Below are 57671 nucleotides of genomic sequence, written 5' to 3'. Positions count from 1 at the left end.
CGACCATCTATCCCAATCAGGAAGTGGCGTTCTATGGCAAGGCCCTGGCCGACAAGATGCCTGGCGATCTTTCGGTCTGCTACTTTGTCAATTCCGGCTCGGAGGCCAACGACCTCGCTCTCTTGATGGCTCGCCTCCATACGGGCAACTACGACCTCATAGCTCTCCGCAACTGCTACCATGGCGGGTCCCAATCAACGATGGGCATGACTGCCCATGGCACTTGGAAGTTCAATACTCCACAAGGCTTCGGTATCCACCATGCCCTCAATCCGGACCCCTATCGCGGTCCCTTTGCCGGACACGACGATCCCGCCACTGCTTACGCCAACGACGTCAAGGAACTGATCCAATTCGCCACTCCCGGCAGAATCGCAGGCTACATCGCGGAATCCATCCAAGGCGTCGGTGGCGCGGTGGTCTTTCCGGAAGGCTATCTGGCAAAGACCTACGACATTGTCCGCGCCCACGGAGGTCTCTGCATCGCGGATGAAGTGCAAGCGGGATTCGGCCGCACCGGCTCTCACTATTGGGGCTTCGAAAGCGAAGGAGTGCAGCCCGATATCGTCGTCATGGCCAAAGGCATTGGAAACGGCTTCCCGCTCGCCGCAGTGGTCACCACTCCCGAGATCGCGGCCTCCCTGACCTCTCACATCCACTTCAATACCTATGGGGGAAACCCTCTCGCTTCCCGCATTGGTCGCGCTGTCATCGAGGCCATCGACAACGATGGCTTACAAGCCAATAGCGCCCAAGTGGGAAGCCATCTCAAAGACAAGCTCATTGGCTTGGCCGACAAACACTCCCTCATCGGACAAGTCCGCGGCAAAGGCCTCATGCTGGGCATCGACCTCGTCACCGACCGCACCACCAAGGCCCCCGCCACGGCGGAATGCGCCGCGGTCTGGAACAAGGCCAAGGACCTAGGTCTCCTGGTCGGAAAAGGCGGACTCGCCGGCAACGTCATTCGCCTCAAGCCCCCCATGTGTCTCACGATGGAAGACGCTGACTTTATGGTCGCGGTCCTCGATGAGGCCCTCACTCAAATCTAACCCCCTACTACTATGGCTACCCTCGAAACAACTGTCGATGGCATCAAGATGCCCAACCCCTTCGTAATTGGATCCGGCCCTCCGGGAACCAATGTCCGCGTAATCAAACGAGCCTTTAAAGAGGGATGGGGTGGAGTGATCGCCAAGACCGTCAGCCTGGACGCCTCCAAGGTCGTCAACGTTGGTCCCCGCTATGCCAAGCTTCACTCCACCGATGGCAAGGAAGTCATTGGGTGGGAGAATATCGAGCTCATCAGCGACCGTCCTTTCGAGAAATGGCTGGATGAATTCAAAGAATGCAAAGACGAGTATCCCGACGGAGTGCTCATCGCTTCCATCATGGAGGAGTTCAACAAAGACGCCTGGTGCGAGATCACCGAACGTTGCCAAGAGGTGGGTGTGGACGCCTTTGAACTCAATTTCTCCTGCCCCCACGGACTCCCTGAACGAAAAATGGGAGCCGCCATGGGCCAGGATCCAGACATTCTTGGGGAAGTGTGCTCTTGGGTCAACGCCGTCTCCAAGATCCCCGTCTGGGCCAAGATGACCCCCAACGTGACTCATATCGAAGACCCCTCCCGCGCCGCCCTCGCCAACGGTTGCGAAGGCATCGCGGCCATCAACACCATCCGCTCGGTGATGGGGGTCGACCTGGAGACCTTGCGCCCCATGCCAACGGTGGAAGGCTACACCACCCCCGGTGGCTACTCCTCTCGGGCGGTCAAGCCCATTGCTCTCCGAATGGTGATGGAGATCGCCCAACTGATCCGCAAGGAATTCCCAGGCCGCTCTCTTTCCGCTATCGGCGGGGTCGAGACCGGTCGCGACGCCGCCGAGTTCATCCTCCTCGGTGGAGATACGGTCCAAGTCTGTACCGGCGTCATGAAGTTCGGCTATGGCCACGTGAAGACGATGTGCGACCAGCTTTTGGAATTCATGGACAGCAAGGGCTTCGAGACCTTGGACGATTTCAGGGGTCAAGCTCTCGACTGCTTCACTACCCACGCCGAACTGGTCCGCATGCAGACCGAGCGCAAGTCCGCGGAGAAGGCAGCCAAGGAAGCGATGGTCGCCAGTGATGGCGAATGGGATGGCGACGACTTCGTCAAGCAATCCGATCAACTCGCTGGAAACTAAAATCATGGCTCTTTCCCCCTGCCCCATCCTCATCAACGGAACCTGGTCCGTCCCCGAGACCGCTGAGACCAGCGATGTCCACAACCCTTCCACTGGTGAAGTCATCGCCAAAGTGCCCATGTGTGGTGCGGACGTTGTCGACTCCGCAGTCGCCGCCGCCACCGCGGCCTTTGAAGGCTGGTGGCAGACTCCACCCGTGATGCGCGTCCGCATCATGATGCGCTATTGCGCGCTGTTAGAAGAAAACTTTGAGGAGCTTGCCGCCATGATAGTGGTGGAGCACGGCAAGACCATGACCGAGGCCCGGGGCGACCTCCGTCGCGGAATCGAGGTTGCGGAGTATGCCTGCGGTATTACCGACATGCTCAAGGGCGAGGTCCTCGAGAATGTCGCGCCAGGAATCGACTGCTCGATGGTTCGGCAACCTATCGGAGTTTGTGTGGGGATTTGCCCTTATAACTTTCCTGCCCTGGTTCCCATGTGGATGTATCCCATGGCGCTCGCGTGCGGAAACTGCTTCATTCTGAAGCCTAGCGAGAAAGTGCCGCTGACCGGAATCAAGCTCATCGAGTTGTTAGAAGAAGCCGGCCTTCCCCCCGGAGTCTTCTCTGTCGTTCACGGTGGCAAGGAGTGCGTCGATGCCCTATTGGAACACCCTGACGTCGCAGCGATCTCCTTTGTCGGAAGCTCCCCCATCGCGGAATATATTCACAAGACCGGAACAGCCCATGGAAAACGCGTGCAAGCGGCTGGGGGCGCAAAAAACTTCGTCGTCGTGATGCCCGATGCAGATTTTGGAAAGGCGGTCGAAGGCCTTACCGATGCCGCCTTTGGCTGCTCCGGCCAACGGTGCATGGCCGGTTCCACGGCAGTGACCGTGGGCGAAGCTTCCGAGCGCTTTATCCCCGCAATCGTGGATTCTGCTTCAGCTCTCAAAGTCGGTCCCACCCACCTCTCGCCCGAGGCCAAACTCGGCGGCGTCATCACTCCCCAGCATCGCGACCGGGTCTCATCTCTCATCCAATCTGCGGTGGACGAAGGCTGCGACCTTCTCGTCGACGGCCGCAATGCCCAAGTCGCGGACTATCCGGATGGCTTTTACCTGGGAGCGTCAGTGGTCGACAAGGTGAAGCCTGGAATGACCATCTTCCAAGAAGAGGTCTTCGGGCCGGTCCTCAATGTGATGCGCATGAACGACCTCGAGGAAGCCCTTGATCTGGCGGGCAAAGTCTCCTTCGGCAATGGAGCTTGTATCTACACCCAGAGCGGACGGCTCGCGCGCGAGTTCCGCCACCGGGTCAAGGCGGGAATGATTGGCATCAATGTCGGCGTCCCCGCCCCCCTCGCCTACTTCCCCTTCTCGGGATGGGACTATTCCTTCTTCGGCGACCTTCACCTGCAGGGTCGGGAGTCGGTCATGTTTTTCACCCGAGCCAAGGTCTATACCGAACGCTGGTTTGCTCCTGGCGAAGGCGATGTCTGGCACCAGGACTAACAGAATCTAACACGGCTATGTCACTTCTGATCAAAAACGGAGAAATCGTCACTGCAGGCGGACGCTACTTCGCAGATATCTACTGCGAGGACGAACAAATCACCGCCATCGGCAAAGACCTCGACTTCGACGCTGACGAAGTCATCGATGCGACTGGGAAGTTCGTATTCCCCGGCTTCATCGACCCCCACGTCCACATTTACCTACCCTTCATGGGCACCTTTTCCAAGGACGATTACGCCAGTGCCAGTCGCGCCGCGCTGGTGGGAGGCACAACGACTTTGATCGAGATGTGCTGCCCCTCCCGAGCGGAAGAACCGTTGGAAGCCCTGCAGCTTTGGAATTCCAAGGCGGAAGGACTCTCTGCCTGCGACTACACATTCCACATGGGCGTGACCCGTTTCGACGAACTCGCCGAAAGCCAGTTGCGCACCATTGTGGCGGACTATGGGATTACCTCCTTCAAAGTCTTTCTCGCCTACAAAGGCGCCTTCGGAATTGATGATGCCGAGCTCTACGCCACTCTCAAGCTGGCCAAAGAACTCGATGTCGTCGTCACCGCCCATTGCGAGAATGCCGACCTCGTCGCCCAAACGCAGGCGGCACTGGTCGCGGAGGGTAAAGTCGGGCCCGAGTGGCACGAACCCTCGCGCCCCGTTACAGTGGAAGCGGAGGGCTGCCACCACTTCATGACTTTTGCCGAAATGACCGGAGCCGAGGTCTACGTGGTGCACACCTCCTGCCAACCGGCGGTGGAGGCCATCGTGGCAGCCCGTGGCCGGGGGGTGAAGGCGACCATCGAGACCGTCATCCCCTACCTCGTGCTCGACAGTAGCTACACCGAGCGGCCCGACTTCGAAGGCGCGAAGTATGTGATGTCACCTCCCATTCGCGCGAAAGAGCATCAGGACTTTCTCTGGAAAAAGCTCGCCGACGGAACCATCGACACCGTCGGAACCGACCACGCGCCCTTTGATTTTTCTACCCAGAAGCACATGGGCCATCCCGATCCGAACAAGGCGGTGAACGCAGACTTTTCTCCCCGTGGCGAGGCTGCTGACTTCACCCTCATTCCCAATGGCGTTCCCAGTGTGGAAGACCGCGTCAACCTGCTCTACACCTATGGAGTCACGACCGGCAAGATCGACCTCCAAACCTTTGTCGCCACCGCCTCCACCAACGCCGCCAAGCGCTTTGGCTTGTTTCCCCGTAAAGGCGACATCTCAGTCGGAGCTGATGCGGATTTGGTCATCTATGATCCCGCCTACACAGGAATCATCTCGGCCGAGACCCACTTGATGAATACCGACTATTCGGGATTCGAAGGGATGGAGATCAAGGGCCGCCCCGCCTGCGTAACCGTCCGCGGGCAAATCGCCGCTAAAGAAGGTCAGTTCACCGGCACCCTTGGCCGGGGAAAACTTCTCAAGCGCTAGCACACTTTTCACCCAACTCATCATGCCTACAGTTCGCCTTTCAGGAAAGGTCATCGGACCCGATGACGCCCGCCGCCCGATTCGGGCCAAGTTACTTTTCCTCCTCTTCAATAGTGGATGGGACATCTACAACTCCAATGGAGATCAGACCGTCACCCTCTCCAACATCGAGAAAAAGCTCATCGAATCCGACGCCTTCGTCTTCACCCCTGGAGCCAGCTTGAACGATATGTTCCAAGCGGTCTCCATCTTTGTTGGCTATCAAACAGTTGACCCTAATCTTCAGGGGAAGCCAACTGTGATCTTAAACGATGATAACTCTTGGGACCCGCTCTTTCGCGTTCTCGCCCACTTTCGTGAGATGGGAACCATCAAACAAGACTACCGCGAGTTCCTCCTAACAGGTGACAGCCCCGAGGAGGTCGTAGCCAGCCTTGCAGAGGTGCGCGCGGAAGGCCTACCTGATGCCGGACGGGAAAAAATTGCCAGCAAGCCCATCACCGCCGCCGATGTCGATCCACCCGCTGACCTTCGGGGCAACGTTTGTGTCTTCTGCTCCGCCAGCCTGGAAGATCCTGCCTACGTTGCAGATGGCGAGGCCTTGGGTCGACTGTTAGCCGAAAACCAAATGGGCTGCGTGTCGGGTGCGGGAAGCTCCGGAATCATGGGTGCGGTCGTGCGCGGCTCCGTCCAGGCTGGCGGCTGGACCGCAGGCTCCAACGTCCCCCACATCATCGAGCTGGAAGGCCTGCCGGACGGGCTTTCCCGTCTTTGGCTGCAACCGGATATTTACACCCGGATGGAAGTCATGATCGAGAACTCCGACGCGTTCGTCATCTTTCCTGGAGGGTCGGGCAGCGTGCAGGAGCTCTTCGCCCTCATGATTCTGCGCCATCAGAAGAACCCCGCGATGGAGGGCAAGCCTATCATCGTCTTCAATCGGCCGGACGCCAACGGGGTCTCGTTCTGGAGCCCCTTGATCGAACTCCTCTCTCACTATTGCGCAGAGAACGAATTCGACACCGCCACTTCCCTCGACGAAATCAAAGCTCTCCTGCTCGCAAAAGTAGGAATCTAACCGGCGTCGCCAAACTCTCCGGAGAAGGCTCGCAAATTCAATTCAGCAAACAAAACAGCATAAGCAGGAAGCACTCGATTATGAATCAAACTGACCCTCTCAGCGTATGGAGCGAAACTGCTCTTAACCGCATTCACAGTGAGCTTTTCCAGATCCATCAGCGAGAGACCGAAAGTCTCGGTGGCAATGGTGAGTTCCTTCGACAACTCGGTATCACTCATCAATCGATCATCGGTATTGAGACAGACCCGGAACCCCGCCTGATAGAAGATCGGGAAGGGATGACCCTCGATGGAGGAGCAGGCTCCAGTATGAAGGTTGCTTGAAAGGCACATCTCTAGTGGAATCCGTCGATCAATAATGTATTGCGCGAGCTTGCCCAACTTCCAGGAGCCATCTTCCTGCAAACTCATATCCTCTAACAATCGCGTGGCATGACCGAGGCGATGGGTCCCGCAGTATTGCAAGGCCTGCCAAATCGACTCCGGACCAAAGGCTTCGCCAGCATGAATAGTGAGGCGAAAGTTCGCGCGGTGAATGGCTTGAAACGCCTCCAGATGGCGCTTGGGCGGATGACCATATTCCCCCCCAGCGAGGTCAAAACCGACCACTCCTTTTTCGCGCCAGCGGATGGCCAGCTCCGCCGCCTCCAGCGAATCTGTGCGATCCCTCATCGCGCAAATGATCAGGCCCCAGGTCACTCCATACTCCCGCCGGCCGCGTTCCAATCCTTGTGTAACAGCCTCCAGGACCTCGTCGTCGCTCAGCCCTTTCTCATGATGAAAAACCGGTGCAAATCTGACCTCGGTGTGAATCACCCCATCCCGGGCCATGTCCTCAATGTATTCGTAGGCAACCCGCTCCAGACCTTCCTTGGTCTGCATCACAGCGATGGTGTGAGCAAAGCCTTCCAAATACTCCACCAGGTTTCCCCTCTGCGCGCCGCGATGAAACCACTGCGCCAATTCGCCCGCGTCCTCCGTCGGCAGGCCCTGGTAGCCCACCTCCTTGGAGAGGTCGATGACGGTCTGGGGCCTGACCCCGCCATCCAAGTGCTCATGAAGGAGCACCTTCGGCAAACGCCGAAAGTCCAGGGCCGCGACAAGTTCGGGTCCCGCAGGCAAGGCTGCCTGCGGCCGGTATCCAGGATATCTCTGTTCTATCATGCTCCCACAATAGCAGGTTTTTGTCCAAATTGCGCCTCAAATCACCTTCGAAAGAACGCCGCGGCAGATTCTCCGCTCCTCCACTCTTCCTGCACTTTGCCAATTCCAGCATCGACCCGGCAAGGGAACTGCTGATAAGTTCATAGCAGCGATTTCGCATTTCATTTTTCACCCCCATGTCCACCCTCTCAACCCACGTTCTCGATACCTGCAACGGAAAGCCCGCCGCAGGAATGCGCGTCACTCTCAGCCGCAACGGTCAACTGCTGCGAGACCTCACCACCAATGAAGACGGCCGCTGTGATGGCCCCCTGCTGGCCGACGAAGACTTTGCTCCCGGGATCTACGAACTCCGGTTCTTTGTGAGGAATTACTTCGAGGGCCTCGGCACTCCTTGTCCTTTTCTGGAAGAAGTGCCTATCGTCTTTTCGACCGTGGGACAACAGTCCTATCACGTCCCGCTCCTGTGCTCGCCGTGGAGCTATAGCACCTATCGCGGAAGTTGATGAGTTCCCCGCCCATCCAGCGCGCCTTGGAGCGCATCGACTTGTTAGGCTCCATCTCGGACAATTCCAACTTCCGGGTCCGCACCTTGCTTTCCCCTGCCAACCGTCGTGCGGCGGCCACGCTAAAGGACTGGATGGAGAAAGCAGGGCTCATCGTCGAGCACACCATCGACGGCTCGGTCCGCGGCATCCTCCCGGGTTCCAACCCCGAGGCTCCCGCACTGCTCTTAGGTTCTCACTTTGACACCGTCATTGATGCAGGGGCCTACGATGGCCCCCTTGGAATTCTCTCCGCCCTCGCCGCCATCGAGACCCTCCAGGAAGAAGGAATCGAGCTCCCCTTTCCCGTTCATATTCTGGGCTTTTCCGATGAAGAAGGAGTGCGCTTCCACACCACCTACATCGGTTCGCTGGGAATGCTGGGCCAATTGGACAAGGCGCGAAAGGCCGCTACCGACAAGGACGGAAATTCCTTAAGCTTCGTGCTGGCGACCGAAGGCTGGAGCAACGACGCCTCGGAGATTTGCTATCAGGCTGAAGATGTTCGGGGCTACGTGGAGCTCCATATCGAACAAGGCCGTGTCCTCGAAGAACTCCAGCTCCCGGCCTGCGGAGTCTCCGCGCTGGTGGGCCAGACGCGGTTGAAAGTCATCATCGAGGGACAAGCGGACCACGCGGGAACCACCCCCATGCCCATTCGCCGCGATGCCCTCGCGGGAGCTGCCGAATGCATCGTGGAGCTGGAGCGTCTCGCCAAGGAATGCGAGTCTGCAGTGGCTACCGTTGGCCAAATCGAAATCCATCCTGGCGCCGCCAATGCCATCCCGCAGACCGCCACTTTCTCCGTCGACCTCCGCCATGCTGACAACGAGGAACGCTTGCGACTCAAGAACGATTTTCTCAAGAACTTCAAGTTCATCGCCGCCCGACGTGGTCTCACTCTCAATTGGCAGACCATTCTCAACGATGACGCCACCCCTTGCGACACGCGGCTCACCGAACAGATTCTCGACTCGGTGGAAGCCACCACGGGGCATCGCACCACGCTGGTGAGTGGAGCCGGTCACGACGGGGTCATCTTTTCCCGAATCACTCCCATCGGAATGATCTTCGTCCGCTGTCGCGACGGGCTTTCGCATCACCCCGACGAGTATGCTTCCCCGGAAGACATCGCTACCGGCATTGAGATCCTCGTCCACTTTCTTCGCCAACAATGCACCTCCCAAGATGGCTGACTATCACTCCAAATTCTTAGGCAAAGACGACACCGGCGCTCCTCTCGAAATCGGGGTGCGGGACGGAGTCATCGTGGCGGTCGGGGGAAGCCTTGATGGCGAGGGAGAGCACGCCCACGACTTTGGCGACGCCATGCTCCTTCCGGGCTGGATCGATGCCCATGTCCACTTCAACGAACCCGGCCGCGCCGATTGGGAAGGCCTGGCCACGGGCTCGCAAGCCCTGGCTGCAGGTGGCGGCACGGTCTTTTTCGACATGCCTCTCAACTCCTCCCCTCCGGTTTTCGATGCTGCTTCTTTGCTAGAAAAGAAAGCCCTCGCCGAGAAGAAGAGTTGGACCGACTTCGCGCTCTGGGGCGGGTTGATTCCGCATTCTCTAACAAGTCTCCCGGAAATGGCTCGAGCTGGCGCAGTGGGGTTCAAGGCCTTTCTCTGTGACTCCGGCCTGACGGAGTTCCCCGCCACTGATCGCGCCACTCTAATCGAAGCAGCCAAAGTGGCCGCCGACCTAAACCTTCCCATCGCGGTTCACGCCGAGGTGCCGGTTCCCAATCAACCACCGCCAAGCGGCACGGACTATCACGCTTGGTGCCGATCGCGTCCAGTGACGATGGAGCTCGCGGGCATCGAGCTGGCGCTGGAGGCCTGCGAGAAATCGGGTGCCGCCTTTCACATCGTCCACGTCTCCTCCCCCGAAGGAGTAGACCTGATTCAACAAGCGAAAGCCGAAGGTCTCAACATCACTTTGGAAACCTGCCCCCATTACCTTCTGTTAGATGAGGAGAACGGCGCCGCAATCGGTAACCTCGCCAAGTGCGCCCCACCCCTTCGTCCCCGCGACCAGGTGGAAGCTCTCTGGAACCGGCTCAATCAAGGTCTGATCGACACCCTGGGTTCCGACCACTCGCCCTGCCCGCCCGAACTCAAAACCTCGTCTAACATCTTCGAGGTCTGGGGTGGCATCGCGGGGATTCAACATGGGCTTCCTCTGGTGCTTTCCCGCAACCCGTCCTTGTCCTGTCAAATTTCGCAGAAGGTCGCCGAACGCTTTCGCCTGCCCGCGAAAGGAGGCTTGCGCGTCGGCGTCGATGCCGATTTTATAGTATTGCAAAAAGGCTCGTTCCCCATTGAGGGCCAGTCGTCCCTCACCCGCCACCCGCACTCATCCTATTTGGGAATGACAAGCAGTTGGCAGGTGGCCGCGACTTATCTCCGGGGGGAAGCCATCACCGGTCCCGGACGCGCTCAATTTCTCACCCCACAAGCATCATGACTCTCTTTGGAAAAACCCGCACCAAGGTGGCTGCCCGCCACGCCCTCATCGCTCCCGACGGTTTGGTCCCTTCCGACTTTCCCGGCTGGCAGGGCGTGGTCGCCAATGTGATCCTCTCGCCGGCGATGGGTGCTAATCTTTCCCAGATTCTCCTGACCTTTCCGGATGAAGAAAGCGACTCACTGGCCATCTTTCCCGCCGACAAACATGAGCACGCTCTCTATCTCGAAACCGGCACGGTGCAGGTGGCTTACGAGGGAAAGGAAGTCACTCTCGAGCCCGGCGGCTTCCTCTTCACTCCTTGCGAGACCGAACTTCGAATCACCTCGCAGACTGCTGCCCGGCTCACCCTCTTTCGAAAAGTCTATCAGCAAGGTGGGCAGGACCTTCCTCCTTCCGTGCTGGGCAACGCCAACGAGGTGATGGGCGAGCCGTTTTTGGGCAATGAAAAAGCTCTCCTGAAGACCCTGCTGCCCATCGACCCCCGCTACGACCTGGCGATGAACATCTTCACCTATCAGCCCGGAGCGACCCTTCCCTTTGTCGAAACCCACATTATGGAGCACGGCCTCCTGATGCTTTCCGGACAGGGCATTTATCGACTGGAGGACGACTACTATCCCGTAATGCAGGGTGACGCGATTTGGATGGCGCCCTACTGTCCGCAGTGGTTTGTCGCCATGGGTGACGAGCCTGCCAGCTATCTTTATTACAAAGACGTGCAACGTCTCCCCTAATCCCCGAGTTCGATGAGCAACCACATCACCATCAACGGTCAGCCCTGTGACGTCTCCGGTGCCCCCCTGCACCAGACGGTGCTGGACCTCTTGCGAGAATCCGGAAAGACCGGCACCAAGTGCGGTTGCAATGAGGGCGACTGCGGGGCCTGCACTCTCCTTCTGTTAGAAACCAACGACCAACCGCCCCGCGCCATCAATGGCTGTCTCGCGCTAGTGAAGTCTCTCATAGGGCGGGAAATTCTGACCGTGGAAGGATTGGCGAACGACACGCTGCACCCAGCGCAGGAAGCCATGATCGACTGCAACGGCTCGCAATGCGGCTACTGCACTCCTGGCATCGTTTGCTCCCTGGCAGAGGCCTCGGCCCGAGGTCTAACAGGTGGCGAAAACCGCGCGGAACTCGCGGACCAACTTTCCGGCAATCTCTGCCGCTGCACTGGCTATCGACCCATTCGGGAAGCCGCCCTCGCCTGTGCCAGCCACCCCCTGCCCGCGGCCCAAGGTGATGGAAAGGCCATAGGTTCCGACGACTACCACTTCCCGAACTCCATCTCGGAAGCACTGGAGCTCAAATCGCAATATCCCGAAGCAGTATACATCGCCGGGGCCACCGAGCTGGCGGTATTGATGAACAAGCGCGGCTACCGCCCGCCTCAGCTCATCGCCTTGGAGAATGTCGCCGAGCTGCGGGAGATTCGTTCCACCGACACCGCTTGGTTTATTGGGGGCGGAGTGGTGCTCACAGATGTGCAGGAAGCACTCGCCGGAGAATTTCCGGCCCTCGACGACATGTTGCGCCTCTTTGCCTCTCGTCAGATCCGCCACCGCGCGACCTTGGCGGGCAATCTGGTGACCGCCTCCCCCATCGGTGATTCCCCGCCGGTGCTATTGGCCCTTGATGCTATCGTCCATCTGGCGGGCCCACACGGAGAGCGCACCGTCCCCCTCGCTGACTTTTTCCTCGATTATCGCAAAACGGTTTTGGCTGACGACGAGCTTCTGGTGCGAGTCGAAATCCCACGTAATCCCGCAGGCGAAATGACTTTTCAAAAAGTCTCCAAGCGCCGCGAGATGGACATCTCTACGGTTGCGGCCGCGATTCGAATCGCCTTTGACGAAAACGGAGTCATCACCCGGGCCCGACTCGCTTTCGGCGGGGTGGCTGCAACTCCAGCTCGTGCGCTTCAGACTGAACAACTTCTTCTTGGGCTCACTCGCCAAGAGGCTGGTTCGCCAAGCGTATTGGCGAGCTTGGCCGCGGAATTTACTCCCATGAGCGACCTGCGCGGAAGTGCGTACTATCGCTCGGCCCTCATCGTCGACCTTTACCTCAAACACCTTGCGGGAGAAGTGGAGCCTGCCGTCCGCGACTTTGGGGACGCCACCTTCTCCGGTCCCGAAGGCCAACCCTCCTCCCACGAAAGCGCCCAAGGTCACGTCACCGGCGCCGCCCGGTATGTGGAGGACGACGCCCTCCGGGCGGGATCGGCGCTCCGTGCTTGGCCGGTTCGTTCCACGGAGGCTCGCGCCCGAATTCTAGAGCTCGACTGCTCGGCCGCGGAAGCCGCCCCCGGCGTTCGCCACGTCCTCACCTCCCAAGACATTCCTGGTCTCAACAACACGGGACCGGTGCGACATGACGAGCCACTTCTCGCCGAGGACGAGGTCTTTTACCACGGCCAACTCATCGCTGTGGTGGTGGGAGAAAGCTTGGAGGCCTGTCGCTTGGCCGCCGAGAAAGTGTCCATCCGCTATCAGCCCCTCGATGCCGTCATTGGTCTTCCCGCTGCCATCGCGAACGAGTCTTTCCATACCGAGCCCCATTTTCTGGTGCGTGGTGAAATCGAACAAGGCCTCTCCAACAGCAAACACCGCCTCCAAGGCACCTTGGAGATTGGCGGGCAGGAGCACTTTTATCTGGAAAGCCATGCCGCCTCCGCGCGTCCCGATGGCGAAGGCGGAATCTTCGTGCGAAGCTCAACCCAGCACCCTTCCGAGATCCAAACCATCCTTGCCGAAGTTCTCGGAACTCCCCGTCACCGCATCGTGGTGGAGTCCCCTCGCATGGGCGGCGGCTTCGGCGGCAAGGAAACCCAAGGCAATGCCTGGGCTGCCGTCTGCGCCCTCGCCGCGCTCAAGGCCGATCGCGAAGTGGTTATCCAACTCGACCGCGATCACGACATGGAGTGGTCCGGAAAACGTCACCCTTTCTTTGCCAAATACGAGGTGGGATTTGACGACGAGGGAACCCTGCTGGCGGCCAAGGTGGAGCTGGTGTCTGATGGCGGTTGGGCGCTGGATCTTTCGGTCCCAGTCTGCGACCGCGCTCTCTTCCACCTCGACAACTCCTACTACATTCCCCACGTCTCCTTCTCGGGCCGGGTCGCCCGCACCCATACCACTTCCCACACCGCCTTCCGCGGCTTCGGCGGTCCCCAGGGCATGGTCGTGATCGAGGAAATCCTGGGACAGATTGCCCAAGAGCTTGGCATTCCTCCCGAACAAGTCCGCGAACATAATTTCTATCATGGCTCGGGCGAAAGCAGCACGACCCACTACGGGGAGGAAATCGTAGGCAACCGGCTCCCCCTCATTTGGCCACAGCTGTTGGAGAGCTCACGCTTTTCCGAACGCCGCCAAGAGCTCCAGGAATGGAACGCGCAGCATCCTTTCCGCAAACGCGGTCTGGCGATTACTCCGGTGAAGTTCGGAATCAGCTTCACCTTGAAACACTACAACCAAGCGGGAGCCCTCGTGCTGATTTATGCCGACGGCTCGGTGCAAGTGAATCATGGAGGCACCGAGATGGGGCAAGGCCTCCACACCAAGATTCTCTCCGTCGCGATGCGGGAGTTAGGGCTGCCCGCAGACCGGATTCGCCTGATGCATACGCGAACCGACAAGGTGCCCAACACCTCCGCCACTGCCGCCAGCTCGGGCTCCGACCTCAATGGAATGGCGGTGGCCGACGCCTGCCGCCAGCTGAAAGAGCGCCTCACTCCCCTCGCCGCCCAGCTACTCGATTGCGACGAGGAAGAAGTGAGCTATGAGAACGGACGCGCAAAAAGTCCCGGGGCGGAAATCACCTTTCAAGAGCTTGTAGCTAAAGCCTACACCGAGCGGATTCAACTTTCCGCCGCCGGATTCTACAAAACCCCTGACCTCGAATGGGATTGGGAAGTCGGGAAGGGAAAGCCTTTCCACTACTACGCCTTCGGAGCGGCCGTGAGCGAGGTGGAGATCGACGGATTCACGGGAATGATTCAAGTGCGCCGAGTCGACATCCTGCACGATGTGGGAGACTCCCTCAACGCCGACATCGACCGGGGCCAAATCGAGGGAGCCTTTGTGCAAGGGCAAGGTTGGCTCACCTCGGAAGAGCTCAAGTGGGCCGACGACGGTCGTCTGCTGACCCACAGCGCCAGCACCTACGCTATCCCCGCCTTCTCGGATGCGCCTCAGGAGTTCAACGTCACTCTGCTGAAGGATGCCACGCAAGAGAACACCATTCACGGCTCCAAGGCTGTGGGCGAACCGCCCTTCATGCTGGCAATCTCGGTGCGCGAAGCCCTGCGTGACGGCCTCCAGGCTTTTGGCCAAACTCCAGCGTCGGATCGTTTCCCCTCTCCCCTCACAGCAGAAACCCTCAAGGGCTTGATCGGCCCAATGAAAATCTAACAACTATGGACCCCTATCTCGACGCCGCCCTCGAAGAAGCACGCAAAGGACTCGCCAGTGGAGGAATCCCCATCGGATCCGTTCTCGTCTGCGATGGTGAAATCATTGGACGCGGACACAACCAGCGCGTGCAAGAAGGAAGCGTGATTCATCATGCCGAAATGAACTGCTTGGAAAACGCCGGCCGCCTCACCGCCGCGACCTACAGCCGGTGCACCCTCTACTCGACGCTCTCCCCCTGCCCGATGTGCTCGGGAGCGGCGCTGCTTTATAAGATTCCCAAGGTCATCGTGGGAGAAAACATCACCTTCCAAGGTCCCGAAGACTACGTGCGCTCGCAAGGGGTCGATCTCAATATTGTCAACGACCCCCGTTGCATCGAGATCATGCGCGAGTTCATTGCCGCCAAGCCCGAACTCTGGAACGAGGACATCGGAGTCTAACCCCCAGGACCGCGAGCGCCCCACTCTCCCCACTGTCAAGGTCATACACCTAATTCGGCGCGCTAATCGACTGCTCTCCTTTGACGGCTGCTCTGGGGCGAGTGGGGGCACTCGCGGTCCGTTAGAATTGCGCTCTTTTTTCTAACAATTGGGCGGCGATGGAGATGGCAATCTCGGAAGGATGGTTGCCACCAATTGGAAGACCGAGAGGACAGGTGATTTTCTCAAGCAGATCTTCCCCTAGCTGGGCGGCACGCAGTTCGCTCATCAACTTGGCCCGCTTCACCTCACTCCCGATAACGCCGAGAAAAGGAACCTCAGGCACACTCTCCAGCACCCACCGGACAATCGGGAGATCAGTGCCATGACCTTGGGTCACACAAATCACAAAGCTGTGCGGGCGAATTACCTGCCAAGCGGCGCTGAGATAATCTTCACCACCATGAGTGCTCACTGCCAGATGGGGACGAACCCGGGAGAGCCATTCCGGCCGAGGATCGACGACGTCGATGCGACATGGCAGGGACGCGAGAAGCGGAACCAGGGCTTGCGCGACATGACCCGCCCCACAGACCACGATGTGCCAAGAATCCGCGCCCCCCAAACGCTCGAAGAGAAAGCTCACCTCTCCCCCGCAGGTCATCCCGAGATCCCGCTGCAAATTCCAAGTCACCGCCTGCACCACCGGACCATCCTCCGCTTGCAAGCGATGCGCTTCGCGAATGACGGCGGCCTCCACTTTTCCTCCGCCCAAATTGCCGGCCTGAATCCCCGACTCCCCCACCAAGGCCTTGGCTCCCACCGTTCCGGGTATGCTGCCGCGTGCTCCCGTGAGGGTCACAACCACTCCGGCCCGCCCGTTGGCCGCGGCTTCGCCAGCTTGCAGCCACACTTCACTGGAATCGACTTCGCTCATCACTGGTAATCTTCGGTCGGAACTTGGTCTCGATGCAGGGCATAACGATTGGAAACGAGCCGAGAAATGGTAAAAGTTCCTTTGCGATGACTATAGCCAGCCTGAATCAATTGGAACGAGAAAAGTTCCTGGACCTCTTGGGCGGAATCTATGAGCACTCCGCTTGGGTCGCCCTAGAAGCGCTGGAGAAGCGACCTTTTGAACGTCCATCGCAGCTCGCAAAGGTCTTTCGCTCCATCGTGGACGCCTCGACCGCGGAGCAAAAACGGACACTGCTTTTGGCTCACCCCGATCTCGCGGGGAAGCTGGCAGTGGAAGACAAACTGACCGCCGAGTCACGAAACGAACAAGCGGGGCTTGGGCTCGACAGACTTCCCCAAGCAACCTTCGAACGCCTGTCCGCGCTCAACGAGGCCTATCGCAGCAAGTTCGGCATTCCCTTCATCGTGTGCGTCCGTTTGGTCGCTGATGTCGACGAACTGCTGGCCATCTTCGAGCGACGACTGGAACTTTCTCCGGAAGAAGAATTCGAGACCGCGCTCCAAGAGGTCCACAAAATTGCCGAACTCAGATTGGCAGACTTGTTCTAAGCTCCCTTCTCAACCTGCGAGAAGGGACGTCGGCTAGGGACGAACGAGGACACTCGCGTCCCCTACCGTGACCTTTTACCAGTCGGCGTTGTGACCGCGGGTATCGATGTGAGTGAAGATGTTGTAGCGTCCCACTCCACCTTTGAAGAGGCCATTGTCGCGCAGTTCGCGAGCAACGCGGGCAACACGAGATTGCGAAGTGTTGAACATCAAATCGAGGGCGAGATTCTGCTGGTGATAGGAGCGGGGCTTGGCTCCAGGACAGCGGGCGTTGTAGGCGGGGCAACGATAGGCGGAAGTCACTTCCTTCAGATCGGAGCCGAGAGCCATGGCCAACTTATCAGCCACTTGCAGCGTCGGTCCCATGTTGTCCCACATCTCGCGTGGTGGAATCTTGTTCCAGACCGAACCCTTGGCACGGGCATGGGCCTTGATGACTTCATGAACCGTCAACTTCTCCAAGCGATACTTGGCGATGTGACGGGCGTAGGCCTGGATTTCCTTTTCCTGAAGAGCCACCCACTCCTTGGGCAAATCATCAGTATTGAGATTGCTCTTCCCTCCGAAAAAGAAGAACGCGTCCGATTTCTGGACACTCATGGCAAGGCTTCCAGTAACAATTCCTGCCGTGGCCAAAAAGCGACGACGAGGCGTCACTGGGGCTGAGGAGACAAGAATCTGGCTACCTTCGGTCGGCTCGTTCGCGCTTGTGGCGGGTTGCGGGTCGATCATGTGGCCGAAATTCTTGCAGCAAATATGCCACTTGGCCAACTTTTTATTACCGTGAAAGTCCGTCCTATTTTTCAAGTTTTCGCACTTTTTCTCAAAATTGTTGCATTTTGAGGCCGAAATCGGGGCTTTTTCGGGAATTCTCAGGATTTTTCCACTCTTCTGATGAGAAAGACCGCGACCGAAAGACCGACTGCTCCGAGAATCATGGCCATCACCAGAATCTGATAGCGCACCGCATCCAGGGGCGAGGCTCCCGCCAGAATCTGCCCGGTCATCATCCCGGGAAGGGAGACCAGTCCCACCGCGAGAAAGGAATTGATTTGAGGGATGAGAGCCGCGTTCCACGAAATATTTCGTGCCTGCAACAGCTCCCGCCCATTCGCCCGCTCGGAATCAAATCGCTCGGCGCACAAGGTCACTGCCGTCATGCAGTTCGAAAAAATCATCCCCGCCATCGGAATCACATAGCGGGCTTCCAATCGAGGGCCCAAGTCCAACACCCCAAATATCACGAAAAGAAACACCACTCCCCCGCCTCCGCCAATGGCGAGTAGAGCATCGAAGTAGGTCCGGGCCCGATTCTCCTTCACTGTCCGAATCGCAATCCAGGACGAGACCGCAATCATGAACCCGACCACCGCGAGATGCACCCAGGGGCTCTCGACCTGAAAGAGCACCACCAGCACGTAGCCGACCAAAAGAAGCTGCGCGATCATCCGGCCCGTCGCCAGCAGGAGCTCGCCACAACCACCCGACCACTTCCACATCAACCATCCCACTGCCACCAGCGGCAACAGAGCCAACGCCAACCTCGCCAAGGGGATTTCGATCACGCCGAAATTCTGTGGGCAGGCGCTCCCGATCGCAATTCGTGATCGCTGCAGCCTTTCCTTTTGGCAAAAAAGAGTCCCCGTGCCTTGCCAGCCCAAGCAGAGATGCGAAGGATGGGGCCATGAAGCCTTCCAAGGGATCTCTCATCTTCTTCGCGATCATTGCGGGGTTGATTCTCCTTCTCTTTATCGTAGCCGAGAATCCCGTCCCGCTCTTGCCGCCTTTGATCGCATTGGCCTTGTTAGCGCTCACGAGCTCCGCGGGCTGGAGCCTTTTCGCAGGGAGCCTGGTGGGGGTGCTCCTCATTGGTGACGGCTCTGTTTTGCTGGCTCCCTGGCGATGGCTGACGGACCATCTTTGGCCATCGCTCGCCAGCACTTGGCATTGGTCGGCCTTGATCTTCACCCTTCTTCTGGCGGCCTTCGCGGCCATTGTGGAGAAGTCGGGAGCTTTGGCAGGTCTCTTGGCCAAGTGGTCCCGAACCGCCGATGCCGGAGCCCGCTCGTCGCGGTTGCAGCTCTCCATTGTCGGGCTGGGGCTGATTTGCTTTTTCGACGGACTGGCCAATGCCCTGATGCTGGGACGCGTGGGTCGCTCGTTGGCGGATCAAGCGGGAGTCTCGCGGGAAAAACTGGCCTACTTGGTCGACACCACTTCCTCCGCAGTGGCCTGCGTGGCCTTCCTTTCAACTTGGTCGGTCTTCCAATTGACCCTCATCGCCGGCGAGCTGGAGGGCTCCGCCTTCACTGAGCCAGCCTATCTTCTTTTCCTCAAATCCATTCCCACCAACTTCTATTGCCTGGGGTCACTCGTTCTCGTTTTCCTCGCCGCGCGCTGGAATTGGAATCCCCCGCCGATGAGCGAGACCACCGCCCGCTCGCCAAAACCACTGCCGACTGATCCGAGCGCAAGCTTCAGTTTGCCATCAGCGATTGGCCCCTTGGCCACACTGGTGCTTTCGGTTCCCCTTGCGTTCTGGGTGCTGGGCGGCAAGAAGCCGTTCCCAACTTCGGCGGCGGATATTCAAGCGGCATTCGGCACCAGTCTCGGTCCCTATGCCTTGTTGCTGGCGGGAGCTCTTGCCATTGCGGGCGCGATTCTTTTCTTTCCTGGCAAAAAGTCCGCCGCCATCCAAGCTATCCCGAGTGGACTTACCTCCATCCTCCCCGCGCTCATTGTTCTCCTCATGGCGTGGACCCTGGGCTCGACTTTGGGTCAGTTGGAGACTGGCAAGTATTTGGCGGGACTGCTGGGCGACCGTTTTCAGATCACCTACTTGCCGGGAGCGACTTTTGTTCTGGGATGCCTCATCGCCTTTTGCACCGGAACTTCTTGGGGGACGATGGCGCTACTCATGCCTCTCGCGCTGGGGACCTTTCTTTCCATGATCGGCGAGCGCGGACTCGATGCAGCGGAAGTCGCGCCCCTCCTCCCCGCCATCATCGGCGCGGTCTTTGGGGGAGCCGTTTTTGGCGACCATGCCAGCCCCTTTAGCGACACCACCATTGTCAGCGCGATGGCCTGCGACGTGACCACGACCCGTCATGTGGCGACTCAGTTGCCCTATGCCATCCTGGCTTCTGGGTGCGCGGTATTGTTCGGCTATCTTCCGATTGGGATGGGGTTGACGCCTGCTTTCGCTGGTCCTATTCCACTCATCGCAATCATCGCCGCGGTCTTGCTAACAAGACGACGGCTAGCGAGGAATCAGTAGCGTGCTGCCAGTGATGATAGTGTTTCCTTTCAAGCCATTGGCGCGCTGGATGGAGCTGACGGTTGTTCCGTATTTGCGGCTGAGACTGTAGAGAGTGTCCGAGGACTTCACGACATGGCGGACGGGGGCCGGCTTTTTGGGCTTCATCACCACCGCCTTTGGTTTGGGCGCAGGCTTAGGCGCGGGCTTCCCAACTGGAGTTGGCGCCGGCTTGACCACCGCTCGTTGAACGGGCTTGGGGGTGCTGGAAATCACCACCGTCCGGGGAGGTATGGAAGGCGTAGTCGGACGCGTTACCGTCGTGGGACGGGAGACCACTTGGGGCTTCGGCTGAGGGGTCGCCCTTGCGATTCGCTGGGGCTTGGGCGGCTCGGGCGCTTTCACCTCGGGCTCAGGATCGGGTTTCCGGCGCGAGAAGAAGTTCTTCTTCACGGGGGCATCTGCCAGCTCCGGAATGTAGTCCCCGTTCTCATCAAAGGGACCCACATCGGGATGGTAAATCGCTTTGCTCCCTCCCCCTGTCGTCCCCGAACACGCAACGAGCGCGAGCGAACAGATGACGGTTAGGAAAGAAACGAGCTTCATGCTAAAATTTTAGCTTTCTAAGAAAAAGATTCAAACTCGAATCGAGTAATGCTCCCCGCTACCGGAGAACACCCTTACTTCGCGCCGAACAAACCTTTGACGGCGTCGAGGGCATTGCCCGCAACGTCATCGCTATCAAGGTTATCAAGAAGGCCATGAAGGTTTTCGGGGAGTTTGTCCTTCAAGAATTCGATGACGGCATCGACTCCTTTTTGAGCCATCTCTTCATCGAGGTTGAGGACCTCCGCTAATTTCTGCTTCAATTCTTCCATCTGATCGGGGGGTTTTTAAGTAAGGGGAATTTCAATACCGAGAACAGGACTCGAACCTGCACACCTTGCGGCACCTGAACCTAAACCAGGCGTGTCTACCAATTCCACCATCTCGGCTATTGCGCCCCCAGTCCTAGCGGGTGCCTACCAGCGGCGGCAAGCGAAATCGTGGAAGAGGACAAGGCTTTTAGGAAATCCCAGAAATCCCCCCGCCCCCAGTAAAATTACACCGAGAACCGCAATCTCGGGATAAGATGCAGGGAAATTCGAAGCTAAAAACGTTCGCTAAGCAGAGGCGAGAGCTTATGGTCCCCGACAAATCAGCGACATGCTCACCTTTCATCCCATCCCCGAAATCATTGCGGACATTGCCGCCGGCAAAATCGTGATCGTGGCCGACGACCCGGAACGCGAAAACGAGGCCGACCTGATCGCGGCGGCGTCCTTGACGACCCCAGACATCATCAACTTCATGGCCACCCACGGGCGAGGGCTCATCTGCGCGCCCATCACCGAGGAACGTGCGGCGGCCCTGCAACTTCCGCCCATGACCCCCCGAAATCGGGAAAATCAGAAGACAGCCTTCACCGTATCGATCGATGCCGCCCAGGGCATCACCACCGGCATCTCCGCCGCCGACCGGGCCCGTGCGGTGCAGCTCTTGACCGACCCCGCCGCGCGTCCCGACTCCTTGGTTCAGCCGGGGCACATTTTCCCCCTCCAAGCGATGGCGGGAGGAACTCTCCGGCGCGCCGGGCACACCGAGGCCGCAGTCGATTTGGCCCGTCTGGCGGGTTTGCCCGAGGCGGGCGTGATTTGCGAAATCATGGGAGACGATGGCGAGATGGCACGCGTGGGTGAGCTCGGCCCCTATCAGGAAAAGCACGGACTGAAGGCCTGCACCATCGCCCAGCTCATCGAATACCGACGACACTTTGAAAAGCTGATCGATTGCGAAGAGACCATCAAGTTGCCGACCGATTATGGCGACTTCGACTGCCACCTCTACCGGGTCTTGCTCGACCAAAGCCATCACCTCGCCCTCACCCGGGGCCCCATCGATCCGGACAAGCCCACCTTGGTCAGGGTTCATTCCGAGTGCTTGACTGGAGACGTCTTTGGCTCCCGTCGCTGCGATTGCGGCGGACAGTTGCAAACAGCGTTGAAGCTGATTTCGGAAGAAGGCGGTATCCTGCTTTACCTGCGACAAGAAGGCCGCGGCATCGGACTGCCGGCCAAAATTCATGCTTACAAACTCCAGGAGCAAGGATTCGACACCGTTCAGGCCAACGAAAAACTCGGCTATCCCGCCGACCTGCGTGACTACGGAATGGGTGCCCAAATCCTCGCGGACCTCGGAGTCAAGAAGCTGCGGCTCCTCACCAACAACCCTCGCAAAGTGGTCGGACTGGAAGGCTATGGCATCGAGATCACGGAACAGGTCCCGCTCCGGCTGCCCGCCAATCCCGACAACCAAGCCTACCTCGACACGAAAAAGCAGAAACTCGGACACAGCCTCTAGCGCATGAATAACGCGGTCACTCGCTTCTTTCGTCCTTTCCCCAGCTGCCGTCCGTGGCAGGCGACTTTTTTCGCACTACTCGTTCCCCTCTCGCTCTTTGCCAGCGAGTCTCCCAACGTCGTCCTCATCATCAGTGACGACCAAGGGTGGGCCGATATTGGCTACAACAACCCCAAGGTCTACAGTCCCAATCTCGACCGACTCGCGCGGAGCGGAGCTCTCCTGAAGAGGCACTACGTAATGCCCCAGTGCACCCCCACCCGGGTTGCCCTGATGACGGGTCGCTACCCCGGTCGCTTTGGGACCACCGCCTTGCAAGCCAGCAACGAGCCCTCCTTTCCGCTCGGCACCTTCTCTCTGCCACAGATGTTTCAGGATGCCGGTTACGAGACTTTCATGTCTGGCAAGTGGCACCTTGGTTCGTCTCCGGAGCATGGGCCCAACCACTTTGGTTTCGATGAGAGCCATGGTTCTCTAACCGGAGCAGTGGGAATGTATGATCATCGGTATCATGCCGAACCAGACACTCCCTACGACCCAACCTGGCACCGCAACCACGAAATCATTCCCGGGTTCCAAAACGGTCGTCACGTTACCGACCTGACCAAGGAAGAAGCCGTCAAATTCATCGAGCGAAAGAGAGACTCCCCCTTCTTTCTCTACCTTCCCTTTCACGCCCCGCATACTCCCCTCGACGAGCGCGGAACCTTTGTCGACACCCCAACGCAGCCGGATCCCAAGAATCCCAATCGATGGCTGAATGAGGACAAGATCGAATGGTTCCATGATCCGGAAGGAAAGATTCAAGCTGAACCGTCCCGCGACAAACGCCTGTTGCTCGCCACCATCCGCCACCTCGACAGCGCGATTGGTGATATTGTGCAAGCCTTGGAAAAAACCGGTCAACGCGACAACACCCTCATCCTCTTTTCATCCGACAACGGACCTTGGCGCAACAATGGCGGGGGCAGCTATCCCGACAACTATCCGCTCAAGGACTACAACCAGCCCTCCTCCCTGCGCGGCAAAAAACTGGACGTCTGGGAAGGCGGAATCCAGGTCCCCGGCTTCATCAATTGGCCCGGAAAAATCGAGGCAAAGGAGATCGAGCAAAAGGTCCACATCATCGACTGGTTCCCAACCCTCGCCAACATCATCGGACTCGAACCGAGCAAGTCCCCCGAGTGGGATGGCGTGAACCTCAGTCCCGTGCTCTTTCAAAATGAGACACTGCCTGAGCGCGATCTCTATTGGGTTTGGAGTTCGAAAATCAATCGCTGGGCCCTCCGCCACAAGGAGTGGAAAATCGTGAAATACGGTCAAGGAGAGCCCCAGTTGGACCAATGGCTGCTCTTCAATCTCGAAAGAGATCCAGAGGAAAAGCACGACCAAGCCTCCCTCCATCCCGAGATTGTTTCCGCCCTGCATGAGCGGTTTCTCGCGCACCGGAAAAGGGACTCGTTGCAGGATACTCGCTAGAAAGCGGAGGAGAGATTCGCGGCAACGGCCCTGCCCCCAACTCGACTAAAGGCTCATCCCCAGCAGGCAGACATCATCATCGAAGCCCCCACCCTCGGTGAAACTCTTCACCTCCGCGAGGATGGTATCGAGCTGTTCTTCGAGAGGCATGCGACGGGCTCGCTTGACGGTTTGCACGAGACGATTTTGCAGGAAGGCTTCTCCATCGGAGTTCTCCACTTCGTAGATTCCATCGGTAAAGAGCAGAATGTTTTTCACCCCCTCCAGCGGGATGGATTCTTCACCATACTCCGCGTCAGGAAGAAGCCCAAGACCAGCTCCCTTGCCCCGTCCCCCCAGAGGCATCAAGCTGGCGCCGTCATCGTTGCTCATGATTCCAGCCGGGTGTCCCGCGCTGCCATAGCGGATTTTCCCTTTCTCGCGATCGATGACCACATAGAAGGCGGTGGCGAACATAGTCACGCCCGCTTTCTGAAGAAAACCCACCAAACCTCCGTTGAGAGCATTTAGAAAAGCCCCGGGCGAGCTCCCCAGTCCTTTGACTTGAGAAACAAGGCCCCGCAACAAACTGGCGACCAAAGCCGAGCGGACCCCATGACCCATCACATCGCAGATGAGCAGTCCCACCGTATCTTCACCCAAATCCAAAACCTCAAAAAAGTCCCCCGCCAGTCCCGAAATCGGCAAATAGCGATGTCCGAACTTGGCAGAACCGAATGAGGGGTAGTCAGTCGGGAGAAGTCCCTGCTGGATCTCCCGCGCCAGGGCCATTTCTTCCTCGTAGGCCTCATTGCGAGCTTTCAATTCCGCGGCCATCTCGGCAAGCGAACGCTGGGTGCGGACCAACTCGGTCACATCGCTCGATACCCCAAATGTCCCTTTCAATTGCCCGCGACGATTGCGGTAGGGCATCTTGGTGGTCAGGACCCAGGTGTCGCCCCGGCCCGACCAAGTTTCCTTTTCGATCACAGATTCCAGGGCCTCACCTGTTTCCAGAATACGTTGCTCGTCAGCGAGGGCCTGTTGCCAATGCTCTTCATCGAAAAAGTCGGCATCAGATTTGCCAACCACATCCCGGGGGCTTTCGCAACCAATCCATCGCGCCATGGGGGTATTGACCATGGTGAAGCGGGATTTCTTATCTTTGAAATAAATCTGCAGCGGGACATTCTCCACCAGGGTCTGGGTTAAATGCTGCTCCTCCAAGAGAGCCTGCTCGGCGCGTTTTCGGAGAGAAATATCAATAAGCGAACCAGCCAACCCGGTCAACTTGCCCTCATACATCACTGGCACCCCGCGGACCCGAAACCACTTCCAATTATCCTCCACACCCCGGCAAAGAACTCGAGGTTCGGAGGCCAAAATCTCGCTTTTTCCCGCTCTTACCGCCGCGATGGCATTGAAAAAATGAGCCCGATCTTCTTCATGAACAAAGCTCTCGTCCTCAAAAAAATTGGGCACGTCTTCCTTCGCGCAACCGAAGAACTCCCCCACCCGCTCGGTAAAATCCAAAGTCCCACTCTCGAAATCCCAATCCCAGATCCCCTCGTTGGAAGCCTCCAACGCCAAATCCAGACGCTCCATCGCATTTGCGGCCATGCCAGCACGTTAGACAAGGAGGACCTCAAAAAAAAGAGCCAAAGTTCGGCTTTCCAAGGGAAATGCTCTCCGCGCGCGCAAATCGCCCTTTGTTCGCCCCTTGTTAAAACGCCAATCTACGATCGAGGGTTCGGTATTGAATGGCTTCCATGATCTGGGACGAACCAATATTCTCCTCCCCTGCCAAGTCAGCGAGGGTACGGGCCACCTTGAGAATGCGGTCATGCGCACGAGCGGAAAAGTTGAGTGTCTCCATTGCCTGCTCCAAAAGTTTGGAGGACTCCTGATCCAACTGACAATGAGCCCTCACCTGACGAGATGGCATCGCTGCATTGGTCAGAAAACCTTCGCTCCCCTGCAGTCGTTTGGCCTGAATCTCACGTGCAGCGATCACCCGCTCGCGAATTCGCTCGGACTTCTCACCGCTGGCCGAGCTGGCCAATTCCTTGTAGGCGACCAGGGGCACTTCGACATGCAGGTCAATGCGGTCGAGGAGGGGTCCTGAAATCCGCTGACGATAGTTCTCCACCTGGCGCGGGTTGCAGCGGCAGTCCCGCTTGGAATCTCCAAAAAACCCGCAGGGACAAGGGTTGAGAGCCGCGACGAGAACACACTTGGCGGGAAAAGAGAGAGAGCCTGCCGCCCGCGTGATGGTCACCTCGCCATCTTCCAAGGGCTGGCGCAGAACCTCCAGGGTGGAGCGCCGGAACTCGGGCAACTCATCGAGAAAGAGTACCCCATTGTTCGAGAGCGAAATCTCCCCGGGTCCGGGGTTGCTGCCCCCACCGAGAAGTCCCGCATCGGAGATGGTGTGATGCGGGGCCCGAAATGGCCGGGTGACCAGAAAGGACTTCTTGGGATCGAGCAAACCAGCGATGGAGTGAATTTTGGTGGTCTCAATCGCCTCGTCCTCACTCATGTCGGGCATAATGGTTGGCAAACGCTTGGCGAGCATGGACTTACCCGTCCCGGGAGGCCCCACCATCAAGATATTGTGTCCGCCCGCAACGGCCACCTCGAGTGCGCGCTTCACGTGGTGCTGGCCTTTGACATCTTCGAAATCGACTTCGTAGCTCCGCTGAGCCTGAAAGAACTTCTCGCGATCGAGATGGAAGGGTTCAATCGAGCGCTCGCCGGTCAGGTAGTGATAGGCCTGATTGAGGCTGGTAATGGGAATCACCTCAATGCCTTCGGTGATGGCTGCTTCGGCCGCGTTTTCTGCTGGCACGAGGATTTTCTTTCGTCCCCGCCTCTTGGCCTCAATGGCGATGGAAAGCACTCCCTTGACCGGCCGCACGGTGCCATCCAACGACAACTCGCCTACCAAGGCGTAATCCTCCTCATTGGGAAAGGCGGTATCCATTCCATTGGCTGCGATGGCCAAAGCAATGGGAAGATCGAAGGACGGACCTTCTTTCTTCAAATCCGCTGGCGCCAGATTGACCACATTGACGACGCAGTCCGTCAGACCCGAGGACGAAATGGCCGATCCCACCCGCATGGCCGACTCGCGAACCGCCGCATCCGGCAGTCCCACCACGATCGTGCCCGGCTTTTCGCCATCGCGGCCGTGGACCTCAACTTCCACTTCCACCGCGTCAACCCCACGAAGAGCTGCTGAAAATAAACGAGTAATCACTCCGCAAAACTAGCGGGTGAATTCAAAACTTGGCAAGAAAAAGATGTTCGAACGAACAACCTCTCTTCCAAAGAGCATCGGATTTTAAACGAATCCAATCAAATCCGCCACTCGGTAGATGGCGTAGATGAAGGCCAAAATCAAAGCGACGATGAAGATTTTGATGCTGAATTCAATTTGCGGACGAGTCACGCGGAGGGATGTAAGGGAGGACGAGGAGGGAATCAAGCCGCAAGAGAGGTTTTGATGATGGAAATTGAGCAGGCAAAAAAATACAATTCACATACATTGACCGAGCTTTAAGCTTTCCCTTCCGGGAACCCGCACTACCCTTACAAACCGTCTCCGACCTCACCGGAGGACCTGCTCCAAATGACCAAAAACTCCAGCCAATCTGTCAAGGATAGCTTGCTCACCCGAGTGAGCCTCCTGCAACAGGCTCGTGAGGATGAGAACCATCCCGCGTGGGAAGAGCTGCTGAAGTTTTACGAGCCTTTCGTCTCGAAGGTTCTGCTCTCGATGGGCTTCCGCGGGGCTGATCTGGATGACGCCAAGCAACAGGTCTTCGTCAAGCTCTGGCGCGGCCTTCACACCTACGAGCGCGACCCGGAACGAGCGCTTTTCCGCACGTGGTTCGCCCGGCTCATTCGGAATACCGCGCTCAATATCATTCGTTCCAAGCAGCGCCAGCCTGCGGGCCCGAGTCTCGATGACGAAGGCTCGCGCAAAGCCAACCAATTGGCGGAAGAATCCGAAATGGAAAAAAGGGTGGAGCGCGAGTGGCAGGAATACGTGGTCGAGCTGGCCATGGACCGGGCCCGGCTGGTATTTTCCGGTCACGCTATCGACGTTTTTCTCATGTCTTTGGAAGGGCAGTCGGTGGAGCATATCGCAACCACCCTCGGCATTAAGATCAACACCGTTTACATTCTCAAACACCGGGTCAAAACCGTCCTGCTCAAGGAGATCAAGCAACTCAAGAGAGACTTGGAAGATTTCACCGAAGAATCCCCAGCCTAGCCATGCCCCCCTCCTCCCAGTTCGTTGACCTTTATGATCTGGCCGACCAGGTTGAACCCGCTACCGAACGTCAACTGGAGCTGAGCCCCCTCTATCAGGCGCTCAAGTCCTCCAAAATCCGCTACACTCGTTGGGAATCAATCGGCATCGGAGGGATGAAAGAAGTCTTTCGCGTCCAAGACCAACAGATGGAAAGACTGGTGGCCCTTGCCCGTCCGAAGAAGGGCTTCCAACCCGAGAGATACGATGCCTTCCTGCGGGAAGCGCACATCACCGCCCGCCTGGACCACCCCAATATCATCAAGCTCTTCGACATGGGGATCGACGAGCAAGAGCGGCCTTACTTCACGATGGAGTTCAAGCGGGGCCAGTCGCTCCGGGCGATTCTCAAGTCACTCAAAACGAATAAGGAAGACTCGCCCAGCTATTCACGAACCCGTCTACTCACTATCTTCGTGCGGGTCTGCGAAGCCGTTTCCTATGCGCATTCCCGCCATGTCCTCCATCTCGATCTAAAGCCCGAGAACATTCAAGTCGGGCCATTCGGCGAAGTCCAGGTCTGCGACTGGGGCATGGGAGAGATTGAGCACGGGGAAAGTGAAGAACACCTCTCAGAGGCTCTCCTGGACCCCGACCTCTACGGAGGGCAGCTGGACCCGGCCATCAAAGGCACGCCCGGTTACATGGCGCCAGAGCAGGAGAACCCCATGGCGCCAAAGACGCCCCAAAATGACATCTTCGCCCTGGGATGCATTCTCTACGAACTGGTCACCTTGCGCACCCCTTCGCACCGCGACAAGACTCCCCCAATATCTCCAGCGCTGGCTGCCATTGTCAGCAAAGCCTGCGCGCAGAAGCCGTTGGAGCGCTATGAGAGTGTGGAGGAGCTTTTGGACGACGTGAATCTTCATCTGACCGGCCGCAGTCCCAAGGTCGAGCAAGCGGGCTTCTTTCGCGAAGCACGACTCTTCTATCGCCGGAACAAGATCTCCTCCCTCGTCGCATTAGGTTCCTGCATCGTTCTGCTCGGAGCCGGCCTCTGGTTCACCCAACAGCTCCGCGTCAGCTACAAGGCCAAGACCGCTGCTCTTGCGCAGTCCAAGTTGGCACTGAACTCCGCAAGACGCGAGAAACAGGAGGCCGACCTCGCACGCAAGAACGCCGAGGAGGCCCTCATGAAGTATCAGCAGGAACGAGAATTTTCCTCCCTGCTCATCGACCGTCAGAGTGAGAGTGTCCTCGATGGAACCCTTCTCCTCATCGACAATTTGGTGATGCACGAAGCGGTCAGCCTCACCGCCTTGGACAATGCGATGGAGGAAATGGACAAGGTGCTGGCAACCAATCCTCCGGCGAACGAGAGGCTCTGGACCCTGAAGGCCTACACCTTGTTCATGCAGCAACGCTTCGCCGAAACAGAACCCTTCTATCAAATTCGCGAAGGTGACCAATCCGACCTCCGCAATCTGGCGAGAGAGTTCGCTCCCAAGCTGGGAGAAAACGGGCTACTTCCCGTAGACGACTTTCTGGATCTGCTCACCCGGCTCGCCAAGAATGACGACGATGTCCCCCCCAAACGGGATCGCTCTCCGTTCATGGAAAAGCTGGTGATTTACGACAGTCTGCGTCGCAACAACCAAGAGGAAACCGCCCGCATTATCGAGCACCTGCTCCGCATTTCCAACAAGTATTGGACCACGGGGCTCTGGGACTATGATTTGGAAGAAAACGCTCTCACGGTGCAGGGTGACCACCTCTACACCTTCTACCGCCCCCGCGTGCCGCATCGCAACTCGGCCTACCCAAACCTTTGCCTCCTTCGCCTGCTCCATCCCAAGTCGCTGACCCTCAAAACGAAAAACCTACGAGGATACAAGCAGCTCACTGGGCTGGATTTGCAGAAACTGGACATTCGCCAGGGCCCCCAAGCCCCCCTCACTCCTTTGCTCGGGATGAAATCCTTGCAGGAACTGGTCGTGGAGGAAGGCCAGTTTACCGCCGAAGAGCTCGGCGTCTTGCCCGACTCCGTTCGAATCATCGAGGTCAAGCCCGCCACCGGGATCGTCCCCTAACCCGCACTCCTTTCTCCTGTGGCCGGGAGGGAGCGCAATCGGAAGCGCGGATTGGATAAGAATTCTATCTTCTCCTGTTAAGAGAATCGGTGGCCTCTGGTTTAAGTTAAAAGAGGCGAATGTCCAGCACGGCAATTTTGGGCATTTTGCTTCTTTCTCCGCTTAGAAAATCCATGAAAATCAAACAAACAGCTGGCTATAGCCTGCCTGCCTTGGTCGCGCTTGGCCTCACGTCAAGTGTGTCCGGCCAACTCTACTGGGATCCCCTCGGCAACAATCATTGGGACCTTATCTCCGAAAATTGGGATAATAATGCAGCGACCGACAACTTCGTCGTGTGGGACAATACCGGCTCTCAAGAAGCTATCTTTGAAAGCAATGGTCTCGCCGAAATCGCGGATGGAGGAGTCACCGTGGGAGACTTGAGCACGACCGTCAGCCTGACCCTCCAGTCCTTCACCGACAACTTGGGCCTCATAACCATCAAACCGGGCGGCGCAACCTGGAACACCGGCGGTCTCGATATCCACTTCATCAACAATCAATTGAATGACACCCCGCTCTCCATCTCCAGCGGCGATACCTTGACGGTCTCTGGCGGGGGAACATTCGATACGGGCGAGAAGCCCAACGGCGCCATCTGGACTGCGGCAGGAGCCATCCTGGACTTCACCGAGGCCACCTTCATCCGGGGCAACCCCGGCTCGGTCGGACAATTTGATACCGTGAGACTCCCCGGCGGTTCTTCGTATATTCACGAACGAAACTCAGGGCAAACCTACTCGAACAATTGGGAACTCGGCGCAGGTGTAGTTCGCTTTTCCAACCGTTGGAACCGTCAGCACGAACACGACGGCCTCGTGAGCGGAGAAGGCACTCTCCAAGTTGATGCCATGGGCGGCCAATACGTTCGGTTGAAAAATGCCGCGAACTCGTTCTCCGGCGGAGTCATCATTGATAGCACCGCCAACCGCAGCGAACTTCTCGTCATCGGCGACGAAGGTGTTCTGGGAGCCGTTCCTGAAAGCTTCGACCCCGACAACATCATTCTCCGCGGCGGTGGTGAATTGAAACTCAATGGCGTTACAGTGAACCCAAATCGTGGAATCACTTTGGATGAAGGCGGCATGATCGTGAACAGCGGTGCCCCCAATACCTATGGTGGAACCATTACTGGCACAGGCGGCCTCCAGATTGGTCGGGCGCAAGGCGGCGACGCCAATGCCCTCATTCTCACAAGCGACACCAACGACTACACGGGTGGCACCCAGGTCTTTCGAGGTCGTCTGGCACTGGGGATCGACGAAGCTCTTCCTGACAATACGGTCCTGACAGTCGGCGGAGCAGGGTCCTCACTCTTCATCCTCAACGGTTTTACTCAAACGCTTACTGGTCTGGAGGCTGCGGCTTCCAATACTCGCCAAATCATTAACTACAACGGCGTCGGCTCTCCCGACCCCGCGACACTGGAGGCAGGCACGGTCATCCTCGACATCACGGACGAAGCTGAGGTCGATGAAGAATACTTCTTCGGCTCTGCCTTCGGCGTCGACGAGACCACTGATGCCGGAAAGCTCAACATCGTTAAAAACGGCGAGGGTGCTATCGGATTGGGCAACGTTCGAGTCGCAGGAACTGTCGACGTGAACTCAGGCACTTTGCGAATTGGTAATTCTGTCGGATTCAGCTCAGTCGGAGCGCTCACCAACAATGCCTCCCTCGTCATCGACGAAGAGCTGAACGCGGAATCCCTTGCGATGAACTCCGGAAGCGATACCCGCTTCAACTGGGAACTCTCGGATTGGACCGGCATCCCCGGCACCGGATTCTCCCGGCTCACTGTTGCGGGTACTTTGAACCTCGCTTCAGGTTCTCCGCTGACCATCGCTGTCGAAGAGAATGAGCTCGCCAACTTTGCTGAAGAGAACGTCAGTTTCGTAGTGGCAACCACAAGCGATCTCACTGCTGACGCAGCCGACATCACGGTCGATGCTTCGGGCTTCACCTCCGGCAACGGAACGTGGGCCGCTCGCATTGAAGGAAACGACATCTACCTCGACTATACCGCGGGAACAGCTTCCGACGCCTATTCCGCTTGGGCCTCTGGATTCGCAGGCCTGACTGGTGGCTTCGATGATGATGACGACAACGATGGTGTGGCCAACGGACTTGAGTTCTACTTTTTCAACTCCGATCCAACCGCTCCAGAGAGCTTGCCCTCTCCCTTGACCGTGGTGAGCTCAACTGGTGGGGGGAACCTTGTTTTCTCCCATGATCGTCCAGTTGACAGTTCTGGCCTGAGCGCTGCTTACGAATGGTCTACCACCCTTGACGGAGACTGGACAGCCAGCGGCTCCGACAATGGAGGGACCACAGTCACCATCACTCCCGGGACTCCAGCAGCTGCCGCTGCCGGCTATGAGAACGTCGTCGTCACCGTGAGCAGCACTCCTGCTACTCTCGATAAGGTCTTCGTGCGCCTCGCCGTCAACCAGCCCTAACAATCTCCCCTTTAACGGGTAATCCAATAAAGCCTCGGGAGTGGAGACGCTTCCGGGGCTTTCTTACTATGAAACACATCATCCAACTCACTGCTCTCCTCTTGCTCTCAGGAGGATCGACCCTTGCCAAAGATCCAGCTCTTCCCAGCGAAAAGCTGGATTTCACACAGGGAGACACCCTGCCCAGACAGATCTCTCACGACTGGACCCTCGGTCCCATCGGCGCTCGTGGCTGGTGCCAAGTCAGTAAGTATGGAGCGGAGGGAACCACCAAGGACAGCCGTCAGATCCTCATCACCAAAGTGGACTCCAAGGGCACGGCCGCAGAGTGGCTGCAGAAGGGTGATGTCATCATCGGAGTAGACGAAACTCCCTTCCAGAGTGACGCCCGGATCGCCTTTGCCAAAGCGATCTCAAGTGCCGAAGAGAAAGGCGTATTCTCGCTGCTCCGACACCGCGACGGTCAGGTCACTCCTATCTCCATCCCTCTTCCCACCCGTCCCCCATTCGCCAACACCGCCCCATTCGATTGTCCCAAGTCTGCTCAAATTCTGAAAGAAGGTTGCGACCACTTGGCCAGCCGTGGCTTGGGCTCCCCAGCCATCGACACCCACCTCAATGCCCTCGCTCTGCTCGCCACCGGCGACCGGGCCTACAAGGACGAGCTCGAACAGCACGTCAAGAAGACCTTGGCCCGCCCCCTCTCGGCCGACATGCCCCTGGCCTGCTGGCACTTTGCTTTCGCAAACCTGTTTCTAACCGAATACTACCTCATCACCGGGGACCGCTATGTCCTTCCTGAGATCCGCCGCCTTTCCGGACATCTGGTGGCAGGTCAAGGGCCTCTGGGCACCTGGGGCCACACGTTTGCCGAACCGACCACCGATCGTCTGCGAGGCTACGGAGCGGTCAACGCAGTGGGGATCCCAGTGGCCATCTCCCTGGTCCTCGCCCGCGAGTGCGGCCAGGATTTTGCAGGCTTGGATGAATGCATCGAGCAAGCTGCCACCTTTTTCCGTCGGCACGTCGGCATCGGCGCCATCCCCTACGGAGACGGGCCTCCCAACCTCGAATATGGTCATGACGACAATGGCAAAAACTCGGCTGCAGCGGTTTTCTTCAGCCTTTTAAACGATGCCCCCGCCACCGCCTTCTACACCCGCACAGCCCTCGCATCTTACGGTCTCGACCGCGAGCAAGGCCACACCGGCAACTTCTTCAACATGCTTTGGTCTGTTCCAGCGGTCGCCTTGGCCGGTCCCACCGCCTCCGGTGCCTGGATGAATGAATTCGGCTGGTATCACGACCTTGCGCGCGACGCCAACTATCGCTTCCCCTACCAAGGCTACCCCAGTCAAACCCCCGGCAATGCCTACGCCAAATGGGATTGCCCCGGTGCCTACCTGCTTCACTTTGCCGCCCCTCTCAAGAAGCTACGCATCTTGGGACGAGGAGTCACTTGCCAGCCCAAGCTGACCACCAAGGAAATCACGGAGACCTTGGAGGCAGGCAAAATCAACTACCGCTACGCCTCCCCTGAGTTTCTAAGAGAAAGCCTTTCCTCCTGGTCGCCAATCGTTCGCAATCTGAGTGCAAAGGAACTCCGTCGTCGCAAGATTGGCCTCGATTCACCCGCCAGCCTCACCTCCAGTAATCCCCTGGATCGGATTGCGGCCCTGAAGTCTTCGAAGAACTTTGACCAATGCCAGCCCCTTCTGGCCGACCCCGACTTGCGCGTTCGCATGACTGCTATTTCCAGCTTGGCCGGAAAAGATAAGAAGAGGGCGGTTGCAGCGGTCTTCGAGCACTTGGCCAAGCACTCGGAGAAAGACCCCGTATTTACCCAGGCGATCGGGAACACCTTTTTCCCACTGGGCATTTCCGAGAAGGCCGTTGGCCAACTACTCAATGCACCTAAAGACCGGGAGACCACCATCAAGGCCATCAATATCCTCCTCAACGACGAAGATGCCCTCGTCTCCTCTCGCATCGCCATGGGACTGAAGTTCCTCCCCGATGAAGAGCTCATTCCCCTTCTCCCACTAGTCTATCACCGCGCGGCCAACCCACCGGCAGGCAACGTGATGTTCGCCAACAAGTTGCAGACTTCCTGCGCCGGAGTTCTGGTGCACCTCCGCCTGGAAGAAGGCCTGGAGACCTCCGCCAACCTGCTGGCTGACGAATCCTGGGGGCGCAACAACCGCCTCCCCCAAGCCGCCGCTCTACTGATTCAATACAAAGGTTACGCCAAGAAAGGGCTGAAGCCCGTCAAGGACACCATCGCGGGGATGACTTCTCCGGGGGATGTGAAGTGGAAAAAGCTACTTCAGGATTCAGTGGACATCATCGAGGCCTGTGAGACTCCCAAGGACAAATTGCCCACAATTGAGAGCATCACCAAAGACTTCAAAAACCGCTAACAACTCAACTCACCCAATAAATCTCTTCCACTAATTTGGGAGAGAAAGCGAAGTTCCGGCTCCAGGGTCCTCCATGCCGGAGCGCCTTGTGAATCGACTCTTCCGCAAGTCGTGCAGGAGGCAAAACCAGGATAGCCCGGCTCACCAGCCGGGTCTTTCTTTTTGGTGGGTAAGGATAGCACGGGCCGCCCGCTGAGAGCTTCTCGCTGAAATCCCAGAGGATGCAACCAGCAGGGAAAGGGTTTCCAATACCATGGGTGCATCCCCTCCTCCACAGCTTGGCTTTGCAAACGGCAGTAATGGTTATCGTCCAGAAAGATGCAGCGCGTCTGAGGAAAGTGCTTGGGATAACCCTCCCCCAATTCGTCCTGACGAGCTACGACCGTGCGGGTCTTCATCTTTTTCCCACGCAGCTCAAAGACCTCCCCGGGGAAGAGGTCTCCAATCACTCCCCGCTCTTCACGGCCCACAAAAACGCCATCGTGGCAGCACATGCCACGACAACGATTGAGCTCACAAGCGCGAATCGGAGTCTGCAAACTCTCATGGTCCAGCGCGGCCTCCCGCACGGTTTGCGCAAGGTCACGCTCGAGGCTTGGAAAAGCGGTGAAAGACACGAGCGACATTCGATCTCATTCTTGAGAAAGAGCAAGCACCGAGTCCATTCGTGATTCCTACTTCGGCAAAAGCTCCTTGTATTCTGCCTCAGTCAACCAGGTCAGGTCCTCCCAATAACCCGTATCATTTGGCTGGGGGCTACCCGGAGTTGAGCGTCCGTTGACGATGATTTGCGTGATTTTATCCGTGAGCTCCCTCACTCGTTCGGGATGCGCTTCCACCAGGTTGTCCGATTCGTCGGGATCTTGGGCCAGATTGTAGAGCTCCATGGACGTCTTCTCGCCGGGCAAAATCAATTTCCATGGTCCATCGGTGATGGCATAGCGAGCATCGGCGCAGCCGTGGTTGATGAGGGGAACCCGGGTCCTCTCTGCGTTGGGATCCAAGAGCACCCGCGCAAAGCTCTGACTATCCTCCCCCGCATCATCGGGGAGCTGAACTCCCATCAGCTCGGCCAGAGTCGCCAGAAAGTCCAGCTGCCCGACCAGACCATCATAGCTTCGGCCGGGCCCGGCAATTCCGGCAGGCCAGCGCACCAAGAATGGCACACGATGCCCGCCCTCGTAGTAAGAGCGCTTTCCTGCCCGATAACCACCGCGACTGTCGTGACCAAAGTCCCGAATCCTCTCAGGCCAGATGCGTTCGGGACCGTTGTCGCTTGTGAAGAGAATCAAGGTATTCTCATCCACTCCCGACTCTTCCAGAAAATCCAGGATACGACCCACGTGATAGTCGGTCTCGATTAGAAACTCACCGTATGGCCCCGCTTCGCCCTTTCCATGAAACTCCGGCAAAGGACAGACCGGGTAGTGCGGCGAAGTGTAAGGAAGATAGAGGAAGAAAGGCTTGCCCTCTTTCGCCTCGGTCACCTTGCCCGACATCCACTCGAGGGCCTTGTCCGTGAATCGCGTCAGGCACTGATTGTCAATGAAGTCAGGCGCGACCTCGAAGCCCTTCGCACCCTCGTCCTCGGGATCCAGATAGGGCGGCATGATGCGGTAGTCCGAGTGCCGGGGGTTCTTCTTCTTACCGGTCAACAAGGTCGGAGGCACCGCAGCATGACGGCCCTCGAACCAAGCTAAAATCCCGTAGTTGAGCGAAGCAGGAATCCCGTAGAAGTAATCAAAGCCTTTATCCAAAGGCATATCGCGCACGGGCTGCGACCAATCGCGTGTGGCCGGAGTGCCGGGAAAGTCCATCCCCAAGTGCCACTTCCCCACCATTGCGGTGTGATAACCTTGTTCCTTTGCCAAGCTCGCCAGAGTCATCCGATCATCCGTGATGAGCCCCTTTCTTTCCGCCCCGAAAACTCCATCCTTCAACAACGTACGCCAACAATAACGCCCTGTTAGAAGACCGTAGCGCGACGGCGTGCACACCGAGTCGGAGCTATGTCCATTGGTGAACGCGATGCCTTCGTTGGCGAGGCGATCGAAGTTCGGGGTCTGGAATTTAGCCTCGGGATTGAGCGCGCTGACATCGCCATAACCTTGGTCGTCCGTATAGATTACGATGATGTTGGGGAGCGCTTCCTTCGCTTCGACCTCTTTCTTTTTAGGTGCAGCGCCAGGCTTGAAAGTTTGAATCTCCAGCGCCGCGTCCGGCACCGGCTGGCCTGCGGCCCAGAAGACGCCGTTGACCATCACCCGCATGGAGTTGGGAACCGCAAAGTCGCCCGCGTGCCCCAGTGAGGTGGTAAAGGTCCGCCCTCCCCACTTGTTAGACCACGTCCACGCAATGGTGTCCGTCATCTCCGGCTTCAGCTCATGGGTGCCAAAGGCGTTGGTGCGCACGGCAGCCTTCTTGCCCTTCGGGCTGCCAGTTCCTTGCAGAATCGGGACTGCGCCAGACTGCAAATCGGTGAGGTAAAGTGTCCCGGGCGACTTCCAGTTGGCATCCGTCACTCCAGTTAGAATAGGATGTTCCTTCGCACTGGCAACCGGCTCCACCGTCGTCCCGCCCGCGAGATGAATTCGATAGGGTGTCCCCAAAGCATCGCGACCGAAGGTCGTGTTCCACTCGAACTGCGGATGGCCCTCCGGATAATTGAAGGCGTGGGTGCTGGTGCGGAAGCCAACCACGGGCTTGCCTGATTCCAGATAGCTCTGGATGTGCCCCAGCTGTTCGTCCTCCAGCTTCATGAAGCGGGTAAAAAAGATGCCCACATCCGCATCCTCCAACGCCTCCAAGCCCGGCAATCCGCGCGAATCTTTCTCCGCTTCCCAAGCCGGATTGATAACTGTTGTCTCAAACCCCAGTCGCTCCAACTCGGCGGCAAAGAGAGGCATGGTCTTTTGAGGAGTGTAATGATGAGTGCCTACCACGATGACAGCGTGTGGCTTTTCAGCCGCTGGCAATAGAACGGCTCCCATGGCCAGGGCCACAATCACCCTGAGAGATTTTAAATTTTTCATACTACTAGAATTGAAGGGCGCCTCTCCGGCCAACCGAGAGGAAGGTGCAGAAAGGCAGGATCACAACAAACCCCACGCCCGTTGTCTTCTCTACAGCGCTCCGGTGGCATTGATTTCAGAAACCACCGCTAGAACGATGAGAAAGAGAACAAAGCCAACGAAACCCAAGGCTACTTTGGACCCCGTGGTCTTGTATCGGCGAATGGCTCCGCAATCGCGGCACTCACTGGAGCGAACATGGAACGCTGCTTTAACCACAAGAAAGAACCATCCGAAAAGCATCACCGAGATCACGCTGGGGCGAGCACGAAAAAACTTGTCCTTCGAGGTATTGAGACTGCCGCAGCCAAGACAAGGCAACCCACGCTCTCGCTTCGGTTCTTCTGATGGAGCTCGAAACTCGCTGTGCGGGGATTGGTAAGGGTCCATGGCCTTGTTTTGTAACCGACGGTTCAGCTTTGCTGGAAAGCATCATTTATTCCGTGTCCGTCACTCTTCCCATTTGACCGTAAAGTTGCACAACCTCTTCCACGGACAACGCCCGGTCCCAGAGGGAAACCTCATCCTGCATCCCTTTGAAGAATCGCTTGTCGGCGCCTCGATAGGTCCCCAGGTAGAGACGGTCGAATTCTGCGAGATTTCCCTCGAACTTCATCTCGTTAAAAAGAGAACCGTTCACGAAGACACGTCCCACCCCGCTCGCCGCATCCATGGTCATCACGCAGTGAAACCATACCTTTGTGATATCCTCATCATGAACCACATTTGAAATGCCCCACCCACTTTGGTTCGCCGGAATCCCACGAAACTCGATTGCGGTCGCGCTCTCGGCGTCGGGGAATTCCCTCAACCCCAATGATAAAGTGTAGTGAGGAGCGGTCTCGAAGATAAATCCCCGTTCCGCCCCTCTGGGCACCTCATCCACTCGAAACCAGGCCGATAGAGTGCAGCCAGCTGATTGCGAAAGCTGAGACAGAATTGGTTGCGTTTCCAGGTGGGCCCCTCGCCCGTCAAACCTGGCCCCGCGACCTCGCAAACCAACTTCCGAAAACTCCACTTGCCCGTGTATTTTCAAGTCCAGGCTCTCACCCCCTCCTGCCGATCTTTCATTGCGCGAGTTTCCCTCGAACGACCAGTGAGCCAACAGTCCTCGCGTCAGGTCAGCCCCCTTGGAATGGTCATTCCCGGCCATCTCATGCCGCACTCTTGGGACGACGTGCCACTTGGGATACTTTTTCCTAAACTTGGTCCACTGGTTTAGCCATCTCGCCCCCTTGAGCTCCTCCCATCCATTCCTTCCCGCTCTTCCTCCCGCATTGAGTTCCGACAACATCAAGCGATCCTCCCGGGAGTCCAACAACGCCCCGCTGCTCTCGGTCAGCACGGAGATATCCCACACTTTCGCCAAACCACTTCCGGACCAATCGACCGCAGCCAGACTTTTTCGATCGGGAGAAAGCTTCGGGAACTGAAAGATGCTCCCTTCGCTCGCGACCGGGGAAGCCAGGGCCCTTCCGTCACGCAAATCGACCATCATAAATCGGCTCGGACCACTGGAAGTCACCCCCACGGCGAAAGGAGTTCCCGGAACAAAGAAGGAAGTCGCCCGCCCCAAGGCTCGAATCTTACGCCACTGCCACTCTCCCCTGGGATCCCGCTCAGCCAGACTCGCGAACTCCTCACCGACTCGGCTCAATAGAATTCGCGAACCATCATCCGAGACATCGATATTCGCATAGAAACCCCGCCCTACAGGGACACTTTCCCGCGTCCATTTCTGCTCGGAAAGGCTCCATTCCTTCAGATCAAAAATTTGCTCCCAATGGTCCTCTTCGAGGAACACGATGCGATCGCCCAGCAACTTCAACCGGCTGACATACCGCCCTTCTTTGACAGGGGGAGTTCTCGCGGGTTCTCCCTTCTGGCAGTCCCAAATCAATACCCCCTCACAGCTCGACCAGACCACCAGCCATCGACCATCCTGGGAAAATTCCATTCTCTTCAACGAGTCTGGCGGCGGAACGCTCTCCCGCATCTTTTCATGCTTTATCAAAACCGTCACCAAGCCTGAATCTCCCTCGACCCGACACAATTCTCCGCTGCGACACATCACCGCCACCCACTCCCCGCCGGGAGCATACTCGCTGACGAGAACCTCCCCCGGCACGGTGCCAGCCCGCCCGGACTTCGTCCCTTTTCTCCAGTCCCAAAACTCAACCCGTCCCCCGGTCAGACTCACCGCAAGCTCCCGCTCGTTTGGCGAAAAAGTGGCATCCACACTTTCTCTCTCATAGACCAACTCCCGCCCCACCTTTTCCCCGGTCTTTGCCTCATAGACCTGCCCCATCTCTCCGCTCGTATCGGTGATCCATTGGCCGCTCAGACTGTATCGCACTTCTCCAGCCACCTCGGCTGCGAACTGCCATTCCGACTCCCGAAGGCTCCAGAAGCGCAGCAATCCACACGTCTCCCATCCCGCAGCCAACATCCCATCCGGCGACACCGCAACCGACCTCACTTCAAACCGATTGAGCCCTACCGGTCGTCTCACCGACCCATCTTTCCAAGACAATTCACGCAAGCCCGGCCGATTCGCCAGCACACTATCGTGGTGAGGACGAAAGCGTGGCTCCCCCATCATCTCGTCAATCTTTCGCTCACTTCCTTTCCTCGAAGAGTCCCCTCCTCGATAGACAAAATCCTCGGGGTCCGCTCGCACATCGGTCGGTATTTCGTGGAAACGCGAGACCACCGCCCCAGTCCGCGTAATCATTGTTTCCATGATATCTTCTTCCAAGTAATACACGACTGTGTCCCCGCCTTTGAGAAAACCCGGATTTGCCAGATTGGCCCAGAACCAACACTCCCTCATGGGATACAAGGGCTTGCCATCTCCCGCCACGTCAAACACCCGAAGCCCCGAAAACTCGCCCTCCAACACAATCTGACGACGCAAGACCGTGAGGACAAAGTCTCCCTTGGGAGCGAATACGGCATACCCAATCTGCCGCCCGGGCACATGCTCGAAACTCTTCTCCGAAAAAGCAGCTCTGCCAAAATCATACAACCTCCCCTCCTCCGCGCCCACGAACAAACTCCCGCCATCCGGCGAAAAAGCCAAGGCCCCAATTGGCGCTCCCTCCCACTCAATCTTCTCAACCACTCTCCCTCCCTCCGACGACCACACCTCAATCAACTTCGGATTCTCTTCGGGAGCGAGGGCCACCCGCCCCGTTTTGGCACAGAATGCAGCAGCCTTGAAAATCACCCCTCCCGTGCTCGATTGCATCAGCCTCTCCCTCTCGATATCCACGACCTGCTGCAGCCCTCCATTCACAGATTGCGACGCCAGCAAGAAAGCCCCATCCGGCGAGAAATCAATCCGACAATGCCCTTCACCTAAAAATGGAACTTGCAGAGCCCGGACTGGTTCGGTCTGTCTCTCTGCCGCGATGCGCGCCCGCAGACGATGGGTTTGCGCCCGCGTCTCATCCGTTGCCCTTCTCGCAGCTTCGCGGAACCAGTAGGCCGCCTCGCCGGTTTCCATGGATTTGCCCGCGCTCAAGCCTTGGCTCACCGCCATTCCTTCCAGCGCCGCCACTGCTTCAGCCTCAGACTTCAGGACTTTTTCCTTCGAGATATTCTGCAGCACCAACATCGTGACCAACGAGGCAAAGACCGCCGCCATCGCCCACGATACAGCCTTGTTCCGAGCCATCCACTTCTTGAACTCGGCCCAGCTTCCACTCTCATGAGCCTGCACCACCCGACCTTCCAAATACCGTTGCAAGTCGTCGCCCAAAGCGCCCACCGACTGGTAGCGTTCGTCCCGATTTCGCTTCATCGCCTTGCGACAAATCGTCGCCAATTCGCGCCTCACGCTGGACGGCAGGGGTTTGGGTGGCCCCGCCACAACCTCTGCCACCACGTCCTTGGCGGCCCCTTGATAGGGCGGCCTCCCCGCGAGATAATGATACATCATCGCTCCCACCGCATAGACATCCGACCTCTCGTCCGCGTCCTCCCCGCGCGCTTGCTCGGGAGCCATGAACTCCGGAGTCCCCATCACCGAGCCATAGATCGTCGTCATTCCTCCGCCCGTAATCTCATCATCCTCACGCGGGCTCGTCACCTCACTCCCTTCGACCCGGGCCAAACCCCAGTCCATCACGTAGACCTCACCAAACTCCCCCACCATGATGTTGGTCGGCTTCAAGTCCCGATGAAGAACGCCCTTGCCATGGGCATAGGAGAGGGCCTGACACACTTGCACTAGAACTCGCAAGACCGCTTCCTCAGTCCAACCGCCCTTCCCCCCTCTCGCCAAATCGAAGACCTGCCCCAAGTCGCGCCCCTCCACCAACTTCATGGTATACCAACCCGTCCCATCTTCATCGAAGCCCAGGTCATGCACCGGCACAATCGCGGGGTGATCCAGTTGCGCGGTCACTTGCGCCTCTTCCATGAAGCGGGCAAAGCGCGAAGCCTCCGCGCCCCCCATGGTCTCATCGGGAGCCGACGCCATCCGCTTCATCGCCAGGGTCCGGCCCAAGTCCCCATCCGTCACTCGCAACACCACCCCCATCCCGCCCCGCGCGATCTCCTCCTCTACCCGATAGCGCGCGTCCCCGATCATTCTCCTCCTTGTAGCAATGATTCGATTGTTCGCAAAGACCCAGCATTCATCACCCGACTCTTTCGAAAAAGAATCCCAAAGGTTACTCCAAAAATAAATGAAACCTCTGAGTAACCATTCCTGGGAGCTCACGAAGGGATCAGCGTGAAGGTGCGAATTCGCTCCATGACCTTCATCGCGAACGAATCCCTTTTGATGCAACCCCATCCGCAAGGCATCGAAGATCTCGCGGAAGATTCCGCCCCACACGGTCAAGGTGAAGCCTTCCTACGAGGCCTTTTTCCATACCCCCATTAGCCAGATCACTTCCGCGTCCACTTCACCGCCTTCTTCCACTGTTTGCGCGATCTCTTTTTCGAGCAACTCCCGGAATCGCTGCCGCAACCGAAAAACAGCCACCTTCACTGCAGCCAAGCTCATACCCAACTCCCACCCCAACTCGCGCTGGGACAAGGCATCCTCCTCTCTCAGGAGTGAGGGCTTGAGGGCTACGAACTCTTTCCCCTTTCCCCGTTCAACATACTGCGCTTCCAGCTTCACGGTGACCTCATCGATTAAAGTCCTTACCCAAGCCCGCTCATACAGGACCTCCGGACTTTCCTCATTGGCTGCCAGCGCCGAAAAACTCCGCTCCCCTTCTCCGTGGTCCATCGAAAACTGCTCACTCCCACCCCCACGCTTCTGCGCCATCTTCTTGCGCGTTTCATCGACTAAAAACCGTTTCACCGAGCTCAGCAAAAAAGCCCGCAGCTTTCCCAAGCTCTCATCCGCGGACTCAATCCCCTTCCTTTCCAAGAAACAGGCAAAGAATTCCTGAGTCAGGTCCTCGGCTTCTTCCGCCTTCCAGCCCCGCCCGCGAATATAGGCGTAAACCGGCTTCCAGTAGATCTCACACAGCTCTCCGAGAGCCCGATGTGCCACCGGCTCTTCGGGAGAGGTTGCAGTTAAGACAAGACTCCATCTCGTCTGGGGGAAAACGTCACGACCCTCAGGCATCGTCATTACCCTCTCAGAATGCCTCCCGTTTGACAATCTTTGTGAGTATCGGGTTCGGCGAACCAAGCCGCGAAAACCGTCTAACTTGGAGGCACTTTCGCAAACTCCTCGCCTACTGCTGCACCTTGCTGGCCAAGAACTGCCCCGTCACGGAGTCCTCTTTCAAAGAAACATCAAAGGGAGTTCCGGCGGCGACGAGGTGTCCGCCCTCCTTACCGCCCCCCGGCCCCAAATCGAGCACCCAATCCGAGGCTGCGATGACGTCGAGGTGATGCTCGATAACCACGAGGGAATGACCCTCGGAGCGAAGCCGGCGCAAGACGTTGAGCAATACTTCCACATCCTGAAAGTGGAGGCCGGTAGTGGGCTCGTCCAACAGAAACAAGGTGTGGGGTGCCTTGGGTTTGGAAAGTTCGCTCGCCAGTTTCACCCGCTGCGCCTCCCCTCCGGAAAGGGTGTTGGCCGCCTGCCCGAGCTTGACATAACCCAAGCCCACATCACAGAGAGCCTCCATCACGCGATGAATCTTGGGCACGTTCGCGAAGAAGGTGCGCGCGTCCTCACATTGCATCGCCAGGATATCGGCGATGGATTTTCCTTTGAAGGTGACCTCCAGGGTTTCGCGATTGTAGCGCTGCCCATGGCAAGACTCGCAGGGCACCCAGACATCGCTGAGAAAGTGCATGTCGATCTTGAGCGCTCCCCCGCCCTGACACTTTTCGCAGCGACCGCCCTTCACATTAAAGGAAAACCGACCTGATTTGTAGCCACGCTGCTTGGAGATGGGCAAGTTGGCGAAGAGCTTGCGCATCTCGTCAAAGACCCCGGTATAGGTCGCAGGATTGGAGCGCGGGCTACGTCCAAGGGGACTCTGATCCACCACCACGACCTTGCCTAACAACTCCATGCCCTCAACTTTATCATGGGCTCCGGGAACCTCGGTGGCGTGATGAAACTCCCGCGCCAGCACCCGCTTGAGAATGGTATTCACCAGAGTGGACTTGCCACTTCCGCTCGGCCCGGTGACCGCCACAATGCGATGCAGCGGGATGGCAACATCGATATTCGCGAGGTTGTTCTCGCGCGCGCCCACGATGCGCAGGACTTCGTCGGAGTCGACCGGAGGCAGGGCCTTAACCGGTGCCCCCGCGGCCTCGCGCAACCAAGTCCCCGTCACCGAGTCCTTCGACTTCAGCATCTGGGGAACCGTGCCGGCGAAAAGAATCTGTCCCCCTCCCGTGCCCGCCATGGGGCCGACGTCGATGACCCAATCGGCCTCCCGAATCATCTCCTCATCATGCTCCACCACCACCACGGTGTTCCCCAAATCGCGGAGACGCTTGAGCGCTCCGATGAGCCGCTGGTTGTCCTTGGAGTGCAGTCCAATGCTGGGCTCGTCCAAGACATACAGCACCCCCGCCAAACCCGCGCCCAGTTGGGTCGCGAGCCGGATTCGCTGCGACTCCCCGCCGCTGAGAGTGCCACTGGTGCGATCCAGAGTGAGGTAATCCAACCCCACCTCGCGAAGAAACCGCAAGCGCTTCGCTACCTCACCCGCCACAGACTCCAAGGCCTGCAGCCGGTCGGGCGCGAGCTCCAATCGTTCCAGCCACGCGCTCGCCGAGGCGATATCCAGCCGACAAAAATCCGCGATACCGAGCCCCTCGCCAGCGCCTCCTTCGGACTCTTTGGAAAAAAGTTTCACCGCCAACAACTCGGGCCGCAGACGATCGCCGTGACACGCTCCACACTTTTGCCAAGTCATGAAGCGACCCGTCGAGCGCTTCACGCCCTCACTCTCGCTCTCCCGATAAAGTCTTTCCACCTGCCGGCAAATGCCCTCGAAGGGCTTTTCGAAATTGCGCACGTCCCCGTCCTTTTCCCAACGCATGGTGACGAGTTCCTCACCCGTGCCGTGAAAAAGCCGTTTCACAAAGGCCGCGGGCAATTCTTTAAAGGGAGTCTCCAGGTCCACCCCATCATGCTTGGCGAGAGCCTCGATCTGCAGTTGATTCCAGCCCTTGCGCTTGGCGGAACCCGCGGTCCAAACCCGCACTGCTCCGTCCCCAAGGCTGACCTCCTTGTCGGGCACGACCAGCTCGGGATCGCAGAAGAGCTCCCGTCCCAAGCCGTGGCAAAGCGGGCACGCTCCCTCGTGAGAATTGAAGGAAAAGCGGCGCGGTGTGAGCGCGCCCAGCTCGAAGCCGTTCTCGGGATTGCGCCAACTGGTTGAAAAGGAGCGCTCCTCCCACTCCTGTTCCCCCTTCGGCATCACGAGCGCACGGGCCTCTTGCCCACAGATCTGCAACGCGGTTTCCACCGAGTCCGCCAGCCGGCTCTCCGCCCCGGGCTTCACCACGAAGCGGTCGATGACTATCTCTAACTGCTCGATGATAGCAGGCCAACCATCAACTCCATCATCCAATTCATATATCTCCCCATTTAATCGTAGGCGCACAAATCCTTGTCGGCGCAAATCCTCCGCCAGGCCTCCGGCATCGACACCCGCCGCCGCTGGCAAGGGGGCCAACAGAATCACCTTCGTCCCCTCGGGCTCCTTCATCAGCCGATTGACCACTTCCGCGGCCGTCATTTTCTCCAATCGAGCCCCCGTTACGGGGTCATGGGGCACCCCTGCACCGGCATAAAGGATACGCAAATAGTCATGGATCTCGGTCGCCGTCGCGATGGTCGAACGTGGATTTCCCCTGCCACCACGCTGTTCAATCGCGATCGCCGGACTCAGCCCTTCTATCGAATCGACATCTGGTTTTTCAAACTGGTCGAGGAACTGTCGGGCATAGGCAGATAGGCTCTCCACATAACGACGCTGCCCCTCCGCATAGAGGGTATGAAAGGCCAGACTGGACTTCCCACTGCCACTCGGACCCGTGATCACAACCAACTTTCCACGGGGCAAATCTACATCAATATTCTGTAGATTATGCTGCCTGGCTCCCCGAATCCGAATCGTCTCCACTGGCTCAACTTCAGACCTTTCCATTGCTCCCACAAGCCAAAATCAAACATTCGGAAGACAAAGAAATTCAACATAGTCAAAATATTCTCTTGTCTTAACAAAGAAATTAGGAGAAAAACAATGAAATCCCCCCCTGATTGCGATGCGATTCTTGATGTTTTTTACTCCATGTGCCGTGGCTGGCTACATGGTCTACCCCTACATCAATGGAGACAAGTTGCAGCAAGAGAACGGTGGGCCGCAGTTCGCGGAATTAAATATCGTCCTCCTCAATTCCGTCTCGAAAAACGAAATTGTTGGTTCCTGGGTCCTGAGCCCGCGCTCTACCGGACTGGTTTCCAATTCTCTGGGCACCTCCGGTCGTCGCGCCGGAATCTCTCTGGAAGCTTGGGGAGGAGGTCACGCCAACTTCGTAATTGGCAATCGCCACATCGAGGGCCCTATCGCCTGGTCCTCCCAACCCGGTGTCGGACGCGCTCCCGCGACTTTGCACATCAGCTCCGCAGACGATAAGTTTGTTCTGCGCTTTTCCAAACTCGACGACCATCTCGTCCTCATCGCGGAATCCGACTCGGTGGTCCCCGGCAAGAAGGACCACATCCGCTTCTTGAAGGCGAGTTGAGAAAAAGAGTGAATTTCCACCCGTTCGGAACCACCCTGCTTCCATGAACGTTGTCGAGGCCTTCCTCTCTCCCGCGAGTCCTTCCCTCAAGATCTGTGGCGTCACTTCTCCTACTGATGCCCAAGGCCTCATCGACAAAAAAGTTCCCGCAATCGGCATCAATTTTTGGCCAAAATCAAAACGCTATTGCTCGCCCGACGAAGCCCTTGAATTCCTGCCCGCTCTCCGAGGACAAATCGCCAGAGTCGGAGTGTTCGTCAACAATGCCCGCCAACTCGCCCCCGACCTTCTGGCAGCCAAGGCGATCGATCTCGTTCAGCTTCACGGAGACGAAGACGATGAAGAACTCATTGGATTGTTAGCCCAAGACGTCCCAGTCATTCGCGCGCTCTCCCTGCAATCCTCGGATCACCTCCCCTCGGTAGTAGGTCACTATGAGAATCTATTGGCCAGCCATCCCGGAACCCTGGCCCTCTTGCTCGATGCCCATGCTCCGGGTGTCTATGGCGGCACAGGCGAAACGATCGATTGGGAACAGGCCGGCGAATTCATCCGCCTGGCCTCGCCCCTTCCCGTCCTGCTGGCGGGCGGAATCGTCCCGGAGAATGCCGCCAAAGCCCTCCGCCTCACGCGTCCCGCCGGCCTCGATGTGGCCTCGGGGGCGGAAAGCTCGCCGGGCGTGAAGGACTTTGAAAAAGTCTCCCAACTCCTCGTCGCCACCCAAACCGCCAACCCGCTCCCGTGAAGCTCTTTCTCGTCTTTCTCGGCGGGGGTTTAGGCGCCGTCGCCCGCTTCACCCTGACGAAAGCGATTAGCGATTGGGCTGGCATTCGCTTTCCCTGGGGAATCCTCACCTGCAACCTGCTAGGCTGCTTTCTCATCGGGTTGGCCGCTGGTCATGCGAGCAAGTCCGCCCCCGATTGGTTCGGCCCTCTGCTCATTGTCGGCTTTCTGGGCGGCTTCACCACCTTCTCTACCTTTTCCAACGATAGCTTGTCGCTCATTCGGAGTGGAGAAGCCTCACTGGGGCTCATCAATATCCTCGCCTCAGTCATCCCGGGCGTCCTCGCAGTATGGCTGGGCCTTCGCCTCACCGGCTCGTGAGAACACCGCTACTCGGGCTGCCTGGTGAAGACGCTCCAATCCACTTCGCGTTCATCGAGCTTTTGCAACTCACACTCGTAGACCGCATCCTCATTATGAGGATCCAGCTCTGCGGCCAGTTCAACAAAACACTCTCCCACGAATTGATTCCCCTCGCCCTTTTGCTCTTTCAGAAGGCGTCCTCGGGTAAGAAGCAGCCGCGCAAACACGGGCCGCGAATAATCGGCACTTTTTTTCTCGGGCAAAATCCCCCGACCAAGCTGATGATTCGCGACCACAGCAGAGCGATTGCGCGGTGAGAGATTGAGCGCCAATCCGATAAGCCTACGCACGCTCTCCATCACTATCTTATCAGTAGGCTTGGCATGGGCACTCTCTATCGAAAAGCGGGTCAAAGTGGTCGCATATTCGTCCCGCTCTTGGGCCAACATAGCGAAATCGCCAAACAAACTTTTTTTCACTATCAGCGGTTTGTATGCTATCTGGACCTGTTGATCATCAACAGGATCTGCTGCTACAGAAAACATCATCAACACCAATATCAGAGCTTGCATACAAATGCGGGCCATGAAAAGAGTGTGCGCTCAAACGACCGCTCCGCCAAGTGACAACTCTCTCAAAATCACAATTGCGTAACCTTGCTCGCAACACTCTCAACCGTGTGCCAGCCGAAGAGCGCAAAAGCCGTTCGGCGATGCTGGTTCACAATCTTTCCCAATACATCAAGAGCCGGTTTCCCAACGCCCGCCATATCGCCAGCTTTTCAGCTCTTCCCTATGAGCCTGACCTATCTCTTCTGCATAATCTCCTGCCTGACAAGCAGCTCTGCTACCCACTAGTCAAAGACGAAGAAGACATGCACTTTCATCTGGTGACCGAGCCTACCACTTTGAAGGAAGGTTCGTTCAAAATTCTCGAGCCCAACCCCCAGGTTCACCCCCCAGTCGACCCCGATGTATTGGACCTCATTCTCGTCCCCGGTCTGGCTTTTGACCTAAGAGGAAATCGTCTGGGCCATGGCGCGGGCTACTACGATCGCTTTCTCTCGCTTATCCCGACGATCCCTAGCATCGGAGTCACCTACGGCTCCCAATTGCTCCCCGAAGTTCCGACCGAACCCCATGACCACGCCATGGCCTATCTCGCTTCGGATCGCGGTGTGATACCCATCTAGCAGCAAAGCGCCTCGACAGGCTCCGTTACTCCATTCTCCTCCGCCATCTCGACCATCAGATGGGCAAAGACCGGATGCGAGAAATAGCGCTCCATTCGATCGGGAAAGACAGTCACCACCACTGAGTTTTCCGGAAGCAATTCCAAAGAACGCAAGGCCGCCTGCAGATTGAGCCCCGAGGAAGGCCCCACCGGAAAGCCAAGCTTCCAAAGCTTCTTGGTCACTTCCAGGCAATCGCCATCAGCCACCGGAAGCTCGACCAACTGAGGATTGGTCTCCTTCCAATCGCTGTAAATTTTCGAGCAGCCATCAATCACCCCCGGAACCTTGCGCGAGAATTCAAGCGAGCAGCACTCCACACAAGACGGCATCCCCTCCCCGCACTTGGGAATCGCCGCCACCGCCAGGGGAGAACAGCCCGCCGCGGTCAATCCCTGGTGCAAGCCCACCAAACTCCCCCCCGTGCCGACCCCGGACACCACCGCATCCACCCGGTGATAAGGCAGCTGGGCTAGTATTTCGCGCGCCGTCTCATTACAATGCGCTGCGGTGTTATCCGGATTCTCAAACTGACAAGCGGCAAAGGCACCCTCGCGCTCCGCAAAGGCCGCCGCCTGCTCAATCACCTCCGGCATCGTTCCTTCAACCCGCCGAACCTCGCCCCCGTATGCCCGAATCATCAACGCTCGCTCGTTGGTTGCGGAAGACGGGATGAAAGCCAGAAAGCGAAGCCCGAGCTGGGCACAGGTCTGGGCCAACGAAATAGAGGTCGAGCCCGAAGATGCCTCCACTACCAAGTCCCCACGCTGCAGGGCTCCCCTCCGCAACGCCTTGGTCACGATGGTCCGCGCGATCCGGTCCTTGGTCGATCCAGAAGGATTCAGAAATTCCAGCTTGCACCAAATCACCGGCTCCCCCTCCCCCAGCTGAACCGGCACCAAAGGAGTCGGAGGCAGATGGGCTAAGAATTGATTCGGCGGACACGGACTCGGAAAAGGCAAATTCACATAGGCATAGTGACAACCGATTCCCTATTCGTCGAGGAAGCAATGTGAAAGACTCGTTTGCTGACAGTGCGGCTCACTTTGCCTGCAAGCGCGCCCCAGAGACCATGACAACGGACTTTGTGAAAAATTTCACAAAGTCCTTGCGAGTCGGGCTGTCTTGCGGCCTTATTTCTGAGGCAAATTAGGCATGAGCGATTCCGCGACCACCACTTACGAGGCCCCCGATTCAGCAGCCCGCACGGCTACTGCAATTGAGGATTATCAGGCCGAGACCACAGACCTCCTCGGCGAAAAAATGGTTCTCAACATGGGGCCGTCCCACCCGGCGACCCACGGGGTGTTGCGACTGATCCTGGAACTCGACGGCGAGGTCATTACCAAGGCGGACCCCGACGTGGGTTTCCTCCATCGCGGTGATGAAAAGATCGCCGAGAACATGCACTACAACCAGTTCGTCCCTTATACCGACCGGCTGGACTACCTCGCCCCCCTCGCCAACAACGTGGCTTACGCCTGTGCGGTCGAGAAGCTGATGGGCTGGGAACTGCCCCCCCGTGGCCAGGCCCTGCGCGTGCTCTGTTGCGAGCTCGCCCGCATCTCCGCCCACCTTTTGGGCATCGGTGTCTGCGCGATGGACGTGGGAGCGATGACCGTTTTCCTCTACACCTTCACCGAGCGCGAAAAGATCTACAACCTCTGCGAGCAGCTCACCGGGGCCCGCTTCACCACCTCCTACACCCGCGTGGGCGGCCAGCTGCGCGATATGCCTCCAGGCTTCGAAGAGCAGTTGCGCAAGTGTTTGGGTGAGTTCGAAGAGAGCCTCGACGAAGTCTCCAAGCTCCTCGACAAGAACAGCATTTTCATGGGCCGCATGGTCGACATCGGCGTCATCTCCAAGGAAGACGCCATTTCCTACGGCATCACCGGCCCCAACCTACGCGCCTCCGGCGTTCCCCGCGACCTGCGGAAGGACAACCCTTACCTGGGTTACGAGCAATACGACTTCGATGTCCCCATCGCGGACGAAGGCGACTGCTACGCCCGTTACCAAGTCCGCATGGAAGAGGTTCGCCAGTCCATCCGCATCATCCGGCAGGTGCTCGACACCATGCCCACCGGCCCCATCAACCTCATCGACCCCAAGGGCACCCTCCCCAACAAAGAGCGCGTCCTGATGAGCATGGAGGAACTCATCCACCACTTTATCGTCTCCACCCAGGGTCTCGAAGCCCCGGCGGGAGAAGTCTACTTCGGAGCGGAAAATCCGAAGGGCGAACTGGGCTTTTACATCTGCTCGAAAGGCGGAGGAGTCCCCTATCGCCTCAAGATCCGCAGCCCGTCCTTCATCAACCTTTCCCTCCTCGACGAGCTTCTCCCCGGCCACATGGTCTCAGACATCCCCGCCATACTCGGGTCTCTGGACTTCGTGATGGGCGAGTGCGACCGTTAAGCCTTTTGATTTTAGCCGCAAAGATGCACAAGAACCGCAAAAATGAAGGAACAGGAGATTTTTCAGCTCTGCGACAGAGTCAGAGAAACCTCCTTCGCTCTCCATTGCTTTCTTAAACATGGGCTTAAAGAAAAGATTTATGAAAATGGACTCGCTCATCGACTCACCAAGCAAGGCTACGCTGTCACCCAGCAAGGTCAGCTTCAGGTCTTTGATGAAGACGATTTTCTATTGGGTAACCTGGAGATGGATCTTGTCGTCGAGAACGAACTCATCATCGAACTCAAGGCCGTCAAAAACCTCACGAACGAACATGTGGCCCAACTCCTTGGCTATCTGCGCGCCACCCGTAAAGAGCACGGGCTCCTCATCAACTTCGGAAATCCAAAGCTCCAAATCAAAAAATACGTCCTCTCCAAAGACCTCTGATTTTTCCCACGCCGGTCCGTCCTTTTTGTGGATTTTGCGTCCTTTTTGCGGCTAAAAACTTACACTGCCATGTCCAATAGCATTCTCGAAAAAAACATCGCTTCACCGGAGACCCCCGGCTCGAAATTCTTCCCTCCCTTCGCGGCCGACGACGAATTGAACGCCAAGGCAGATCGCTGGATCAGCCACTACCCCGAAGATCAAAAGCGTTCTGCCGTTCTGATGCTCTTGCATGATGTTCAGCACAAGTTCGGCTACATCAGCGCCGAGTCCATTGATTGGGTTGCCGGCAAGCTCGATATCGAACCGATCAAGGTCGTCGAAGTGGTCACCTTTTACCCCGGTCTTCGCCAAAGCGCCCCCGGCAAATTCCATATTCGCGTCTGCCGCACCCTTTCCTGCGCGATGGCAGGCTCTTACGAACTCATGGACAAGCTCTGCGAGCTCACCAAGATCGACCGCAACCAAGCGACGCACGAGAATCCCATCGCAGTCTCCCCCTGCGGGAATTACTCGATCGAATTCGCCGAGTGCCTCGCCTCCTGTGGCACGGGACCTGTGTGTCTCGTCAATGATGATTTCCACGAGGCCATTCCTGCCGAAAAGGCGAACGAACTCCTCGCCAAGTATCCCTCTAATTCCTAATTGCCATGTCCATTCAATACAAAGAAGGCAAAGAACCTCTCGCGCAAGAGCACCGTCTCATCTTCCGCAACATCGACCGCTCCGACTGGGATCCCTCCATGGAGCGCGCCTTGCAGGACGGCTACTATGAGCAGATGAAGAAGGCTCTCACCATGGAGCCCAAAGCCATCACCGATGAGGTCAAGAAGTCAGGCCTGCGTGGGCGAGGCGGAGCAGGCTTCCCGACCGGCGTAAAGTGGGGCTTCATCCCGCCCAACAACACCAAGCCCGTCTACCTCATTTGCAACTGCGACGAGTCCGAGCCCGGCACCTTCAAGGACCGCTACATCGTCCATCAGGACCCGCATCAACTCCTCGAAGGCATGATCATCTCCGCCTTCGCCGTAGGCGCTCACGTTGCATACATCTACATTCGAGAAGAATTTCCCGCCGCCGCCCATATTATTGAAAAGGCGATCGCGGAGTGTCACGAAAAGGGTTTCCTCGGCAAGAATATCCAGGGCTCCGGCTTCGACCTCGAAATCCACATTCACCGTGGAGCGGCCGCTTACATTTGCGGCGAAGAGACCGGCCTCATTGAATCCCTCGAGGGCAAGCGCCCTTACCCACGGATCAAACCTCCCTATTTCCCCGCCGCCCTCGGCCTCTACATGGCTCCCACCATTGTGAACAATGTCGAGTCTCTTTGCCACGTGAAGCACATCCTCGAGATGGGAGGCGACGAGTATGCCAAGCTCGGCGTTGCCCGCAACACCGGCACCCGGATCCTTTGCGTTTCTGGAGACGTCAAGAAGCCCGGCTACTTTGAAGTCGAAGTGGGCAAAGTCACCATGCGTGAGTTGCTCTACGACATGTGCGGAGGCCCCAAAGATGGACGCGAGTTCAAGGCGGTCATCCCCGGTGGCTCATCGTCCAAGATTCTTCGTTGCGACGAGACCTTCAAGATTGGGCGCGGTGACGATGCCAAGGACCTCGACTTTTGGGATATCCAGATGGACTTCGACACCCTTGCGGCCTGTGGCTCCATGGCCGGATCCGGTGGAGTGATCGTGCTCGACGACTCACGCAAGATTTCCTGGGTGCTCAACAACATCAACCACTTCTACGCTCACGAGAGCTGTGGCCAGTGCACCCCTTGTCGCGAAGGCAATGGCTGGATGAAAAAGGTCTCCGACCGCATCGCCTCCGGCAAAGGAACGCCCAACGACATCGACACCCTCGAGTCCATCGCCTACCAAATCGACGGCCGCACCATCTGCGCCTTTGGAGAAGCCTCCTCTTGGCCCGTGGAAGCCATCATCGCGAAATACCGCGACGAGCTCCTTGCGGAAACCAGCGAGGCCAACGTCGTGAAATCCGCCGAGCAACTCGAGCGCGAGAAGTTCCTTCAGCCTGTCTAGAGACAAGCGTGAAGGTCACGAAACTGAAGAACGGCTTTCAGAATTTAAAAACAATCGGGATGAGCTCTGCGTAGCTTTCCCGATTTTTTCATTTCCGCTTCTCTCTCCATTCACAAAGACCGGCCAAGGTTTCGAGCAATGACTATTCCGACGCAAGACCTTCGCAAGAATCTGCAGTTCTGGAGCCTTCACTGCTCCATCACTGCCCTGCCCAGCTTCCTTATGGCGGGCGTTTTTCTCGAGCTCTTCCAATCAGTTTTCTCCGTGCTGGCGATGCTAACGGGAGTTCTGATTTTCATTCTCGGATACTCTCTTGTTTCCACCTTTGTCCCCACCCTCAACAACCGGAATTCCCTCTTTTCGCGGGCCCTCGCCATCGCGCTCAAGCTGCGCATCGCAGTGACCGTTCTGGGGCTCCTCGCCCTTTGCCTCCCTATCCTCTTCCTGTTGCATCCCGACTACTACGCGGGCCTGTTCGCCAAGGCTCTTCTGGAGTCGGCTTACTCACTGGTCTCCCAGTCCAGTTACTACGACCTGGCCCAGAGCAACGACTTTTTCGCCATCCTGCTCTGGACTCTCACCGAGGGAGTCATCCTCTCGTTCCTCCTCATCTTTGTCTCCTTTTTCTGCCTGATTCTCGTCAACCGACGACAGAATCGAGTGCTCCCCTTCACCACCAGCCAGCCTTCTAACAACCCCTCGTCGGAACAGTCTCCCTGAGCTTTTTCGGCATCCCCGCCACCACTAGATCGTAGGAATGCTCGATGAGCTCGCGCACCAATTTGCCCGGCAGGGTTCCGTCGAAGCGGAGGGTGTTCCAGTGCTTCTTGTTCATGTGGTAGCCAGGCAAAATCGCTTCCCACTCGTCGCGCAACTCGAGGGCGCGCTCGGGATCGCACTTCAGGTTCATGCGCCCTTCCTCTCCTTCCAAACCTGCGGTCGCAAACATCTTGCCAGCGACCTTGTAAACGAGCACATCGGGCCCGAACGGGGTTGTCTCTTCCGCCGCCGGCAGGGAAAGGCTATATTCAATCGCGTCCTGTAACTCCATCACCTGCCAACCTAGATAAATTCATGTCCAAAGACCATCATCAACTCATCGTCATCGGCGGTGGGGCCGCCGGATTTTTTGGAGCCATCGCGGCGGCGGAACAAGGGGTCGAGCGGGTCTTGATTCTGGAAAAATCAAAGGAGGTTCTCACCAAAGTCCGCATCTCGGGCGGAGGCCGGTGCAATGTCACCCACGACTGCCTCGACCCCCGCGAGTTGGTCAAAAGCTATCCCCGCGGGCACCGGAGCTTGCATGGGCCGTTCCATCGCTTCCACGCCGCCGACACCATTGCTTGGTTCGAGGACCACGGCGTCACTTTGAAAACCGAGACCGACGGACGCATGTTCCCGAGCAGCAATACCTCCGAGACCATCGTCAACTGCCTGACCAATGCAGCCAGACAATCCGGAATCGAGGTGCGCACCCGTTGCAAAGTGACAGGGCTCAAGGCCCTTGCCGAAGGGGGCTACGAGATTCTGTTAGATGATGGCGCATCTCTCACCACCCGCCACGTCCTCATCGCCACCGGCGGATTGCGCGGAGCGGAAGCCCGCGAGACGGTGCGGGATGCGGGCCACGAATTCTCGACCCCAGTCCCCTCCCTTTTCACCTTTCACATCGACGACGCCCGTCTGGCCGACTTGCAGGGAGTTTCCGTTCCCAGCGCCACCGTTTCCGCCATGGGCCAGAAGATGGTGGGGCCCGTCCTGATTACCCATTGGGGATTGAGCGGCCCCGGAATCCTCCGTCTTTCCGCCTGGGCCGCGAGAGAATTCGCGGAATGCCGCTACCACTTCACGCTCCTCGTCAACTGGACGGGCTCGTTGCGCAGCGACGAAGTGGAAATTATTCTGGCGAAAGAACGGAAAGCCAACAGCACCCGCAGCATTCGCAAACGCTCGCTGATAGAAGGCATCACCATTCGCTTTTGGGGACGACTTTGCGAAGCCGCAGGCATCGAGGACGGACAAACCTGGGCCAACCTAACCAAGCAACAGACCCAAAACCTAATCAACCAACTTTGCGCAGCTGAATTTCAAGTCACCGGCAAGAGCACGAACAAGGACGAGTTCGTGACCTGCGGCGGCGTGCATTTGAAAGACCTCAATCTGAAAACGATGGAAAGCAAAGCGCACCCGGGCCTCCACTTTGCGGGCGAAGTTCTCGACATCGACGGCATCACCGGCGGCTTCAACTTCCAAGCCGCCTGGACCACCGGCTACCTCGCGGGCAGCGCCATCGCAGAAAGCGAGCAGGCACACCCCTGTCCCTGATTCGCTCCGGTCGGTTCCTTCTAACTAAAAGACCGCGAGAGCTCTGGAAAATCCGAACCGTTCTCTCGCGAGTGGGGTGGAGGTCTCGTCCACCCATTCCGTCGAGCCACAAGTGGACGAGACGTCCACTCCACCAGCATTCCGCGAGCTCACATCTCAATCGCCCTACCGCTAGAGCGGGCGGCAGAGGACGAAGGGAGAGATGACGAGCGCCTCGAACTGGGTGTCCGTCCCCTCCCACTGAAAGGCATGCAGACCTTCGATTTTCACCAAGTCACCGGTCTTCAACCAGCCCTTGACGGCTTCGGAATCATCTTTCGCCATCGCTTGTCCCACCACCGTCATGTCGACTTCGGGATCGACGAAGAAGAGACAATCGCGCTCGAAATGCGGCTTCAGATAAGTCCAATCGACCTCGCCCTTAAACTTGGCGAGCTTTTCCTCGTCGGACGAATTGTCCTCCCCGATGAGGCCGTACTTCATTCCGCCTGATTGTGGTTCATCTCCAGAAATCATCTCGCCGCCTTCTTAGACCACGCTCCAAGGGAGATCCAGTAAACTGAGAAAGAATGGCGAGCTAGACCGCACCCAACACCCGCAAATCGAAAGTTCCTTTCGCCAAGGTCCCTCCACCCAAAATTCGACACCGCAATCCGCCTCGCCCGCGCAAAAACTCCTCCACCCCGGGCGCACAAGCCTCGTCCATCCAATAGCAGGGGCTGGCTTCTTCACTGCCGGAG

At 57.8% G+C, this 57671-nt stretch carries 48 protein-coding genes and 1 tRNA gene (2 of these 49 running past the window's edge); 29 read left to right on the top strand and 20 right to left on the bottom strand.

What is annotated here, in order from left to right; all coding sequences use genetic code 11:
- The 5 genes in view from IE099_RS07790 to IE099_RS07770 are tightly spaced (at most 22 nt apart) and all read left to right on the top strand, a layout consistent with a single transcriptional unit that may run on beyond the window.
- Positions 1 to 1052: the 3' portion of an aspartate aminotransferase family protein gene (locus tag IE099_RS07790; protein WP_229809440.1), read on the top strand. 280 nt of this gene lie to the left of the window's left edge; only the last 1052 of its 1332 coding nucleotides appear in the window; its start codon lies beyond the left edge, outside the window; the stop codon is at positions 1050 to 1052.
- 12 nt (positions 1053 to 1064) lie between these two features.
- On the top strand, positions 1065 to 2189 hold the full coding sequence (gene preA / locus IE099_RS07785) for an NAD-dependent dihydropyrimidine dehydrogenase subunit PreA (protein ID WP_189569262.1): 1125 nt from the start codon (positions 1065 to 1067) through the stop codon (positions 2187 to 2189).
- Between the two features lie 4 nt (positions 2190 to 2193).
- Entirely contained in the window at positions 2194 to 3684 is a 1491-nt protein-coding gene (locus IE099_RS07780; RefSeq protein ID WP_189569259.1) for a CoA-acylating methylmalonate-semialdehyde dehydrogenase, read from the top strand.
- A gap of 17 nt (positions 3685 to 3701) precedes the next feature.
- A complete protein-coding gene (hydA, locus tag IE099_RS07775; RefSeq protein ID WP_189569256.1) occupies positions 3702 to 5120 on the top strand; it encodes a dihydropyrimidinase in 1419 nt (472 codons plus the stop codon).
- A gap of 22 nt (positions 5121 to 5142) precedes the next feature.
- Positions 5143 to 6198 carry an LOG family protein gene (locus tag IE099_RS07770; RefSeq protein ID WP_189569253.1) on the top strand — a complete coding sequence of 352 codons (1056 nt, stop codon included), beginning with the start codon at positions 5143 to 5145 and terminating at the stop codon, positions 6196 to 6198.
- On the opposite strand, the gene IE099_RS07765 is transcribed toward IE099_RS07770, so the two are convergent.
- Positions 6195 to 7364 carry an adenosine deaminase gene (locus IE099_RS07765; RefSeq protein WP_189569251.1) on the bottom strand — a complete coding sequence of 390 codons (1170 nt, stop codon included), beginning with the start codon at positions 7362 to 7364 and terminating at the stop codon, positions 6195 to 6197. The two genes, IE099_RS07770 and IE099_RS07765, sit on opposite strands and share 4 nt — an antisense overlap.
- 176 nt (positions 7365 to 7540) lie before the next feature.
- Here IE099_RS07765 and uraH point away from each other — a divergent pair, with 176 nt between their 5' ends.
- The 6 genes from uraH to IE099_RS07735 are packed head-to-tail and all read left to right on the top strand — an operon-like array spanning position 7541 to position 15239.
- A complete protein-coding gene (uraH, locus tag IE099_RS07760; protein WP_189569248.1) occupies positions 7541 to 7870 on the top strand; it encodes a hydroxyisourate hydrolase in 330 nt (109 codons plus the stop codon).
- On the top strand, positions 7870 to 9105 hold the full coding sequence (locus tag IE099_RS07755) for a M20 family metallo-hydrolase (protein WP_189569245.1): 1236 nt from the start codon (positions 7870 to 7872) through the stop codon (positions 9103 to 9105). The genes uraH and IE099_RS07755 overlap by 1 nt, the downstream gene beginning before the upstream one ends.
- A complete protein-coding gene (gene allB / locus IE099_RS07750) occupies positions 9098 to 10378 on the top strand; it encodes an allantoinase AllB (protein ID WP_189569242.1) in 1281 nt (426 codons plus the stop codon). Before IE099_RS07755 ends, allB begins: the two co-directional genes overlap by 8 nt.
- A complete protein-coding gene (gene allE, locus IE099_RS07745) occupies positions 10375 to 11115 on the top strand; it encodes a (S)-ureidoglycine aminohydrolase (RefSeq protein ID WP_189569239.1) in 741 nt (246 codons plus the stop codon). The genes allB and allE overlap by 4 nt, the downstream gene beginning before the upstream one ends.
- 12 nt (positions 11116 to 11127) lie before the next feature.
- Positions 11128 to 14796, top strand: a complete 3669-nt coding sequence (gene xdhB / locus IE099_RS07740) for a xanthine dehydrogenase molybdopterin binding subunit (protein ID WP_189569236.1) — start codon at positions 11128 to 11130, stop codon at positions 14794 to 14796.
- Between the two features lie 5 nt (positions 14797 to 14801).
- Entirely contained in the window at positions 14802 to 15239 is a 438-nt protein-coding gene (locus IE099_RS07735; RefSeq protein ID WP_189569233.1) for a nucleoside deaminase, read from the top strand.
- Positions 15240 to 15360: 121 nt separating this feature from the next.
- Here the strand turns inward: IE099_RS07735 and IE099_RS07730 are convergent, their stop codons facing one another.
- On the bottom strand, positions 15361 to 16155 hold the full coding sequence (locus tag IE099_RS07730) for an XdhC family protein (protein ID WP_189569230.1): 795 nt from the start codon (positions 16153 to 16155) through the stop codon (positions 15361 to 15363).
- A gap of 86 nt (positions 16156 to 16241) precedes the next feature.
- On the opposite strand from IE099_RS07730, the gene uraD reads away from it, so the two are divergent.
- On the top strand, positions 16242 to 16745 hold the full coding sequence (gene uraD, locus IE099_RS07725; RefSeq protein WP_189569227.1) for a 2-oxo-4-hydroxy-4-carboxy-5-ureidoimidazoline decarboxylase: 504 nt from the start codon (positions 16242 to 16244) through the stop codon (positions 16743 to 16745).
- Between the two features lie 75 nt (positions 16746 to 16820).
- Here uraD and IE099_RS07720 read toward each other — a convergent pair whose 3' ends face one another.
- Both IE099_RS07720 and IE099_RS07715 read right to left on the bottom strand, forming a co-directional pair.
- A complete protein-coding gene (locus IE099_RS07720) occupies positions 16821 to 17477 on the bottom strand; it encodes a D-Ala-D-Ala carboxypeptidase family metallohydrolase (protein WP_189569224.1) in 657 nt (218 codons plus the stop codon).
- Positions 17478 to 17617: 140 nt separating this feature from the next.
- Positions 17618 to 18310, bottom strand: a complete 693-nt coding sequence (locus tag IE099_RS07715; protein WP_189569221.1) for an ABC transporter permease — start codon at positions 18308 to 18310, stop codon at positions 17618 to 17620.
- A gap of 119 nt (positions 18311 to 18429) precedes the next feature.
- Here IE099_RS07715 and IE099_RS07710 point away from each other — a divergent pair, with 119 nt between their 5' ends.
- The gene (locus tag IE099_RS07710; protein WP_189569218.1) at positions 18430 to 20022 is read left to right on the top strand and encodes a Na+/H+ antiporter NhaC family protein; all 1593 of its coding nucleotides are present in this window, start codon (positions 18430 to 18432) and stop codon (positions 20020 to 20022) included.
- Here IE099_RS07710 and IE099_RS07705 read toward each other — a convergent pair.
- The 3 genes from IE099_RS07705 to IE099_RS07695 form a co-directional block, all read right to left on the bottom strand.
- Complete coding sequence (locus IE099_RS07705; RefSeq protein WP_189569215.1) at positions 20005 to 20607, bottom strand: LysM peptidoglycan-binding domain-containing protein; 603 nt, start codon at positions 20605 to 20607, stop codon at positions 20005 to 20007. The genes IE099_RS07710 and IE099_RS07705 overlap by 18 nt on opposite strands.
- Positions 20608 to 20681: 74 nt before the next feature.
- Positions 20682 to 20879 (bottom strand): hypothetical protein, encoded by a 198-nt coding sequence (locus IE099_RS07700; RefSeq protein ID WP_189569212.1) that lies wholly within the window; start codon positions 20877 to 20879, stop codon positions 20682 to 20684.
- A gap of 35 nt (positions 20880 to 20914) precedes the next feature.
- Positions 20915 to 20996, bottom strand: a tRNA-Leu gene (locus tag IE099_RS07695).
- 211 nt (positions 20997 to 21207) lie between these two features.
- Here IE099_RS07695 and IE099_RS07690 point away from each other — a divergent pair.
- Together IE099_RS07690 and IE099_RS07685 are read left to right on the top strand one after the other, a co-directional pair.
- Positions 21208 to 22401: a bifunctional 3,4-dihydroxy-2-butanone-4-phosphate synthase/GTP cyclohydrolase II gene (locus IE099_RS07690; protein ID WP_189569210.1), complete on the top strand. Its 1194-nt coding sequence runs from the start codon at positions 21208 to 21210 to the stop codon at positions 22399 to 22401.
- Positions 22402 to 22404: 3 nt separating this feature from the next.
- Positions 22405 to 23880, top strand: coding sequence for a sulfatase family protein (locus tag IE099_RS07685; RefSeq protein WP_189569207.1), 1476 nt, complete (start codon positions 22405 to 22407; stop codon positions 23878 to 23880).
- A 45-nt stretch (positions 23881 to 23925) separates the two neighbouring features.
- Here IE099_RS07685 and IE099_RS07680 read toward each other — a convergent pair whose 3' ends face one another.
- Together IE099_RS07680 and IE099_RS07675 are read right to left on the bottom strand one after the other, a co-directional pair.
- A complete protein-coding gene (locus IE099_RS07680) occupies positions 23926 to 25479 on the bottom strand; it encodes a SpoIIE family protein phosphatase (protein ID WP_189569204.1) in 1554 nt (517 codons plus the stop codon).
- Positions 25480 to 25582: 103 nt separating this feature from the next.
- Positions 25583 to 27118, bottom strand: coding sequence for a YifB family Mg chelatase-like AAA ATPase (locus tag IE099_RS07675; RefSeq protein ID WP_189569201.1), 1536 nt, complete (start codon positions 27116 to 27118; stop codon positions 25583 to 25585).
- Positions 27119 to 27490: 372 nt separating this feature from the next.
- Between IE099_RS07675 and IE099_RS07670 the strand changes: the two genes are divergently transcribed.
- The 4 genes from IE099_RS07670 (at position 27491) to IE099_RS07655 (ending at position 35131) form a co-directional block, all read left to right on the top strand.
- Positions 27491 to 28138, top strand: a complete 648-nt coding sequence (locus IE099_RS07670; protein WP_189569198.1) for an RNA polymerase sigma factor — start codon at positions 27491 to 27493, stop codon at positions 28136 to 28138.
- 2 nt (positions 28139 to 28140) lie between these two features.
- Complete coding sequence (locus tag IE099_RS07665; protein WP_189569195.1) at positions 28141 to 30210, top strand: serine/threonine protein kinase; 2070 nt, start codon at positions 28141 to 28143, stop codon at positions 30208 to 30210.
- Positions 30211 to 30383: 173 nt separating this feature from the next.
- On the top strand, positions 30384 to 32711 hold the full coding sequence (locus IE099_RS07660) for a hypothetical protein (protein ID WP_189569192.1): 2328 nt from the start codon (positions 30384 to 30386) through the stop codon (positions 32709 to 32711).
- 68 nt (positions 32712 to 32779) lie between these two features.
- Entirely contained in the window at positions 32780 to 35131 is a 2352-nt protein-coding gene (locus IE099_RS07655; RefSeq protein ID WP_189569190.1) for a DUF6288 domain-containing protein, read from the top strand.
- Here IE099_RS07655 and IE099_RS07650 read toward each other — a convergent pair.
- The 6 genes from IE099_RS07650 to uvrA form a co-directional block, all read right to left on the bottom strand.
- Positions 35128 to 35757 carry a DUF3109 family protein gene (locus tag IE099_RS07650; protein ID WP_189569187.1) on the bottom strand — a complete coding sequence of 210 codons (630 nt, stop codon included), beginning with the start codon at positions 35755 to 35757 and terminating at the stop codon, positions 35128 to 35130. The genes IE099_RS07655 and IE099_RS07650 overlap by 4 nt on opposite strands.
- A gap of 48 nt (positions 35758 to 35805) precedes the next feature.
- Complete coding sequence (locus IE099_RS07645; RefSeq protein ID WP_229809439.1) at positions 35806 to 38163, bottom strand: sulfatase-like hydrolase/transferase; 2358 nt, start codon at positions 38161 to 38163, stop codon at positions 35806 to 35808.
- Positions 38164 to 38253: 90 nt separating this feature from the next.
- Complete coding sequence (locus IE099_RS07640; RefSeq protein ID WP_189569184.1) at positions 38254 to 38592, bottom strand: hypothetical protein; 339 nt, start codon at positions 38590 to 38592, stop codon at positions 38254 to 38256.
- A 46-nt stretch (positions 38593 to 38638) separates the two neighbouring features.
- Positions 38639 to 42799, bottom strand: coding sequence for a protein kinase domain-containing protein (locus tag IE099_RS07635; protein WP_189569181.1), 4161 nt, complete (start codon positions 42797 to 42799; stop codon positions 38639 to 38641).
- A 267-nt stretch (positions 42800 to 43066) separates the two neighbouring features.
- Positions 43067 to 43795 (bottom strand): RNA polymerase sigma factor, encoded by a 729-nt coding sequence (locus tag IE099_RS07630; RefSeq protein WP_189569178.1) that lies wholly within the window; start codon positions 43793 to 43795, stop codon positions 43067 to 43069.
- A 112-nt stretch (positions 43796 to 43907) separates the two neighbouring features.
- The gene (uvrA, locus tag IE099_RS07625) at positions 43908 to 46799 is read right to left on the bottom strand and encodes an excinuclease ABC subunit UvrA (RefSeq protein ID WP_189569176.1); all 2892 of its coding nucleotides are present in this window, start codon (positions 46797 to 46799) and stop codon (positions 43908 to 43910) included.
- 130 nt (positions 46800 to 46929) lie between these two features.
- Between uvrA and IE099_RS07620 the strand changes: the two genes are divergently transcribed.
- Genes IE099_RS07620 through crcB form a run of 3 tightly spaced genes read left to right on the top strand, consistent with a single transcriptional unit; the run spans position 46930 to position 48501 of the window.
- The gene (locus tag IE099_RS07620) at positions 46930 to 47397 is read left to right on the top strand and encodes a hypothetical protein (RefSeq protein ID WP_189569173.1); all 468 of its coding nucleotides are present in this window, start codon (positions 46930 to 46932) and stop codon (positions 47395 to 47397) included.
- A gap of 43 nt (positions 47398 to 47440) precedes the next feature.
- A complete protein-coding gene (locus tag IE099_RS07615; RefSeq protein WP_189569172.1) occupies positions 47441 to 48142 on the top strand; it encodes a phosphoribosylanthranilate isomerase in 702 nt (233 codons plus the stop codon).
- Entirely contained in the window at positions 48139 to 48501 is a 363-nt protein-coding gene (gene crcB, locus IE099_RS07610) for a fluoride efflux transporter CrcB (RefSeq protein ID WP_189569167.1), read from the top strand. Before IE099_RS07615 ends, crcB begins: the two co-directional genes overlap by 4 nt.
- A gap of 8 nt (positions 48502 to 48509) precedes the next feature.
- On the opposite strand, the gene IE099_RS07605 is transcribed toward crcB, so the two are convergent.
- Complete coding sequence (locus IE099_RS07605) at positions 48510 to 49070, bottom strand: hypothetical protein (protein WP_189569165.1); 561 nt, start codon at positions 49068 to 49070, stop codon at positions 48510 to 48512.
- A 59-nt stretch (positions 49071 to 49129) separates the two neighbouring features.
- On the opposite strand from IE099_RS07605, the gene IE099_RS07600 reads away from it, so the two are divergent.
- Positions 49130 to 49675, top strand: a complete 546-nt coding sequence (locus IE099_RS07600; RefSeq protein WP_189569162.1) for a 5-formyltetrahydrofolate cyclo-ligase — start codon at positions 49130 to 49132, stop codon at positions 49673 to 49675.
- On the opposite strand, the gene IE099_RS07595 is transcribed toward IE099_RS07600, so the two are convergent.
- The gene (locus tag IE099_RS07595) at positions 49672 to 50676 is read right to left on the bottom strand and encodes a PLP-dependent cysteine synthase family protein (protein WP_377047511.1); all 1005 of its coding nucleotides are present in this window, start codon (positions 50674 to 50676) and stop codon (positions 49672 to 49674) included. The genes IE099_RS07600 and IE099_RS07595 overlap by 4 nt on opposite strands.
- A gap of 193 nt (positions 50677 to 50869) precedes the next feature.
- Here IE099_RS07595 and nuoD point away from each other — a divergent pair, with 193 nt between their 5' ends.
- The 5 genes from nuoD (at position 50870) to IE099_RS07570 (ending at position 55326) form a co-directional block, all read left to right on the top strand.
- Positions 50870 to 52132 (top strand): NADH dehydrogenase (quinone) subunit D, encoded by a 1263-nt coding sequence (gene nuoD, locus IE099_RS07590; protein WP_189569157.1) that lies wholly within the window; start codon positions 50870 to 50872, stop codon positions 52130 to 52132.
- 42 nt (positions 52133 to 52174) lie between these two features.
- Entirely contained in the window at positions 52175 to 52561 is a 387-nt protein-coding gene (locus IE099_RS07585; protein WP_189569155.1) for a GxxExxY protein, read from the top strand.
- Between the two features lie 69 nt (positions 52562 to 52630).
- Positions 52631 to 53206, top strand: coding sequence for an NADH-quinone oxidoreductase subunit NuoE family protein (locus IE099_RS07580; RefSeq protein WP_189569152.1), 576 nt, complete (start codon positions 52631 to 52633; stop codon positions 53204 to 53206).
- 5 nt (positions 53207 to 53211) lie between these two features.
- Positions 53212 to 54606, top strand: a complete 1395-nt coding sequence (gene nuoF, locus IE099_RS07575; protein ID WP_189569149.1) for an NADH-quinone oxidoreductase subunit NuoF — start codon at positions 53212 to 53214, stop codon at positions 54604 to 54606.
- Between the two features lie 138 nt (positions 54607 to 54744).
- Complete coding sequence (locus tag IE099_RS07570; RefSeq protein WP_189569145.1) at positions 54745 to 55326, top strand: hypothetical protein; 582 nt, start codon at positions 54745 to 54747, stop codon at positions 55324 to 55326.
- Here IE099_RS07570 and IE099_RS07565 read toward each other — a convergent pair.
- Positions 55295 to 55657, bottom strand: a complete 363-nt coding sequence (locus tag IE099_RS07565) for an MmcQ/YjbR family DNA-binding protein (protein ID WP_189569142.1) — start codon at positions 55655 to 55657, stop codon at positions 55295 to 55297. The genes IE099_RS07570 and IE099_RS07565 overlap by 32 nt on opposite strands.
- 23 nt (positions 55658 to 55680) lie before the next feature.
- Here IE099_RS07565 and IE099_RS07560 point away from each other — a divergent pair, with 23 nt between their 5' ends.
- On the top strand, positions 55681 to 56931 hold the full coding sequence (locus IE099_RS07560; RefSeq protein ID WP_189569139.1) for a BaiN/RdsA family NAD(P)/FAD-dependent oxidoreductase: 1251 nt from the start codon (positions 55681 to 55683) through the stop codon (positions 56929 to 56931).
- Between the two features lie 171 nt (positions 56932 to 57102).
- Here the strand turns inward: IE099_RS07560 and IE099_RS07555 are convergent, their stop codons facing one another.
- Both IE099_RS07555 and IE099_RS07550 read right to left on the bottom strand, forming a co-directional pair.
- The gene (locus IE099_RS07555) at positions 57103 to 57414 is read right to left on the bottom strand and encodes a DUF2288 family protein (RefSeq protein ID WP_189569136.1); all 312 of its coding nucleotides are present in this window, start codon (positions 57412 to 57414) and stop codon (positions 57103 to 57105) included.
- Between the two features lie 94 nt (positions 57415 to 57508).
- Positions 57509 to 57671 carry the final stretch of an MOSC domain-containing protein gene (locus IE099_RS07550; RefSeq protein ID WP_189569133.1) on the bottom strand. 344 nt of this gene lie beyond the right edge of the window, so the window shows 163 of its 507 coding nt (coding positions 345-507); the start codon falls outside the window, past its right edge — the gene reads right to left on this strand; it ends in the stop codon at positions 57509 to 57511.

The sequence above is a fragment of the Roseibacillus persicicus genome, assembly GCF_014651675.1.
GTDB classification, from domain to species: domain Bacteria; phylum Verrucomicrobiota; class Verrucomicrobiia; order Verrucomicrobiales; family Akkermansiaceae; genus Roseibacillus; species Roseibacillus persicicus.
The sequence above is the reverse complement of the archived record's forward strand: the minus strand, read 5'-3'. Positions and strand labels throughout refer to the sequence as shown.

Coding starts and splice junctions, on each gene's coding strand:
- preA (WP_189569262.1), top strand. CDS start 1,065: ATGGCTACCCTCGAAACAACTGTCGATGGCATCAAGATGCCCAACCCC.
- IE099_RS07780 (WP_189569259.1), top strand. CDS start 2,194: ATGGCTCTTTCCCCCTGCCCCATCCTCATCAACGGAACCTGGTCCGTC.
- hydA (WP_189569256.1), top strand. CDS start 3,702: ATGTCACTTCTGATCAAAAACGGAGAAATCGTCACTGCAGGCGGACGC.
- IE099_RS07770 (WP_189569253.1), top strand. CDS start 5,143: ATGCCTACAGTTCGCCTTTCAGGAAAGGTCATCGGACCCGATGACGCC.
- IE099_RS07765 (WP_189569251.1), bottom strand. CDS start 7,364: ATGATAGAACAGAGATATCCTGGATACCGGCCGCAGGCAGCCTTGCCT.
- uraH (WP_189569248.1), top strand. CDS start 7,541: ATGTCCACCCTCTCAACCCACGTTCTCGATACCTGCAACGGAAAGCCC.
- IE099_RS07755 (WP_189569245.1), top strand. CDS start 7,870: ATGAGTTCCCCGCCCATCCAGCGCGCCTTGGAGCGCATCGACTTGTTA.
- allB (WP_189569242.1), top strand. CDS start 9,098: ATGGCTGACTATCACTCCAAATTCTTAGGCAAAGACGACACCGGCGCT.
- allE (WP_189569239.1), top strand. CDS start 10,375: ATGACTCTCTTTGGAAAAACCCGCACCAAGGTGGCTGCCCGCCACGCC.
- xdhB (WP_189569236.1), top strand. CDS start 11,128: ATGAGCAACCACATCACCATCAACGGTCAGCCCTGTGACGTCTCCGGT.
- IE099_RS07735 (WP_189569233.1), top strand. CDS start 14,802: ATGGACCCCTATCTCGACGCCGCCCTCGAAGAAGCACGCAAAGGACTC.
- IE099_RS07730 (WP_189569230.1), bottom strand. CDS start 16,155: ATGAGCGAAGTCGATTCCAGTGAAGTGTGGCTGCAAGCTGGCGAAGCC.
- uraD (WP_189569227.1), top strand. CDS start 16,242: ATGACTATAGCCAGCCTGAATCAATTGGAACGAGAAAAGTTCCTGGAC.
- IE099_RS07720 (WP_189569224.1), bottom strand. CDS start 17,477: ATGATCGACCCGCAACCCGCCACAAGCGCGAACGAGCCGACCGAAGGT.
- IE099_RS07710 (WP_189569218.1), top strand. CDS start 18,430: ATGAAGCCTTCCAAGGGATCTCTCATCTTCTTCGCGATCATTGCGGGG.
- IE099_RS07705 (WP_189569215.1), bottom strand. CDS start 20,607: ATGAAGCTCGTTTCTTTCCTAACCGTCATCTGTTCGCTCGCGCTCGTT.
- IE099_RS07700 (WP_189569212.1), bottom strand. CDS start 20,879: ATGGAAGAATTGAAGCAGAAATTAGCGGAGGTCCTCAACCTCGATGAA.
- IE099_RS07690 (WP_189569210.1), top strand. CDS start 21,208: ATGCTCACCTTTCATCCCATCCCCGAAATCATTGCGGACATTGCCGCC.
- IE099_RS07685 (WP_189569207.1), top strand. CDS start 22,405: ATGAATAACGCGGTCACTCGCTTCTTTCGTCCTTTCCCCAGCTGCCGT.
- IE099_RS07680 (WP_189569204.1), bottom strand. CDS start 25,479: ATGGCCGCAAATGCGATGGAGCGTCTGGATTTGGCGTTGGAGGCTTCC.
- IE099_RS07670 (WP_189569198.1), top strand. CDS start 27,491: ATGACCAAAAACTCCAGCCAATCTGTCAAGGATAGCTTGCTCACCCGA.
- IE099_RS07665 (WP_189569195.1), top strand. CDS start 28,141: ATGCCCCCCTCCTCCCAGTTCGTTGACCTTTATGATCTGGCCGACCAG.
- IE099_RS07660 (WP_189569192.1), top strand. CDS start 30,384: ATGAAAATCAAACAAACAGCTGGCTATAGCCTGCCTGCCTTGGTCGCG.
- IE099_RS07655 (WP_189569190.1), top strand. CDS start 32,780: ATGAAACACATCATCCAACTCACTGCTCTCCTCTTGCTCTCAGGAGGA.
- IE099_RS07650 (WP_189569187.1), bottom strand. CDS start 35,757: ATGTCGCTCGTGTCTTTCACCGCTTTTCCAAGCCTCGAGCGTGACCTT.
- IE099_RS07645 (WP_229809439.1), bottom strand. CDS start 38,163: ATGAAAAATTTAAAATCTCTCAGGGTGATTGTGGCCCTGGCCATGGGA.
- IE099_RS07640 (WP_189569184.1), bottom strand. CDS start 38,592: ATGGACCCTTACCAATCCCCGCACAGCGAGTTTCGAGCTCCATCAGAA.
- IE099_RS07635 (WP_189569181.1), bottom strand. CDS start 42,799: ATGATCGGGGACGCGCGCTATCGGGTAGAGGAGGAGATCGCGCGGGGC.
- IE099_RS07630 (WP_189569178.1), bottom strand. CDS start 43,795: ATGCCTGAGGGTCGTGACGTTTTCCCCCAGACGAGATGGAGTCTTGTC.
- uvrA (WP_189569176.1), bottom strand. CDS start 46,799: ATGGAAAGGTCTGAAGTTGAGCCAGTGGAGACGATTCGGATTCGGGGA.
- IE099_RS07620 (WP_189569173.1), top strand. CDS start 46,930: ATGTTTTTTACTCCATGTGCCGTGGCTGGCTACATGGTCTACCCCTAC.
- IE099_RS07615 (WP_189569172.1), top strand. CDS start 47,441: ATGAACGTTGTCGAGGCCTTCCTCTCTCCCGCGAGTCCTTCCCTCAAG.
- IE099_RS07605 (WP_189569165.1), bottom strand. CDS start 49,070: ATGGCCCGCATTTGTATGCAAGCTCTGATATTGGTGTTGATGATGTTT.
- nuoD (WP_189569157.1), top strand. CDS start 50,870: ATGAGCGATTCCGCGACCACCACTTACGAGGCCCCCGATTCAGCAGCC.
- IE099_RS07585 (WP_189569155.1), top strand. CDS start 52,175: ATGAAGGAACAGGAGATTTTTCAGCTCTGCGACAGAGTCAGAGAAACC.
- IE099_RS07580 (WP_189569152.1), top strand. CDS start 52,631: ATGTCCAATAGCATTCTCGAAAAAAACATCGCTTCACCGGAGACCCCC.
- nuoF (WP_189569149.1), top strand. CDS start 53,212: ATGTCCATTCAATACAAAGAAGGCAAAGAACCTCTCGCGCAAGAGCAC.
- IE099_RS07570 (WP_189569145.1), top strand. CDS start 54,745: ATGACTATTCCGACGCAAGACCTTCGCAAGAATCTGCAGTTCTGGAGC.
- IE099_RS07565 (WP_189569142.1), bottom strand. CDS start 55,657: ATGGAGTTACAGGACGCGATTGAATATAGCCTTTCCCTGCCGGCGGCG.
- IE099_RS07560 (WP_189569139.1), top strand. CDS start 55,681: ATGTCCAAAGACCATCATCAACTCATCGTCATCGGCGGTGGGGCCGCC.
- IE099_RS07555 (WP_189569136.1), bottom strand. CDS start 57,414: ATGAAGTACGGCCTCATCGGGGAGGACAATTCGTCCGACGAGGAAAAG.